Source organism: Salipiger sp. PrR003, assembly GCF_010500785.1.
In the GTDB taxonomy this organism is placed as follows: domain Bacteria; phylum Pseudomonadota; class Alphaproteobacteria; order Rhodobacterales; family Rhodobacteraceae; genus Salipiger; species Salipiger pacificus_A.
Genome location: NZ_JAAGOV010000109.1, coordinates 168593 through 212280, shown reverse-complemented (window position 1 = coordinate 212280; position 43688 = coordinate 168593). Strand labels below are relative to the sequence as shown.

Annotated in this window: 61 protein-coding genes and 1 tRNA gene; 27 read left to right on the top strand and 35 right to left on the bottom strand. The window is 64.4% G+C overall.

Features of this window, described 5'->3' with window-relative positions:
• Both G0D83_RS30670 and G0D83_RS30665 read right to left on the bottom strand, forming a co-directional pair.
• Positions 1 to 3267, bottom strand: a 3267-nt coding sequence (locus tag G0D83_RS30670; protein ID WP_164198495.1) for a host specificity factor TipJ family phage tail protein, incomplete at its 3' end; no start/stop codon positions are given.
• Positions 3268 to 3448: 181 nt separating this feature from the next.
• A complete protein-coding gene (locus G0D83_RS30665) occupies positions 3449 to 3823 on the bottom strand; it encodes an NlpC/P60 family protein (protein WP_164198494.1) in 375 nt (124 codons plus the stop codon).
• A gap of 97 nt (positions 3824 to 3920) precedes the next feature.
• On the opposite strand from G0D83_RS30665, the gene G0D83_RS30660 reads away from it, so the two are divergent.
• A complete protein-coding gene (locus G0D83_RS30660; protein WP_164198493.1) occupies positions 3921 to 4457 on the top strand; it encodes an ATP-dependent Clp protease proteolytic subunit in 537 nt (178 codons plus the stop codon).
• Here G0D83_RS30660 and G0D83_RS30655 read toward each other — a convergent pair.
• The 4 genes from G0D83_RS30655 to G0D83_RS30640 all read right to left on the bottom strand — a co-directional run bounded on the left by G0D83_RS30655 (position 4449) and on the right by G0D83_RS30640 (position 8698).
• Positions 4449 to 4778, bottom strand: coding sequence for a hypothetical protein (locus G0D83_RS30655; protein ID WP_164198492.1), 330 nt, complete (start codon positions 4776 to 4778; stop codon positions 4449 to 4451). The genes G0D83_RS30660 and G0D83_RS30655 overlap by 9 nt on opposite strands.
• A 14-nt stretch (positions 4779 to 4792) precedes the next feature.
• Positions 4793 to 5263 carry a DUF1833 family protein gene (locus G0D83_RS30650; RefSeq protein ID WP_164198491.1) on the bottom strand — a complete coding sequence of 157 codons (471 nt, stop codon included), beginning with the start codon at positions 5261 to 5263 and terminating at the stop codon, positions 4793 to 4795.
• Complete coding sequence (locus G0D83_RS30645) at positions 5260 to 5469, bottom strand: hypothetical protein (protein ID WP_164198490.1); 210 nt, start codon at positions 5467 to 5469, stop codon at positions 5260 to 5262. The genes G0D83_RS30650 and G0D83_RS30645 overlap by 4 nt, the downstream gene beginning before the upstream one ends.
• 148 nt (positions 5470 to 5617) lie before the next feature.
• Positions 5618 to 8698, bottom strand: coding sequence for a tape measure protein (locus G0D83_RS30640; RefSeq protein WP_164198489.1), 3081 nt, complete (start codon positions 8696 to 8698; stop codon positions 5618 to 5620).
• A gap of 21 nt (positions 8699 to 8719) precedes the next feature.
• On the opposite strand from G0D83_RS30640, the gene G0D83_RS30635 reads away from it, so the two are divergent.
• Positions 8720 to 8995, top strand: coding sequence for a hypothetical protein (locus G0D83_RS30635; RefSeq protein ID WP_164198488.1), 276 nt, complete (start codon positions 8720 to 8722; stop codon positions 8993 to 8995).
• Positions 8996 to 9140: 145 nt separating this feature from the next.
• Here G0D83_RS30635 and G0D83_RS30630 read toward each other — a convergent pair whose 3' ends face one another.
• From G0D83_RS30630 to G0D83_RS32940, 22 genes are all read right to left on the bottom strand, one after another.
• On the bottom strand, positions 9141 to 9596 hold the full coding sequence (locus G0D83_RS30630) for a gene transfer agent family protein (protein WP_164198487.1): 456 nt from the start codon (positions 9594 to 9596) through the stop codon (positions 9141 to 9143).
• Positions 9593 to 10042, bottom strand: a complete 450-nt coding sequence (locus G0D83_RS30625) for a phage tail protein (RefSeq protein ID WP_164198486.1) — start codon at positions 10040 to 10042, stop codon at positions 9593 to 9595. The genes G0D83_RS30630 and G0D83_RS30625 overlap by 4 nt, the downstream gene beginning before the upstream one ends.
• A 110-nt stretch (positions 10043 to 10152) precedes the next feature.
• Positions 10153 to 10605 carry an HK97-gp10 family putative phage morphogenesis protein gene (locus G0D83_RS30620; RefSeq protein ID WP_164198485.1) on the bottom strand — a complete coding sequence of 151 codons (453 nt, stop codon included), beginning with the start codon at positions 10603 to 10605 and terminating at the stop codon, positions 10153 to 10155.
• Positions 10568 to 10771: a hypothetical protein gene (locus G0D83_RS30615; RefSeq protein WP_164198484.1), complete on the bottom strand. Its 204-nt coding sequence runs from the start codon at positions 10769 to 10771 to the stop codon at positions 10568 to 10570. Before G0D83_RS30615 ends, G0D83_RS30620 begins: the two co-directional genes overlap by 38 nt.
• 23 nt (positions 10772 to 10794) lie before the next feature.
• Positions 10795 to 11211 carry a DUF3168 domain-containing protein gene (locus tag G0D83_RS30610; protein ID WP_164198483.1) on the bottom strand — a complete coding sequence of 139 codons (417 nt, stop codon included), beginning with the start codon at positions 11209 to 11211 and terminating at the stop codon, positions 10795 to 10797.
• A complete protein-coding gene (locus G0D83_RS30605) occupies positions 11208 to 11570 on the bottom strand; it encodes a head-tail adaptor protein (RefSeq protein ID WP_164198482.1) in 363 nt (120 codons plus the stop codon). Before G0D83_RS30605 ends, G0D83_RS30610 begins: the two co-directional genes overlap by 4 nt.
• Positions 11567 to 12133, bottom strand: coding sequence for a hypothetical protein (locus G0D83_RS30600; protein WP_164198480.1), 567 nt, complete (start codon positions 12131 to 12133; stop codon positions 11567 to 11569). Before G0D83_RS30600 ends, G0D83_RS30605 begins: the two co-directional genes overlap by 4 nt.
• The gene (locus G0D83_RS32005; RefSeq protein WP_203595689.1) at positions 12130 to 12306 is read right to left on the bottom strand and encodes a hypothetical protein; all 177 of its coding nucleotides are present in this window, start codon (positions 12304 to 12306) and stop codon (positions 12130 to 12132) included. Before G0D83_RS32005 ends, G0D83_RS30600 begins: the two co-directional genes overlap by 4 nt.
• Positions 12307 to 12371: 65 nt before the next feature.
• Positions 12372 to 13574 (bottom strand): phage major capsid protein, encoded by a 1203-nt coding sequence (locus G0D83_RS30595; protein ID WP_164198478.1) that lies wholly within the window; start codon positions 13572 to 13574, stop codon positions 12372 to 12374.
• Positions 13575 to 13604: 30 nt separating this feature from the next.
• Entirely contained in the window at positions 13605 to 14282 is a 678-nt protein-coding gene (locus G0D83_RS30590; protein ID WP_164198476.1) for an HK97 family phage prohead protease, read from the bottom strand.
• On the bottom strand, positions 14266 to 15495 hold the full coding sequence (locus G0D83_RS30585) for a phage portal protein (protein ID WP_203595688.1): 1230 nt from the start codon (positions 15493 to 15495) through the stop codon (positions 14266 to 14268). Before G0D83_RS30585 ends, G0D83_RS30590 begins: the two co-directional genes overlap by 17 nt.
• Entirely contained in the window at positions 15492 to 17210 is a 1719-nt protein-coding gene (locus G0D83_RS30580) for a terminase large subunit domain-containing protein (RefSeq protein ID WP_370457361.1), read from the bottom strand. The genes G0D83_RS30585 and G0D83_RS30580 overlap by 4 nt, the downstream gene beginning before the upstream one ends.
• Positions 17194 to 17715 carry a hypothetical protein gene (locus G0D83_RS30575; protein ID WP_164198474.1) on the bottom strand — a complete coding sequence of 174 codons (522 nt, stop codon included), beginning with the start codon at positions 17713 to 17715 and terminating at the stop codon, positions 17194 to 17196. The genes G0D83_RS30580 and G0D83_RS30575 overlap by 17 nt, the downstream gene beginning before the upstream one ends.
• Positions 17716 to 17844: 129 nt before the next feature.
• Positions 17845 to 18192 carry an HNH endonuclease gene (locus tag G0D83_RS30570; RefSeq protein WP_370457360.1) on the bottom strand — a complete coding sequence of 116 codons (348 nt, stop codon included), beginning with the start codon at positions 18190 to 18192 and terminating at the stop codon, positions 17845 to 17847.
• 182 nt (positions 18193 to 18374) lie between these two features.
• Positions 18375 to 19058 (bottom strand): hypothetical protein, encoded by a 684-nt coding sequence (locus tag G0D83_RS30565; RefSeq protein WP_164198470.1) that lies wholly within the window; start codon positions 19056 to 19058, stop codon positions 18375 to 18377.
• The gene (locus tag G0D83_RS30560; RefSeq protein ID WP_164198468.1) at positions 19055 to 19633 is read right to left on the bottom strand and encodes a hypothetical protein; all 579 of its coding nucleotides are present in this window, start codon (positions 19631 to 19633) and stop codon (positions 19055 to 19057) included. Before G0D83_RS30560 ends, G0D83_RS30565 begins: the two co-directional genes overlap by 4 nt.
• 262 nt (positions 19634 to 19895) lie before the next feature.
• Positions 19896 to 20513 carry a hypothetical protein gene (locus G0D83_RS30555; protein ID WP_235939635.1) on the bottom strand — a complete coding sequence of 206 codons (618 nt, stop codon included), beginning with the start codon at positions 20511 to 20513 and terminating at the stop codon, positions 19896 to 19898.
• Between the two features lie 2 nt (positions 20514 to 20515).
• Positions 20516 to 20809: a hypothetical protein gene (locus G0D83_RS30550; protein WP_164198464.1), complete on the bottom strand. Its 294-nt coding sequence runs from the start codon at positions 20807 to 20809 to the stop codon at positions 20516 to 20518.
• Positions 20806 to 21132, bottom strand: a complete 327-nt coding sequence (locus G0D83_RS30545; RefSeq protein ID WP_164198462.1) for a helix-turn-helix domain-containing protein — start codon at positions 21130 to 21132, stop codon at positions 20806 to 20808. The genes G0D83_RS30550 and G0D83_RS30545 overlap by 4 nt, the downstream gene beginning before the upstream one ends.
• A 5-nt stretch (positions 21133 to 21137) precedes the next feature.
• The gene (locus tag G0D83_RS30540) at positions 21138 to 21338 is read right to left on the bottom strand and encodes a hypothetical protein (RefSeq protein ID WP_164198460.1); all 201 of its coding nucleotides are present in this window, start codon (positions 21336 to 21338) and stop codon (positions 21138 to 21140) included.
• A gap of 170 nt (positions 21339 to 21508) precedes the next feature.
• Positions 21509 to 21829: a hypothetical protein gene (locus tag G0D83_RS30535; protein ID WP_164198458.1), complete on the bottom strand. Its 321-nt coding sequence runs from the start codon at positions 21827 to 21829 to the stop codon at positions 21509 to 21511.
• An 11-nt stretch (positions 21830 to 21840) separates the two neighbouring features.
• On the bottom strand, positions 21841 to 22062 hold the full coding sequence (locus tag G0D83_RS32940) for a helix-turn-helix transcriptional regulator (protein WP_164198456.1): 222 nt from the start codon (positions 22060 to 22062) through the stop codon (positions 21841 to 21843).
• Here G0D83_RS32940 and G0D83_RS30525 point away from each other — a divergent pair.
• From G0D83_RS30525 to G0D83_RS30425, 23 genes are all read left to right on the top strand, one after another.
• On the top strand, positions 22022 to 22459 hold the full coding sequence (locus tag G0D83_RS30525; RefSeq protein ID WP_235958222.1) for a helix-turn-helix domain-containing protein: 438 nt from the start codon (positions 22022 to 22024) through the stop codon (positions 22457 to 22459). The two genes, G0D83_RS32940 and G0D83_RS30525, sit on opposite strands and share 41 nt — an antisense overlap.
• A gap of 458 nt (positions 22460 to 22917) precedes the next feature.
• The gene (locus tag G0D83_RS30520; RefSeq protein WP_164198454.1) at positions 22918 to 23265 is read left to right on the top strand and encodes a hypothetical protein; all 348 of its coding nucleotides are present in this window, start codon (positions 22918 to 22920) and stop codon (positions 23263 to 23265) included.
• 102 nt (positions 23266 to 23367) lie between these two features.
• Complete coding sequence (locus tag G0D83_RS30515) at positions 23368 to 23565, top strand: hypothetical protein (RefSeq protein ID WP_164198452.1); 198 nt, start codon at positions 23368 to 23370, stop codon at positions 23563 to 23565.
• A complete protein-coding gene (locus G0D83_RS32630; RefSeq protein WP_255455879.1) occupies positions 23562 to 23693 on the top strand; it encodes a hypothetical protein in 132 nt (43 codons plus the stop codon). The genes G0D83_RS30515 and G0D83_RS32630 overlap by 4 nt, the downstream gene beginning before the upstream one ends.
• 62 nt (positions 23694 to 23755) lie before the next feature.
• Positions 23756 to 24097 carry a hypothetical protein gene (locus tag G0D83_RS30510; RefSeq protein ID WP_164198450.1) on the top strand — a complete coding sequence of 114 codons (342 nt, stop codon included), beginning with the start codon at positions 23756 to 23758 and terminating at the stop codon, positions 24095 to 24097.
• A gap of 154 nt (positions 24098 to 24251) precedes the next feature.
• Positions 24252 to 24560, top strand: coding sequence for a DUF2312 domain-containing protein (locus tag G0D83_RS30505; protein WP_370457366.1), 309 nt, complete (start codon positions 24252 to 24254; stop codon positions 24558 to 24560).
• Positions 24560 to 24865: a hypothetical protein gene (locus G0D83_RS30500; protein ID WP_164198448.1), complete on the top strand. Its 306-nt coding sequence runs from the start codon at positions 24560 to 24562 to the stop codon at positions 24863 to 24865. Before G0D83_RS30505 ends, G0D83_RS30500 begins: the two co-directional genes overlap by 1 nt.
• Entirely contained in the window at positions 24865 to 25623 is a 759-nt protein-coding gene (locus tag G0D83_RS30495) for a phosphoadenosine phosphosulfate reductase family protein (protein ID WP_164198446.1), read from the top strand. The genes G0D83_RS30500 and G0D83_RS30495 overlap by 1 nt, the downstream gene beginning before the upstream one ends.
• A gap of 286 nt (positions 25624 to 25909) precedes the next feature.
• Entirely contained in the window at positions 25910 to 26182 is a 273-nt protein-coding gene (locus G0D83_RS30490) for a DUF4031 domain-containing protein (RefSeq protein ID WP_164198444.1), read from the top strand.
• Positions 26179 to 26322 carry a hypothetical protein gene (locus tag G0D83_RS30485; RefSeq protein WP_164198442.1) on the top strand — a complete coding sequence of 48 codons (144 nt, stop codon included), beginning with the start codon at positions 26179 to 26181 and terminating at the stop codon, positions 26320 to 26322. Before G0D83_RS30490 ends, G0D83_RS30485 begins: the two co-directional genes overlap by 4 nt.
• A complete protein-coding gene (locus tag G0D83_RS30480) occupies positions 26319 to 26750 on the top strand; it encodes a hypothetical protein (RefSeq protein ID WP_164198440.1) in 432 nt (143 codons plus the stop codon). Before G0D83_RS30485 ends, G0D83_RS30480 begins: the two co-directional genes overlap by 4 nt.
• Before the next feature lie 153 nt (positions 26751 to 26903).
• Entirely contained in the window at positions 26904 to 27119 is a 216-nt protein-coding gene (locus tag G0D83_RS30475) for a hypothetical protein (RefSeq protein WP_164198438.1), read from the top strand.
• Positions 27120 to 27302: 183 nt separating this feature from the next.
• Positions 27303 to 27824 carry a hypothetical protein gene (locus G0D83_RS30470; protein WP_164198436.1) on the top strand — a complete coding sequence of 174 codons (522 nt, stop codon included), beginning with the start codon at positions 27303 to 27305 and terminating at the stop codon, positions 27822 to 27824.
• A gap of 24 nt (positions 27825 to 27848) precedes the next feature.
• The gene (locus G0D83_RS30465) at positions 27849 to 28160 is read left to right on the top strand and encodes a hypothetical protein (RefSeq protein WP_164198434.1); all 312 of its coding nucleotides are present in this window, start codon (positions 27849 to 27851) and stop codon (positions 28158 to 28160) included.
• Complete coding sequence (locus tag G0D83_RS30460) at positions 28157 to 28444, top strand: hypothetical protein (RefSeq protein ID WP_164198432.1); 288 nt, start codon at positions 28157 to 28159, stop codon at positions 28442 to 28444. Before G0D83_RS30465 ends, G0D83_RS30460 begins: the two co-directional genes overlap by 4 nt.
• The gene (locus tag G0D83_RS30455) at positions 28432 to 28998 is read left to right on the top strand and encodes a hypothetical protein (RefSeq protein WP_164198430.1); all 567 of its coding nucleotides are present in this window, start codon (positions 28432 to 28434) and stop codon (positions 28996 to 28998) included. Before G0D83_RS30460 ends, G0D83_RS30455 begins: the two co-directional genes overlap by 13 nt.
• Positions 28995 to 29207: a hypothetical protein gene (locus G0D83_RS30450; protein ID WP_164198428.1), complete on the top strand. Its 213-nt coding sequence runs from the start codon at positions 28995 to 28997 to the stop codon at positions 29205 to 29207. The genes G0D83_RS30455 and G0D83_RS30450 overlap by 4 nt, the downstream gene beginning before the upstream one ends.
• Before the next feature lie 17 nt (positions 29208 to 29224).
• Entirely contained in the window at positions 29225 to 30103 is an 879-nt protein-coding gene (locus tag G0D83_RS30445; RefSeq protein ID WP_164198426.1) for a phosphohydrolase, read from the top strand.
• Positions 30088 to 30285 carry a hypothetical protein gene (locus tag G0D83_RS30440; RefSeq protein ID WP_164198424.1) on the top strand — a complete coding sequence of 66 codons (198 nt, stop codon included), beginning with the start codon at positions 30088 to 30090 and terminating at the stop codon, positions 30283 to 30285. The genes G0D83_RS30445 and G0D83_RS30440 overlap by 16 nt, the downstream gene beginning before the upstream one ends.
• Before the next feature lie 2 nt (positions 30286 to 30287).
• A complete protein-coding gene (locus G0D83_RS32430) occupies positions 30288 to 30641 on the top strand; it encodes a helix-turn-helix domain-containing protein (protein ID WP_235958229.1) in 354 nt (117 codons plus the stop codon).
• An 11-nt stretch (positions 30642 to 30652) separates the two neighbouring features.
• Positions 30653 to 31579: a tyrosine-type recombinase/integrase gene (locus G0D83_RS30435; RefSeq protein ID WP_370457359.1), complete on the top strand. Its 927-nt coding sequence runs from the start codon at positions 30653 to 30655 to the stop codon at positions 31577 to 31579.
• Positions 31580 to 31688: 109 nt separating this feature from the next.
• Positions 31689 to 31835 carry a hypothetical protein gene (locus tag G0D83_RS30430; protein WP_164198420.1) on the top strand — a complete coding sequence of 49 codons (147 nt, stop codon included), beginning with the start codon at positions 31689 to 31691 and terminating at the stop codon, positions 31833 to 31835.
• A 17-nt stretch (positions 31836 to 31852) separates the two neighbouring features.
• Positions 31853 to 32092, top strand: coding sequence for a hypothetical protein (locus G0D83_RS30425; protein ID WP_164198418.1), 240 nt, complete (start codon positions 31853 to 31855; stop codon positions 32090 to 32092).
• 439 nt (positions 32093 to 32531) lie between these two features.
• Here G0D83_RS30425 and G0D83_RS30420 read toward each other — a convergent pair.
• The 3 genes from G0D83_RS30420 to G0D83_RS30410 form a co-directional block, all read right to left on the bottom strand.
• Positions 32532 to 32608 (bottom strand) — tRNA-Arg (locus G0D83_RS30420).
• A gap of 301 nt (positions 32609 to 32909) precedes the next feature.
• A complete protein-coding gene (locus G0D83_RS30415) occupies positions 32910 to 34136 on the bottom strand; it encodes an N-acetylmuramoyl-L-alanine amidase (RefSeq protein ID WP_164198416.1) in 1227 nt (408 codons plus the stop codon).
• A 149-nt stretch (positions 34137 to 34285) separates the two neighbouring features.
• Complete coding sequence (locus G0D83_RS30410) at positions 34286 to 35431, bottom strand: pyridoxal phosphate-dependent aminotransferase (protein WP_164198414.1); 1146 nt, start codon at positions 35429 to 35431, stop codon at positions 34286 to 34288.
• Positions 35432 to 35498: 67 nt separating this feature from the next.
• On the opposite strand from G0D83_RS30410, the gene G0D83_RS30405 reads away from it, so the two are divergent.
• On the top strand, positions 35499 to 36839 hold the full coding sequence (locus G0D83_RS30405; protein ID WP_235958221.1) for a M48 family metalloprotease: 1341 nt from the start codon (positions 35499 to 35501) through the stop codon (positions 36837 to 36839).
• Between the two features lie 39 nt (positions 36840 to 36878).
• Positions 36879 to 37667: a DsbA family protein gene (locus tag G0D83_RS30400; RefSeq protein WP_164198409.1), complete on the top strand. Its 789-nt coding sequence runs from the start codon at positions 36879 to 36881 to the stop codon at positions 37665 to 37667.
• A gap of 2 nt (positions 37668 to 37669) precedes the next feature.
• On the opposite strand, the gene G0D83_RS32935 is transcribed toward G0D83_RS30400, so the two are convergent.
• From G0D83_RS32935 to hemA, 4 genes are all read right to left on the bottom strand, one after another.
• Entirely contained in the window at positions 37670 to 39043 is a 1374-nt protein-coding gene (locus G0D83_RS32935; RefSeq protein ID WP_164198406.1) for an ATP-binding protein, read from the bottom strand.
• Between the two features lie 5 nt (positions 39044 to 39048).
• Entirely contained in the window at positions 39049 to 40182 is a 1134-nt protein-coding gene (gene ispG / locus G0D83_RS30390) for a flavodoxin-dependent (E)-4-hydroxy-3-methylbut-2-enyl-diphosphate synthase (protein ID WP_164198404.1), read from the bottom strand.
• Between the two features lie 125 nt (positions 40183 to 40307).
• Complete coding sequence (locus tag G0D83_RS30385) at positions 40308 to 41936, bottom strand: helix-turn-helix domain-containing protein (protein WP_235958220.1); 1629 nt, start codon at positions 41934 to 41936, stop codon at positions 40308 to 40310.
• 296 nt (positions 41937 to 42232) lie between these two features.
• The gene (hemA, locus tag G0D83_RS30380; protein WP_164198398.1) at positions 42233 to 43456 is read right to left on the bottom strand and encodes a 5-aminolevulinate synthase; all 1224 of its coding nucleotides are present in this window, start codon (positions 43454 to 43456) and stop codon (positions 42233 to 42235) included.
• Positions 43457 to 43688: the final 232 nt, after the last annotated feature.

Below are 43688 nucleotides of genomic sequence, written 5' to 3'. Positions count from 1 at the left end.
GTCTGTGAGCGCTGTATCAAGATCGTCCCTGACAAGCCGCACGTCGTCGGTCGTCACGTCCATCCAGCTCGTCCAGCTTCGCTGATCGGACGCGCCTGTCACAAAGCTTGCCCTGACCTGATAGGCGATATTGGGCACGAGACCATCGGAGATCAGCACACTGCCCTCGGAGGCCTCGGCGAAGAGCCCGCGCTGCACCAGCGCGCCCGTCGCTGCAATGCGCAGCTGCCAGGTTACCCGGAGAGACTTGTTGGGCGGGACAACCCAGCTCAGCAGGATGCCGGGGCGCCGGCCCCTGCCCGCGTCATCGGGGATCTCGAAGGCCGCAGCGCTGGCCGAGATCAGCGGCGGCGCCGGCGGCGCCATGGTGGCCGCGACCACACCCGCAGAGACCCAGCCGCGCGTCTTCCCATCCGCCCCGACCGCGCTCACCTCGACGCGGTAGCTCTCACCCTCCTCGAGCACGCCCGTCAGCAGGGTGTATTCGCCCGCTGCAACCTTTTCCCCGTAAACCCATGCGGCCTCTGCCTCGGCATCGGACCACCGCAGCTGCAGGGTCATCCCCTCGGCCGCCGCTCCCGTCACGAAGGGCGCGAGCTGCACCGCGATGCGCGGGCGCACCGACAGATCGGGCAGCACGAGTTGCGTGAGGCTCGAGGAATAGGCCGAGATCACCACCGGCGCCGGTGGCAGGCCTGCAGTGGCCGGATCGCGCGGCGCGGTGATCACCGGGCTGTAGGGCGGGATGGTCCCGCTGTCCGCGTCGAGGATGGCGGGCACCGCGTCCACCAGCTGCAGCTCGGCGCTCTCATCCGGCTTCGGTCGCACGCTGGTGACGATGAGATCCACACTTTCCTGCATCAGCTCTTCGACGATCACCAGGTCACCCACCGCAATGTCGCCGGCCGCCACATTGGTGGCCGGCGTCCAGACGCGGGTCTGGGGGGCGACCGGCGAGAGCGCGGTGAAGCTCTGATTGCCGCCGACGTTTCGGACCAGCATGCGGAAGCTGTCCTGGTCGAAGTCGAAGACATCGTCGAGCGCGAGACTATCGACGAACCCGTCGCCGCCCACGGTGATCGCCTTGATGCGCGCCTGCCCCACGCCGATCAGCGGCACGTCATGCACGAAGCGCACCTTGTCGCCGCGTGTGACGCGCAGGTGCTCCCAACCCACTTGCAGCGTGTAGGTGGCCGGGCGGTTCAGCGCGGAGGCGAGATGGTACCGGCCGAGCCGGTAGACGTTGCCCTCGTCTTCGTCCTCGGCGGTCACCACCACGCCGGGCAGATCGAGCGTTTCGAGCTCACTCGCTGTCTGCCTGGTGAAGCCGTCGGCCAGAACGAGGATTTCGTCTTCCTGCCACTCGAGGCGCTCGGAGCGCGCCTTCACCCGGAAGCCGTGGATTTCACGCGGGAAGCGATGCTCTGCCTTGAAGCCCCAGCTGTTGCGCGGCGTGAAGACCTGACGCACCGGCCCGGCAGCGTTGTCGCGGATGATCGACCACTTGAGGTCGGTCAGGGTGCGCTTCGCCCGCCCCGCGGCCGCGATGATGTCGAGCACCTCGCCGAGCTGCGTTGCGGTGTCGACCACGTAGTCGCAGGTCCAATGCGGCTCTTCCGTCGCCCAGGCTCGGAACGCCTCGAGGTCGATCCGCTCGTCGCGCACGGGCCGCCGAAGATGCTTGCCGCGGATCGCCTGCAGAAAGCCCCAGGCCGGATGGCGCACCGGTTGCGGTGCGGTCCACCCTGATCCGGTCCACACCGGCGCCAGCTGCTGCACGATCGCATTGAGGCTATCCACCTGACCGTTAAGCTGGTCGGTCGCCTTGATGCGAAACGCGACCTCGGCGATGCCCTCGGGACTCGGCAGGTCGCCGTCGCGGAACGAGCGGATCGCGGTGAGCGTGCAGGTGTTCACATCGCCGGGGTCTTCGTCGATCAGCCAGCGCCGGGTGATCCGGATCGCGTATTCTCCGGGCTCCGGGAAGGTGAGGGTTTTTGTCCAGCGGAAGAGCGTGGTGCTCTTGGCCTGAATGTTGTCGAGCCCGAGATCGACCCAATCCGCCTCGACAAGGCCACCCTCGGTGGACTGATACTCGAACTGGAAGTCGGTGCCATGCCCGGACACCTTGCCGCTGCTGCGCGTCTTGTAGAGGCCCTGCGGGAAGCTCAGGTCGATCGCCGCGCTCGATGTCTCGACGCGGGTGTATTTCACCACCGGCACGTCCTGCTGCGGAACATCGCTATAGCCATCCTCGGCCACATCGCGCGGATAGAGGCGCATCGTCTCCGATCCCGAGCGCCATCCGGCCGAGGTCTCTTGATAGGTTGCCCGCGCCTCGGTGACGGTCACGGCGTCCGAGCTGATGGCCTTCCAGATCAGCGAGGCGCTGTAGTTCGGCACGGTCGCCACGTCCGTCAGGCGCACGCGCCACGCCCGATTTATGCCGTCAGCGCCGAAGGTGACCGAGGACCAGGTGAATCCCGTGGTCACGTCGGTCCACGTCTGCACCTGCGTCCATGCCCCACCATCCTCGGACTTTTCGAGGACAAGCGACACATGTTCGATGTGCCGACCGGTGGAGATCGCCACGGTGATCGAGGCGGACTTCGCAGCCTGTGCGGGCTCGAAGGTATAGGTGTCGCCGACCTTCAGGAGACGCGCCTGCGGCGCATGGCTCTCTTCGGACTTCGGCTTCACCAATGCCTCGAGGTCCGGCATGGCGGCGAGTGTCCGCGCCTTGTCCACGTTCCGGAACTCAAGTTCCAAATCTCTGTATTCGGTGATCGGCGTGGTGCCGATCCGCAGATCTTCGAGAGCGATCCCATCGGACGCCCAGCCGAACGTCATCCGGCCTATGTAGTAGATGTCGCGTCCGACAGTTTCCGAATACCCGGTGGCGGTCAGGGCCGGGAAAATCCGCTGTCGACCGATCACATAGGGGAAGACGCCATAGCGGTTCGCCGCATTGCCCACGCCGGTGATGGCGTAGTTCTGCGGCCCGGTACCGCTGCCCCCCTGCTGTGCCGGCGGAATGAGCGCGTTGATCGCCAGCGCGCCCGCAACCGTGATGGCGGCATAGGTCAGCGCGTAGCCCGTCGTGCCCGCAGCGAAGAGGGCCGCGGCCCCTGCCTCAGCCGCCCATGGGAGCGCCGCCGAGGCTACGAGGGCCAGCGAGCCGGGCTCGCGTACCGGAAACGCAATCTCAACACGCGCACCGACCTTCGGTCGCACACGGTCCCACAGGGGCAAGGGAACAGCTGTCACCTGGTCACCCCGGATCAGCCGGACGGCCGGGTACGTCTTGAAGCGTTCACAATCAAGGCCCGCGCGGGAGACGATCTGCGCGACCGACAAGCCGACCGGAACGCGCATAAGCTCCCACTCCGATCGGAGCAACGGGTGACGATCGACGGAGACCTCGATCAAGTCCCGAGAGGTTTGGAGATCAAACAAGGCGGTAGATTCCTTCGAGCTTCCCGAGCCAGTTCATGCCGCGCCACCGTTCGATGCGGCTGCCAGCAGTAGCGTCAATGTGGAGCATGTTGCTGTTGTCGAGCGCGTATCCGATATGGAGCGGTCGCCCGGAGGATAGAAACAAAAGGGCGTCGCCCTCGATCGCGGTATCGACACGCTGGAAGTGCGCGCGATAGCGATCAACAGTTCCAAGGCGCACGGCATCTTCCATCGTGCAGGCGGGATCAGGGATCACCACGCCGCGCCGGGCGAGGTGCAGGGCAATGAAGAGCCCAAGGCAGTCAAAAGCGGTCGGTCCCCGCCCCCGCACCGCGTAAGGCAGGCCGATCCAAGCATCGGTCCACATTGGATTTTCCAGATTTAGAAGGGACCGGCGGAGGCTGGACTCCAGCCCCTGCCGGTGCTCACCATCGCGTCGCGACAACAAACGATGGAGAATCAGGTTGCATTACGAGTTGATTTTTGACGCCGCCATCAATCAGGAAAAAGTTGGAACCTTCATAGGTTGGACAAACGCCCGAATGATAGAAGGCATGAGCGAGCTTACCATTGCTATGAGCACCACAGGAGGCAATGTCGCTCAGGGTTTGACGATGATGAACTTCATGAAGTCTCTTGGTATCCCAATAACCATTCACAACATCGGAACTATTGATTCAGTAGGGATAGCAATATATGCGACCGCCTCGACGAGATTAAGCAACAATAACGCATCATTTACCTTTCATGGCGCTGGAATAACGACATCTGAGAGGCTTGACGAGGAAAGGCTCCAGCATTTCTTGGACCTGATATCCACGCAAAACGCTCTAATATCGAAAGCGATTCAGGAAGCATGCGGACTTAGCCCGGAGAAATCGCGAGAGCTTTTGGTAGGCGAACAAACAAAGTCAGTCGCCTGGGCTATCGAGAATGGTCTTTGCCATGCAGCTCGTGATTTCTCACTAACGAGAACCGAAAAGACTTTCCATCTAACCTAGCTTTTTCAACACCGCACTCCAAAGGCTGGCCGCGATGTCAGCATCGTGGCCGGCGTTCATGGTGTAGCTCTGAAGGTATTTCAGTGCGTCGCCAGCAGCTACGTCGCTCGAGGTTTCGGCGACTGACTCGACATCTTCGCTCAAACAATTAACCGCGTCAGACACAGAAGCGATCTGCGCCTCCAGTTCTGTGATCCTGTTATTTGCGCTCGAAACCATCCCCTCCAGTGCCGCCAGCCGGCCAGAAATCGCAGGCGATCCCGACAAATCGACCACCCCCTGATCCGCGCAGGGAACAAAGCACTCTTTATCCTTCGACATCACATATCTCCTTTTCAGAACAGCGCCGGCGTCGTGCCGGGCGTCATTTCCAGATAGCCGAACTGCTCTTGTAGGATCGGCTCGATTGTCATCACGCCGCTGATGGTCAGGGCGTCATATTCAATGCCGGTGATCTCGACCTCGAACGGCCCGACCTCGACGACATCAGGATGCGAGGTCAGCACATAGACCACCCGCCCCAGCACCTCGCCGGTGATCGCCCGGAACTGGCCGATGATCTCGCGCGAGACGTTCGACGCGGTCCACTTGAGCACCGGGAAACCCTTATCGCGGTCATCCGGCAGGGTGATCTGGAACGGGAACGGCAGGTATTCCTCGCCACCGTGGGTCAGAGGCTCGGTGTCCCGCACCAGGCAGACCGGCTCGGGCCAGTCCGGATGCGTCAGCTTCACCAAGGGCACCAGCACTGCGCTGCTCTCGCCCGCGTAGAGCTCGCTGAGCAGGCGGTCCGTGATCGGCCTCATGGGAGGATCTCCAATTCTGCGGTGATGGCGAACTTCGGACCCAGCGGGCGCACTTCATAGCCATCGAGAAAGCGAAAGGTCCGCTCGACGCATTCGACGGGATCGAAGGCCGTGAAGGATAGCGCACCCGCGCCAAGCACCTGCTCGAAGAAGTCCTCAAAGGCCTGAAGCTGGACCGCGGTGAGCCGCGGAATTCGCCCACTCATGTTTTTTGGCGCCGCGCTGGTGCGGCGTCGGACCTGCGCAGGACCGACGTCCATCTCAGTTCGCAGAACCGCGCCTTGCGGCCCTGTCCGGCGCGCCGCGCCTAGATCCCGGAAAAAGGGAAGGTCTACTGGCCATGCTGGCATATCGTTAGCCTCTCGGTCGACCGCGCAGATTGAAGGCGCGGCTCATGGCGGGATCGGCAGCGCCGCTGTCGATGAATTCTTCGAACTTACGCTCCATCATCACCTCGATATCGATACCGCTCTGCCCGCGCTTCACGCTCGCCTGCAGACCCGGTGCGGTCTGGACGTTGACCGGAACGTTGACGTTTGGCGCCTGGCCGCCGGAGCCGCCGCGCTGCGCCACAACCGGTAGGGCGCGGGCAGCACCGACAACGCCGCCGACGTCAAATCCCTGTTGGCCCCGGCGCATCGCCTCGACGACACCCACGCCGCCAGCGCGCCGCACGTCAGCCTGCGACCACACCACCTCGCCCTTGTGCACGATGCCTGCGGCTTGCTTCTTCGCGCCGGGGCCAGTGTATCCACCGTTGTCGAAACCGAGGCCCTCGAGGAACGAGCCCACCGCCCCCTCAAGGCCGCCAGCGCCATCCGTCCCACCTTCCCAGATTTTCTCGAACGCCTTGCTGATGGCGATCTCCGCGAGCTTCGCCAGCACCATGTTGAGGGCATCGCTGAAGCTATGGGCGCCGGTGATGAGGCCAGTGAAGGCGCTTTCCATCGTCGAGCGAACATCCTGAAGCGCAGCCTGGAAATCGTCGTGACGCTTCTGCGCTTCAGCCAAGGCGATGTCGGCGTTCTTCCAGCTTGTCGCCAGCGCATGCACTTGCGTGGCCATTTCGGCGGTGATCGGCACACCCTTGTTCTGAAGCTGCTGCAGCAGCTCGGCCTCTTTCCGCGCCGCCGCAACCGCGCTGCCGTATTCGTCCTGTCCGAGCGCGAGTTCGTTCAGCGCACCAGCTTCGGCGCGCATCCCCTCAATTTCCTTCAGGATTGCGTCGTCATAGCGCTCTGTCGCCTTGTCGACGCTGGACTTGCCGCCGGTCTTCCCGGAGGCGGTACGCCGATCATCCGCCGCAATGTTCGCCGCGGCAATGTTGCGGATCTGCTCTTCGGTGAGCGTCGCGCCCGCCTTCTGCGCATCCTTGCGGACCGAAGCCATTTCCTTCTCGAGCGCGATCTGGTCTTTGGTCAGCCCCTGAAGCCGCTCCTGTTCGGCGATGAAATCCGAGCCAGCCTTCGCCGCCGCCGCATCCGCCCGACGCCGCGCAACCTCGGCGGCGCCATCCCCGCGCCCGGGCCGGTCACCTCCGGCGGCGGCGACGGCGGAGGCGGTCTCGACCGCCTTGGCGCGCAGGGAGTCGAGCACACCAATCGCGTTCAGCACATTCGCGATCAACCCCGCGAAGCCCGGCACCGTCTTGCCGAGCTCATCAATAGCCGACTTCGCTTCATCGGCGGAGCGCTCGCCCTCCTCGAATTCGTCGATGATCTCGACAATCTGGCCGATAACCGGCGGCGCGAACTGAGCCTGCGAAATATTGTCGAGGTGATCGCGGTAGCCCTGCAGTTGGTCGTTCGCATCGCGCAGCGCCGGGCTGTCGCCAAGCGCCTCCTGCTCTTTGGAGAGAGCTGTCGAGAAAAAGCTCGCATCCTTGAGCCGCTCAACGAGCTTCCGAGCCTCATCACTGATGTCCATCTGGCTGAGGGCCGTCAGCCGGGCTTGCAGCTCCTGGGCGCCCATCTCCCCGTCCCTGAGCGCCGCCGTGATCTCCTGAACCTCAAGAAGCGCTGGCACATCACGGGCCTCGAAATCATTCCCGGGCCGCCAATAGCGAGCGACGCCATTGCCCGCGTCTTCACCAATCTTTCTCAGGTTGTCGCCGGTATCGATGACACGATCCAGGAACTGCCCACCTCGCAGACGATCCAGCTCTTCCCGGATGTCCTTGACACGACGAAGCCGTTCTTCGCTCGACATATCGTCGATCGACTGAGCGACTTGATCGATCGCGCCAGCCGCCTGGGGCGCATAGAGGCCTAGGTCCTCCATCTCGGACTTCAGTCGAGATGTCTTGTCTTCCGCCGCACGACTGGCATCGGCATAGAGAACCATCGCGGTCGCAGCCGTCGTGCCGAGAAGAATGCCGAGCGGACCGGCGGCAGCGGAGAGACCGCCGATCGCCGTGGCGATGCCGGAAATGCTGCTCGCCGCGCGGGCCGCAGCGATGAATTTCGTCATCGCGGCACCAGCGAGACCGAGCTTCGCGATCATGCCGCCGATGGAGCGGCCCAGCAGGCCCGCCGCGAAGATGCTGGCCACCTTCAGCGTCACATCCGCGACCTGATCGAAGTTGTCCGCCAGAGCCGTGAGCCCCGCGACCAAACGCTGCGAGGCCGAAAGCCCCGCATCGGTCTCGCCGATGTACTTCGTGAACGCATTATTCACGCGCGTGATGCCCTGATCGATCGTCGTCGTCGCGTCCGCCGCCATTGCTTGGACCTTCGGCAGGCCGCGCAGAAACGCCTGGAAGAACTCCTGACCACTGACCTTGCCGTCGGCCACGAGTTCTTTCAGCTTGGAGACCGAGCCACCCGCATCATCGAGGCCGGCCGCGACCGCCATCAGGATCGGCCGCGCACCTTCGTTGATCGAATTGAATTCCTCCGCCTGGACACGAGCGCTGCCGAGAAGCTGACCAAGCTGTGTCAGCGCGCCAGATGCCTCTGTCGCCGACACGCCCGCCACGCGCAGAGAAACCGCGACGCCATCCGAGAACTTGATCAGGTCTTGCTCTGATGCCCGCAGATTATCGTTCGCCTGCGCAGCCTTGCCGTAGAGATCGATCAGCGCAGTCACCGGCGCCGCATTGTCCTGCGAAGCCCGATAGAGCTGGTCAAGAACCCGAACCTGAGCCTGCCCGGTCACGCCCGCAACAGCGAGGGAGTTTCGCGCCCCGGTCCATGCGTCCGCATAGCGTGCAACCTCACGCACCGAGAGAGCCGCGCTGATACCGGCAAGGGGCGCGATGATCGACTGCGCCGCGCTGCGCCCGATCGCGCTCAGACGGTTGTCCATCTGCTGGTAGCGCTTCTCGATTGCCCTCGCCTGTTTCTGCGAGACGCCAACCGCCTTGCGCATCTCGCGCTCGTACTGCTTGATGTCCGCCGAAAGCTGAACGACCAGCTTTTCTAGATCAGTTGCCATCTTTTATCCCTGGGAGGGTTCATGAAATTACGAACGCGTTTCTCCACCACCGGGTCTGCCGGCGCGGTGTTCTTCATCGGCTCGGTCGCGCTGAGCGGGTACTTCTACGTCTCTATGATGGAAGAGGTCGCCCGCGGTCGCTTTGAGCCAGGTCTAGCGACCCAGCCCATGCTCTACGTCGCACTTTCGACCATCGGCGCCCTCGGGATTGCAATGATGCTCGGAGGACGTGAGATCGTCTCCGACGACATCATCGAGCAGGAGCGCCTCGAAGCCGCCGCCAAACGGAAGCCCTAACCGGTGCGTTCGATAATCCCTTTCCAGAGATCATCCTCTTCCTGAGCTGAGATACCGCCACCCTCGTCGCCGCCGTGCACCGCGTTCCAGCCCGCCACAGCGGCCGAGAACTTCCAGAGCGAGCAGGCCGCGACTTGGTCGGGGCTTAGGCCAACGGCTGCGCCGGTTCCGTAGATTTGCGCGAACCTGAGCTTTCCTCGGGGGAGCGGTTCGCGCTCATCTCGCTTTCCCCCTCCGGCTTTTCCGGCTCATCCTCCGGAGCACCTTGGATCGCGACACTGATGATCGAGAAGGCGAACGGCAGGTTCTCGGCAAGCTGCCCAGGCCCGACATATGCGCGGACCTTTTTCAGCGCCGCGATCGCATCCATGCCGCCGCCGATCAGGCCGAGGCGGATCACTTCGGAGACATAGGCGGGCGAGATGTCCTTGGGAGGCTGCGAGCCAAGGCCGCCGGCCAGCATTGCCGACTGAAGCGCCCACTGGATGTACCAAGGCCCCGCGTCGCATTTCTCCTGCAGCTCCTCGAGCTGCCCGATGCCGAGGGCGAACGGGTATGTCCCGTCCGCCCAATCCAGCGTTACGCGCCCACTGCGGCTCACGGTGCAGTGGTCCGTTCGTAGGTGATCTCGCCATCGGACTGCATCGAGACAGAGACGGTCACGCGCTCGCCACGGCTGCCCGACACCTCGAAGGATTCGACGTGAAAGTTGCCGGTGTAGATGTCCGAGTCGCCGTCCGGATAGACGAATTCGACCTCGCATTCGATGCTGTCCGTATCGGCCAATGCGGCTTCCCAGTCCGGCACCGCCGATTTCGCCAGGACACCCTCGCCGCTGATCGATCCGGACATGCTCTGCACGTCGCGCTCGATCCACGAGGGCGCATCGGGATCGTCGCAGTTAGGCACGTTGGTCTCGCCGAAGGTTTTGTTGCGCGAGAACGACTTCGACGTGAACCCACAGGGAGCGGTGAATACCGGCGTCGCTGCGCCGTCGGAAAGCCGGACAAAGAACTGTCCGAACTTGACTGTGACTGGTTTTGCCATCGCTGGGCTCCATCAAAACAAATGGCCCACCGGAATGGTGAGCCCCGCGGCTTGCCGAAGGCCATTTCTCAGCACCCTGCCGAAGCAGGCATCTTCTCGTGACGGGTAGACTACGAGCCGCGGGCTGCGGCCTTCGCCGACTCGCGGACCGCCTTGCGGACCTCTCGGCGCGCCTCTTTTCGGCTCGCGCGCCAGCTTACGTAGAAATACGGGCTGGCGGGCATCTTCACCGTGCCGAACTCCTGCCAGCGCGCGTAGTAGGCCTCTTTGTTGCCTGCGTAGATCGTGAGGGTCAGATCGCCCCCGACGCCCGCGCCCTTCAGCGCCGCGAGTACAAACGAGCCTTTGGGAGCCGCGCCCCACGTCCAGCCGATGCTATCGCGCAGCGTTCCAGGCGGATTGCCGTGGGAACCATCTGCGCTGTCAGGCGCCAGGTTCTTCATCATGGCGACGACTTTGTCTGCCGCCTGCTCCATCGCCTGCCTGACCTGCTTCTTCGTTTCAGGCGTCAGGCGTTTCAGCTTCTTATCCAGCTTTGCCAGATTGAGAATTTTCGACGGCATCCGCGCCCCCTTTGTCCGCGCCGCCGGCCTTGACCGCATAGCCCTTCGCGATTGCAGCATCGGCGCAGGCCCGGGTGACGGACCCTTCGTGGCCCTCCGGGTAGCGGATCGACACGCTGGGTTTCGGCTTCCAGCGGAAGGTCTTCGTGAATTTGACCGTGGGCATAGCTTCTCCTCTTCGGCGCCTTGTCAGGCGTAGGTTTCGATGATGGCGCGCACGGAAACGACGCCGTGGACCGTGATGCCGTCCGGGTCATCGAGGATCCGGACGCGAGAAACTTCGATCAGCGCGAGCGCATAGGGATCGGGCATGTCGAGCTCTGCATTGTGAAGCACCAAGCGGACAGCATCCGCGATCCGCTTGAGACGGGACTTCCGACCGAAGTTCCGATCCCAGATGTCGATCTGCAGGACGTGCTCTTCCCCGTCGATGCAGTCGGCATCTTCGTCGGTGCCGTCAGAAGGGCCGAAGGTGACATCCGGGTAGTTCCGGCGGTCGGTCGGCGGCGCGACCTCGTAGACTCGGTCGCCCACCAGGGCTGAGACATCCGGCGCTGCGAGCAATGTTGCTTCGACCAGGTTCTGAAAGGCCTCGGACGAACTCATGTCGCCACCCCGCTCTCGGCGGTGATTTCGAGCCACTGCCGATCTTCAGTGGGCACCACGCTTCGAATGTTGAAGACCGTGCCACGACGCGCATCGCGCATGACCCAGTCTGAATTAACCGTGTCGGCAACTGAATTCCTGCGGATGGTCACCACCACGGGCTGCCGGCCGTCGAGGCGAGCCGCCTGAACCGCCTCTCCCCCGCGAAGGTAGCGAATGTGCCCGCTGCACCTCAGCGCATCATGCTGCATGCCCGTGAGACTGCCCCTCGCATCGTAGACGGGCGCGTCGAAGGCAACGCTGTCGTGAAGACCGCCTGCGGGCTGCTGCAGCGCCCGCCTGTCGCGCTGACCGATCATATGACCGACCACCGGTATTTGGAGATCAGGCGGTCATAGACCGGCTCAGCGATCGATATGCCCTCGCGTTCAGCGAACATGTGCGCCGCCAACTGCATGATCGCGACCTTGATGTCCGAAGGAACTGCAGATGCGTCATCAAAGCCGCAGGTGAACTTCACGGAGACCGGGCCGTCCGAGTCCGCTTCTAGAGCAGGCCGCGACCAGTTCGACGGAATGCGGACCATGGTGCCCGTGGCAACGGCTTGCGGCGTGACGTTCGGGCCGCTCTGCTCAGCGCCATCTTCATCGAAATAGGTGATCTCCACCGCCGAAACATCGGGCACCGGAAGCAGGAAACGGGTGCACCAGCCCGCGACTTGCAGCTGCCAGGTCTGGGTCAGGATTGCCCGCCCGAGGATCCCGCGAAAGCCATCCATTTCTGCGGTCGCGGCGCTGAGATATTCCTCGACAAGGCTGTCGGATTCAGCGTGCTCGATAACGGCATGCTTCTTGCAGTCCGACACCTCGACCGGCAACCCAACGGGCGCCGTGACGAGAACAGGGCGGAAGACGATGCTCACTTTGTCGCCTTGGTCTTCGGCGCCGTCACCGCCTTGTTCTTCGGCTCTGGCTCCACCTTGGCAAGCACGCCACGATCGACGAGGTGCTGCACCTCGGCCTCGCGTGCCTCGCGCTCATCGCCGGCCGCGTACCAGACATCCCCCTGATGGGGGCGCAGGACTTTGAATTTCATGGGGCTATCCTCCATCGGTTCACTGAGAGGGCGGGGAAACCCGCCCTCCTGAGAGAGCCGATCGATCAGGCGACGAAGCCGAGGTCGCCGTAGATAAAGGCCTCGGGCCGGTAGACTGCGAGCGCGAGGCGCTCTTCGGCGAGCAGGGTCACCATGTTGTTGATGAAGTCCTTGTCGACGAAGCCAGCCTCCACGCGAGCGTCCCAGCGGTCGAAGATCTGGGCACCGAGCTTGAAGGCGCCGGTCAGGAACTTGTCCACGGCCATCGCCTGCGTGGCGACCACCGGAAGCCCCCAGAGGGTTGGCGAGATGGTACCCTGCGGGTTGCCGATGATGTAGCGTCCGTCCGCATCCTTGGTCAGCTCGATGCGCGCCCAGTCGGTGGGATTCATCACGTGCCCGGTCGCCGGGTACTCCGCCAGAGCCGCCTGCAGCATGGCAAGGCGCATGGTGTCGATAGCGGTACCGGCGGTCGGCGCAAACGCCTCCGAATAGGCGGTCGCATTGGGCACGAGGCCGGACAGGTTCTGGCCGGTACCGTCACCGTTCAGCAGCTGGTTCTCTTCGGCGAACGAGAGGCCGTAGATCAGGCGCTGGTCGATCATCGAGCGCAGGACCGACACGTCGTCGAGCGCCTGCCGGCTGGCTTTCATCCAGTGCGCGATCACCTTCGCCGAGGAGCTCTTGAGGTCCAGCTTGATGTCCGACTGCGGCTTGGTAGCGCCTTCGGCCACCGGCGCCGCGTTGTTGTTGAAGCCGGTCTCCTGGACATACTCGATGGTGTTGCCGTCCATACGTCCCTGCGAAAGCAGATCGCGCACCGTCATGCGGCGTTGCGCCAGCTCCTGGACGCCGGGCAGGCGCGTCGGCGCTCCGCCGTCGCCAACCGAGCCGTCGGCGTCAGTGGTGAGCGTGGTCAGGTCGGCCTTGACCCGCAGGTCCGCCTTGCCGCTAGTCGGCGAGCTTTCCATCCAGGACTTTACATCCTCGCTCTCAACAAACCGCTGGCCGAGAGACTTGCGCTCTTCCGGATCATTCTCGCCGCGGCGGGCCATCTTCTGCTCGAGTTCGGTCATCTGACCGGTCAGCTCGTTCATCTTGAGGAGCGCCTCGTCGGCGGTTTCCTTGATCTTGGCGCTCAGCTCCTCGCCCGACTTGGCCTTGCCAAGCGCTTCTTCGGCGATGGCCTTGACCGCGTTGACCGACTTCTCGTGCGCAGCTTTCACTTCGGCGGCAAGCTGCTCAGCCGTTTTGGGTTCACCAGACATGGGAACCTCCTCTGTAAAGGGGGGTGGCCTTTAGGCCGTCATGGCGCGCAGGAATGCGAGCCCGTGGTCCGCTTCGGCAGGTTCCCCCTGCCCCTTCAGGTGGACGCGCGCGGCACGCTCCGCCTGCGAGTTCGAGAGCCCCAAGGACCCCTTGAGCAGCTGCTCGAACTCCCGCTCAGTGAGCCGATCCCCGGCCTTGAGCTTTTCCGTGATCTCGTGAACCGCCTTAGCGGCCTTGACGCTGGCGATGGTGGCGTTGGCATTGGCGCCGATCGACACCACCGACACTTCGAGCAGGTCCAGCTTTTCCAGCGTCCAGACGTGCGTGTCGGTGTCGACCGAATACTCTCGGATTCGATATCCGATCGAAAGGCCGTCGATGTCGCCTTCCTTCAATAGGGCATAGGCTTCTTTGGCCTGCTGCACGCCCATGTTAAGCTTGCCCACCATCATCAGGCCATGCCCATCCTCCTCCGCCTCGAGCCACTTGCCGATCGGTCGGCTGGCGTCATGCTGCCAGAACATCTTTGGCATCGTGCCCTTGGCGCGGTGATCTGCCAGACTGTCAGCAAAGGCACCCGCTGCGATGACATCGCCGTAGCTGTCGGGCTCGCCGCCGAATGTCGAGCCATAGCCCTCGAACTCGCCGGTTTCCTTGAGAGCCTTGATCTCGAGGATCGGGTTGGCAACCTTATTGATCGCGTCCATCGCCTATCTCCATGTTCGAACCTGCTTCGGTGATCGGCACGTTCTGCATCTGCATGCGCGGCACGTCCCCGCCCTCGACCGGGCCGAGGTTCTCCCGCTGGCGAACCTCGTTGATGGTCAACCAGCCATTGCTGAGGCCGGATTGGTAGAAGTTCGATCGGCTGGCGCTGTCGCCGCGCAAAAGCCCTTCGATGTTGAACTCGACGTACATTCCGCGCGCACGCTCGGCGGCGGTCAGAAGCTGTTTGTTCACGGCCTGTTCGATCCGCTTGAGCCGTCGGCGCAGGGTGAACTTCTGGAACGCGAGCGTTTGCTGCTCAAGACCGGTGCCCCAGCTGCTGCTCTTCTCGGTATGACCGATCATGTGCGGCGGGACCCCGAAGAACCGGCAAATCTCTTCGACCGAGAAGCGGCGGCTTTCCAGCATCTGCGCGTCCTCGGGATTGATGGTGAACGGGACCCACTTTGTGTCGCCCTCGAGGACCATCGGGCGGCCGGCGTTCTGCGCACCCACGAACTTCTCGACCAGCTTTGTCTCGGCGATCTCCCGCTTCTCCGGGCTGAGCCAGTCCTTGAAGGTCAGCGCTCCAGAGGGGCGCAGACCGTTTTTGAAAGTGGCCGCCGCCGCGCGATCGACGGCGCGGGACAGACCGAAGGCCTGACGCCCGAAATGCAGCGTGGACATGCCCCCGAGGGGATTACCCCCGAAGCCGCGGATGTGGAGCACGCCAACATCTGTGCGAACATGCTGCAGGCCATTCTCGGTCCAGCGGTATTCGAGCGCGCCATCTTTCAGTCGTCGCACTGTGACCAGGTCGGGCCGAATCGGAACCAGCGCCATGAGCTTGCCCTTGCCGTCGAGTTCCTTCGCCGCATAGGCGTTGCCCCAAAGCTCGAGCGAGGCCGCGATGAATTCCCAGAAGTCCAGCGCGGTCTGATCATAGTTCGGGCTGTCGTGCAGCAGGCGGAACAGGGCGTGATCGCGGATCAGCTCGCGGCCCTTTTCACCAGCGCCATAAGTCATCAGCGGCAGCGAGCCGATGGTGCCGGCGAGCAGATTTGTGCAAGCCCAGACCGCCGAGAGGCCGAGCACCGTGCTGTCGCTCACCACCTCTCCGCTGTCCGCAACCTGCGCAGATGGGCGCCAGCTCTCGGCCTCGGTCAGCGACACCGGTCGCACGAGCGCGGACTTGATCCATTGCGTCAGTTTCAAGTCGAGGCCTCCAGTGCAGCGAAATAGTCATCGGAGCCTGCGGTCCCTGTCCCGACCGGGTTCCAGCTCATCAGCATCACGGCGTTGAACATCGCCATCAGCGGATCGATTTTGGCGGTGCCACTCTGAGCCTTGGTCACGATCACAGCATTGCCCCGCGCCTCGACCTTTGCGTTACCCACGCACCAATCCATGATGCGCTGCCCGCAGTGGGTCATCGACCCGTTCTTGAGCTTCACGGGCGCGCTCTTGATCGCCGCGTTCAGCTTGTAGCCCTGGCTGATTGGACGAATGTCTTCGATCCTGAAACCGGCTTCGGTTAGCGCATCAATGATGCTGCCAACGCCCTCCGGGTCCATCCCGATCGCGTCTTCCTCCGGGAGCAAGCCTGCAGACCTCAGCCTGCTGCAGATCTCGACAATCTCGGGGTTCGCCTCCGCCTCAATGTTGTCCACCAGGTCCAACTCATCAGCGGAAGCGAGGTCCTCAAGCTCGGGCGCGATGCTCTTGCGGAGCTGCAGCACATCCCGATCCGCCCACGCCTTCACCCAGACCTGCCAGGCCTTCGTCTCAGCATGACGGCCCATAACGCAGAGGCCGAGGAGGTCATCGAGGCCGCCGCCGTCCACGCCTACGACGCAGACCTCGGAGCTCGACATGATCTCGGCCAAGGTCATTCCGTCGCGGCCCGCCTTCGGCCAATAATCCGCGCCAACCCACCGGTCATCGTGAAGACCAAGGCCAATCTCGATATTCAGGTGCTGCGACACCCAGACCTGCTCAGCCTCCGGCGAAACCGAGCCGTTGTTCGTGTAATCGTCCTCGAGGCGCTGACGGCTGATCGACCGCCCGAGGTTCGGCAGCAGGAGCGTCCAGTTCTCCCGATTGCGCCAGAAGCTCTCCAATTTCTGGAGCTTCTCCGGGAACTCGTAGAGGATCGGCAGCATGATCGGGGCCGCGCCAGCCTTGCCGTCCCGGATGGCCCGCGCCTTCTGCAGCTCGGACTTCCAGATCCCCGCCGGCCGCTTGTCCGACTGGGTCGTGATCATCATGAGCTGGCCACCGTTCATGGTGATGCCGCCGCCCCTGATTTGCTGCATCACCTGAATCGCTGCCGACTTCTTCCCGAGCTCGTGCAACTCGTCGATGATCGTCATGACCGGGATTTCCCCGGTGACGATCGAGGTGTCGAAGGTCTTCACCTCAAGCTTCGCGCCCGTCTTCCGCCGGGTGATCGTCTTCGTGTGGTCCTGCACCTTGAAGATCAGCGCAAGGTCCTCATCGAGCCGGATCATCGCCTGCGCCTGGTCGAAGCACCGGGCCGAGATGTTCTGCGACGGCCCAATGAGCAGCATCTGCCCGTTCGGCACCTCGCAGAGGTAGAGAGCCGTCAGAGCCAGCGCCGCCGTGTAGGTCGACTTGCTGTTCTTCTTCGGCACCATGCACAGGCATTCCCAGACAAGGCGCTCCTGCGTTTCCGGGTCCTCGCTGGCCAGGAACGCCGCGAGGATGTCCTTGAACCAATCACCGCAGGCCTCGCGCATCGGCGGGTTGCCCGGCACGTCCGGCAGGCGCAGGCGGTTAAAGAACGCCAAGGCCTTCGCCGCCTTCGCCTGGTTCAGCGGAACATCCGCCATCGGCGTCTCGCCGGCCTTCAGCTTTGCCCACCAGTCCGGGCAGGCGAACCGCGGCGAAACCTCAATGGCGTTTTCCACTGATGGCCTCCTGCTCAAGCTCCGCCATCAGCAGGGCATCCGCCTCCTCGGCCGCAAGGGCGTCGGTCTGCTTTTTGCCCAGGCGCTCTTCCTTCTTCGGCTCCTCTCGATCAAGGCGACCCATGCGCTCCTCGGCGCGCATCGTGTCGTTCTTCTCGACCAGCGTCTGAAGGAACCGCATCGCGCCAACGTTGCCGCCGTCGAAGGCCGCCGTCGCCGCGACCTCCAACTGCCGAGCCACGAGCCGATCACGCTGGAAGTCCCGCTCCTGAAGCTCGGGTCTAAAATAGCGCTTTAGCGTCGGCTCCGAGATGTGTTTCCCGGTCCGGGGATCCACGACGCATCTAGCGATCCGCGAGTTTGACCACCCCATAGCCAGCAACATACTGACTTTACGTGCATTTTCTTCAGTGCGCTCGAAGGGCGGACGGCCCCTCTTGCCTTTGCGGCTGAAGATGCGATTGCCCCAGAGGTCAACCTCGTAGGAATTTTCATCGTCAGACACAAAAAATCTCCGGATGAGGGGGACGCGGGTCTAGGCCGATAAGGCCCCCTGAAGTTTCGAGGTACCCCCCACCTGATCTGAAAATAAGAGAATTAAGCTAAGAGAATTAGGCTCTTGCGCCGTTCGACCTCAGACCAGCCCGCGCCGCTCAAGGCTCTGCTTCTCCGCGTCGTGCCATTCCTTGCTGACCGACTGCAGGTTCTCTTCATCCCAGAACAGATCAGGGTTGCCGCGATGCGGCTTGATGTGGTCGACAACCGGGCTGTTCGGCGCCGGGTACTTGCCGATCAGCATGACGCCGGTCTGCCGGCAGATGAATTGATCGCGCTCAAGCACCTTCATCCGGAGCCGCTGCCACCGCGCCGTGTTCAGCCAGTCCTTCGAGCGCCGCGCCTTGTCGTCGCCCTTCGGCGCAGCCGACTTCCGCAGACGAGACGCAGGCGCGCCAAGCCGCGACGGCAGGCCGCGTCCGCTCAATCGTCCCATGCTGTCTCCGATGATCGACCAGCCGCCCCGCCGCTGCAGCTGGTCAGTGTGCCTCGCGCCAGTCGGCGGGCGCGCCGAGGTATCCCAAACGAGAAGCGCCCGGCAGCGGGGTCTCCGCTCCGGGCGCACTTCGGTTCGCAGGCAAGATGTCAACAGAAGCTCGTTCCTGTCAATCACTTTCTCCACGGGGTCATCGGAGGCATTCGGTCGGTGACCTCAAATTTGCGCAACTCAATGCCACGGAGACGTGCCTGCACCGACAGCAAAGCACCCCACCAGTCGAGATACTCACGCCGAGCCGCAGCGATTTCCCGAGCGCCTGGCACGACCACGACCGGTGTCCAATACTCTTTTCGGACACGGCGCCGTCCACGCGAGACATACGCCACCTCTTGGCAAACCTCGGCCTTCCCGTACTGACCGAGGTGGTTCCGCTTCGACCACTCCTTCGGCTGGAAGCGTTGCGGCCCGAGGTCCCATTGGGGCGTCCGCCCTACACGCGCCAACTCAGCCACCCTGACCGCCATGCGCCATGGAACGGCGTTGCGCAACACCGACGCGACCAGATCGGCGTCATCGTGAGGAAGGCTCCGACCGAATGACGTGTCTGGTCGGACTCCCTCGCCGGACCGCTTCCCGAGGGCGAGCTGCTGCATGATCCGATACTCGGCGCCTACGGCGGGGTGATACTCCACCGCCGAAGAGCCTACTTCATCGAAGTCCATGGACGCAAATTCGGTCCCGAATGCCCAGTTGAGCAGACCCCTAACTGAGATTAGGGACTTGCCGTCGGAAGACTGAGGGTTGCGCTCAATACCAACCATCTCACGCGCCACGCTGCGATGACCCATCATCATGCCGCTCCCTCCGGAAGCAGGGCTATCGCGCGCCGCTCCATACCTTCGTACCAGCGCAACCATTTCAGATCGTCGTCGCGCGTCATGCCCCGCCGCACCCGATCCTGACAAAGCTCGCGCTGCCGTTCCCATTCGTGTGCCCGCTCGCGAATGATCCGCCGATCGCCATCGTTCAGCGGCGGGCGCTTGCGCTTCTCGAGGAAGGCGAACTCCGCGACCAAGACGCCCTCGGCCAACGCCGCCGGCCCGCGCGCCGAGCCGAACCAGCTGATGATAGTCGGATGCTCCTCCACAGGCCGCGGCGCGACAGCCTCAGCCAAGGCCGTGATCGTCGCCATCGACGGCCACGCGTCGCGCGCCTTCCCCTCGCCGCGGTACCGCAGCATGTCGCGGAGCGTCCCTAGCTGCTCATCCGACATGTAGGTCAGCGCGTCGGCCAGCTTCACCAGGAAAGCGTCGTGCGCATCGAGCTTCACGTTCCCCGGCTTGCGAAAGCCATGCTCGGTCAATGGGTCGATCAACAGTCGCCTTACCCTGCCCCGCTTCGTCTCGCTGGTGGTCTGCTCGGTGGTCATTGCCAGCCCCTTCTCTCAGCAAATCCTGAGTTATCCACAGGTGTCACCGCTGGTTTGTCGCGGTTCCGCTTTCTCTTTTCCTTTTCTTTTCAATCTCTTTTCCTCTCCTTTCAGCGGGTACGGAAACGAGACAAAAAAGGGGGAAACACGGGTCAGATCACGGAGAAACACGGAACATTCCGTGTTATTTCCGTTCCGTTCTGTGATTTTTCCGGAATATTCTGTGACGGTGACAGAATATCACGGAACAGAACCGTTCCGTTCACCCGCTCATCTCCACCTGAAATTCATCCAGAGCCTTTCGAACGAGAGGCTCGCGCCGCTGCGCGTCGGGATAGTTTTCCTCAAGCCATTCATTGAACCGGCCGACGAAGCCAGGCACTTGCAGCAGCTGCGGCGCCTTGATCCTCGTCTCGATCATTTCGGTGAGGTCCTTGAGTCGCTTTGCGAGACGCCGCTGGTCTGCCTCGACCTGGTTCTTCTTTCGGGACTTGAGCGCCTCGAGGGCGACTTCCTGCACGATCGGATGCGCGTATCGGACCTCCCCGTTGTCGCAGCGGACAAGGTGCCAGTTGTGCAGCGGGTTGATCTCCCGCTCGCAGAGCTGCCGCCAACGATCGAGCGTGACGCCGACGGTATCCGCCAGGAGGCGCTCATCTGTCGGCAGGGTGCCCACCGGAGTCTCGTCGTGTGCCTCGCAGATCAAAAGGAATCCGAACCAACCGACCTCGGGCTCGGCCAACCGCTTGAAGTTGCTCTTCCGCCAGCGCTTCAAGTTCCATTGGATAAAGAAGTGGGAGTCGAGGCGGTCTTCTGCCGAGATCGGATACTCGGGCAAGTCATCTGTTCCGACAGGTCGGAAGGCGCGTTGCGTCGCCATCATTAAGTCCCCTTGGAGTAGGCTCTGGCACGCAGCGCCCACAGGGCCGCCATCTCTACCTCGAGCGCGTATTTCGCCGCGCCGAACGCGGTCTCGTTGCTGTGCAAGCGCGCCGCGATCACCTCGCGGGCACGGGCGTGCGCAAGAGCGACGTCATCGCCAGGCACGACATTCGGAAAGGCGTCGAGCGCATCGCTCAGCGCCATGATGGTGCCGCCGCAAAGCGTCATGCCGCCCTTGTGCAGGGCAAGCGCCGTCGCGGCGATCACAAAGGATGCGCGAGCGGAGCCGGTCATTGCGCCGCCTTCCGCGCTGCGCCGCCGGTCATTCCGGCCCGATGGAGCATTCTCCAGACAGTGGTTCGCCCGACACCCAAAGCGGTCGCGATGTCATCCAGCTTCGCACCGGCCTGCCGCATCTTCACCGCGCGGGCATCGCCGCTCTTGCGAAGACGGGGCCGAGCACCGTTGGGAAGAGGATCGCCGTCATGCTTGAGAGCGGGTGATAGACGCGCCCGGCTGCATCCGACCCGATCCGCGACATGCTCGAGCGACAGTCCGGAGCGCCGCAGCTGGCGGGCCTTCCGCATGTCGATCGACGTGGTTTTTGCATTGCGCATCCCTGTCACCAATAGGAGGCGGACAGGTCCGCCCCCCCCTCAGCCGCTTCATCCGCCTCTTTGACGCGATTGGTGCGGACCCGAACCTGGTGGCTCGCGAGGCCGCTGGACTTGGCGATTTCACCGCTGGACGTGCCGCCGGCCCGGCTTTTGACGAGCGCGAGGAGCGCCTCATCGTCGGAACGTGTCGGGATGCGATAAGCCATGGGCGTTCCTCAGAAGAAGGCCGGGGCCGACGCCCCGGCAGTTCCAATAGGGAAACGCGGGGCATTCAGCCGCACGCGGCCCCGCTTCGCGCCACACACGGAGAACGGCATCCCCCGAGCGACTGAATTGCTGTGCGGACTCGCGCCCACATTTGCGATGGCGGGCGGCGTCATGCCGCCCTCCGTTCACCCATTTCCGCCTCGAGCGCCGCGGCCAGAGCCGGGCCATGCTCGACCATGGCGATCAGAACCTTGTCCGCCGACGGGCGGTTTGTGGCGTTCCACCAGTTGCACGCCGTCGAGAACCGCACCTCGAAATGCGCAGCGACCTCTTCCGGGTTCCGGAATTCGGCGTGCAAGAACCGGCACCACACCTCGGGAGCCATCACCCGGACAGCGAACCGGTCCAGAATCTTGGGGCGGGACTGGCGCGCAGCACGCGGTGCAGGCTGAGCGCGTGTATTGTCTACAGCGAGATGGAGTTTTGACATGGGGACTATCCTCAAGCGGCAGTTGTGGAGGGATCGATCTTGGACTGCTCGACCCAGGAAGAGGGCGGAACAGCGCCTTGAGTCTCCCGGTCAATTCGAACAGCCACAGCGAGGCTCGGCGATAGCGTGCCGGAGGCAAGCCGAGAGATCGTCGCCTGAGAAAGCCCGACCTTCAGAGCGAACTCAGCTTGCTTGATCGATTTTCTACTCAGATATGCTGAAAGCGCGTTCATGACCTCCGGCATACCCAACTGGAATATTCCAGTCAAGCATACTTATTCCAGTCACGAATTTGGCTCTGTGAGAGACGCTGGTAACTTCCGGCGGATGAACAACGTCGCATCCATACGCAAAGCCAAAGGCTTTTCGCAGGCAGAACTCGCCGACCTAGCCGGCGTTGAGCAACCAACCATCTCCAAGCTTGAGCGCGGCAATCAAAGCGTCACGCTGAGAACGATTAAGGCGGTCGCAGACGCTCTCGGAGTACCGGTCTCGGACCTCTTCGCTGATAGGTCAGACGCCGAGAGAGCAATCATTGATGCCTATCGCAGTCTTCCGGAGATGCGCCGTCGCGGCTGGCTTGATATGGCTCGGACCGTTGCGTCTGAGGATGATGATCCGAAGCCATAAGCAGTTCTAGAAAGCGATTGAGTTCCGCATCAGTGAAGCCCGCAACCAACTGAATAAACTCATCATCGTACATTCCAGGCCTCAAATGTTCTCATTCCGTTCTAGGTAATGGGCTGAAACGATTCGGGTCAAGGTTCAGTGTCGCTGAAGCGCGCCAGCGTTCAGCACGAAGAAAAGTTTCCTTTTCATCGTCGCGCCGCTTGCCCCCAAGCGGTGTGCGCCAGCGCGTATCACCGTTCGCGAGTGAGCGCATATTCGGCACAACCACCCGACCATGGCTGGGGTCAATCTGTAGAATCGAAAGCACTGAACAGGCGCAGGTTTCCTGGATGCGGGCCGCAGTTGCCCCGAGCTCCCAAACCGGGAAAAGCAAAAAATTCCCATCAGGACTTTTTATTCTTGATCAGAATATTCCAGTCGCGTATAGAGTATCCCCATCAACCCATGGAGACGCTACTATGCCGGACCATACCAAATCCCAGTTCAGCGCCATTGCCGCTGGCCTCACGAACCCAGAACTCCCCCAATCCCTCCCTTCCGCAGCGCACCAGCTCTGGCTGACTGCCAAGGAACTCCGCGGCGCGCCGATTGACGGCGAGCGCCTGCAGCGCCTGGAAGCGATGCCGTCGCATTACCCGATGGCTCCCGCTGATGAGGCTAAGCTTGGCGAGTTCGCAGCCGGCCTCGAGCGGGCGCGCCCTGCGATCAGCAAGGCAGTCGAGGAGGCCCGCCCCAAGCACGATGCGCGGCGCGCAGGCTTCCTGACCCGCTTTCTTCCCCACCATCCGGGCGGCGACGCGGCGTGAGCCGCGTCCATCGCTCGACGTCACCCCCGCGACCCCATGGCAGGCGGCATCCCGATGCAGGCACGTTCATCCTCCCTCCCATCGCCTGAGCGCGGAGAGGCAGTGAGAGGAGAAGCCACCACTCACGGACACCACGCCCTCTGTCTCTCACAGGCCCGCGCTGTCGTCGCGGATGTCGCCTGCCATGGGATCGCCGAGATCACCCGCGCCTGCGCGGTGATCGTGGATCGCACAGACGATCCCAATGAAGCGCATTCGGCCCGCGCGCTGCGCGGCATTCTGGAAGGAGAGCAGACGTGATCAGCAACGCCATCCGCCATCGCGAGCGGTACCTCGACGATTTTTGCAGAGGCATGTGCTGGGGCCTCGGCTTCGCGCTCGGCGCGGCCTGCGTCGGAATCCTCGCGGTCGTGGTGCCCTTTCTCTGATGGGGGATCATCCGAACCCCGATGATGTCTTCCGCGCCAATTCGAAGATCGCGCGGGATGCTTTGGACAAGCTCGCCAGAGAACTGCGCACGGAAGACCAACACGATCGCGCGGCAATCTGCGAGAGCGCCAGCCGGGTGATCGACACCACCAGCCGGGGCTACATGCTCGCGACCGAGGAGATCAGGCGGCTCAGCGCGATCGAGGACCCGTTCTGGATGGTCTGCCGCAAGCCTCGACACCCCGAAGCGAAGACTGAGCCGAAGCGCCGATTTGCCCGCATCGAGGCTGCACGTGATGAAGCGCGCCGACTGGCATGCGCCCTCGGCGTTTCCTTCGTCATCCTGGTCGCGATCGAGGAGATCGCACCGCAGGACACCAATCCGGGGCGCCTGCCCCACTGAATGCAGGGCATGAGGCCCGCATCCCCTCGCCGCGACCCAGCATGGATCGTCTCTGCCCCCAAGACGAACGCGGCGAGGGGCAACAATCCCAAGAGGACTGAGCATGCTGATGCCCCAAGATGCCGACTTCCAGATAGACACCGCAGGCGCCGACATGGCTCGCGCGGCGTCACGCAAGCGCACCCCCATGAAGGAGACCGCCGAGGACAAAGCGGTTTCCGATGGCGCCTACGGCGTCGCCGCCGGTGAGCTGAAGCAGTTCATCGAACGTTTTGAGCGCCTCGAGATCGAGAAGAAAGAGGTCGCAGACCAGCAGAAGGAGGTCATGGCCGAGGCCAAGGGGCGCGGCTACGACACCAAGGTCATGCGCAAGGTCATCGCCCTGCGCAAGCGGGACCCCGATGACGTCGCCGAGGAAGAGGCGGTGTTCGAGATGTACAAAGCTGCGATGGGGATGGCGTGATGGAGACATTCAACCATCTCCCGCCCGAACATCTGGAAGCCGCCGGACAAGCGCGGCTTGGCGCCAGCGCGCCCCGGAAATCCGCAGCCTTTCCTCCCCTCAGAGATCAAGAGGGCCAGGTCTTCGGCGAGGGCTCGCAGAGGCAGCCCCGCGCCGCACGCGCGCCGTTGCCGTCGGGCTGGTGGGCAGCGGTCCTGATCTTCGGCATCATCGTGACCGGCGGCATGTGGGTGATCTGCGCCGCGGTCGAGCAGCTTGGCGTGATGATCCGCGCGATGGCGGCGTTCCTCGAGGCGCTGTTCTGATGCGAGACACCTTCGACTTCCCAGACGAGGTTCGCGACATGCTCGACGCGGGCGCCCTCTTCGCCGTGAACCACAGCGCGGGCAAGGACAGCCAGGCAATGCTGATCGCCCTGCGAGATATGGGAGTGCCCGATGACCAGATCCTCATCGTGCATGCCGATCTGGGCGAGGTGGAGTGGCCAGGGAACCTCGAGCACATCCGCGACACCGCAGGCGATCTCGAGCTAATCATTGCCAGATCGCGCCGGACGTTCCTTGAGATGGTCGAGCAGCGCGGGATGTTTCCGAGCCCCAGTCAGAGGCAATGCACGTCCGACTTGAAGCGTGGACCTATCCAGCGCGAGCTGCGGCGATACCTAAAGGCGAACCCGCGCTTCGGCGGGCGGATCGTCAACTGCATGGGGATGCGGGCGCAGGAAAGCGCGGCGCGCGCCAAGAAGCCTGCCCTTCGCTTCTCCGAGGCAAACAGCAAGGCCGGGCGGACCTGGTATGACTGGCTTCCGATCCACGACTGGACGGAGGAAGAGGTCTTCGCGTGGATCGCCTACGCCGGCCAGAAGCCGCACTGGGCCTACGCCAAGGGCATGAGCCGCCTGAGCTGCCGCTTCTGCATCATGGCTTCCGCCTGCGACCTCACCACATCAGCAAAGCTCAACCCGGACCTATACCGCCGCTACGTCGAGCTGGAGAAGCGTATCGGCCATACGCTCAGCATGTCGCGGCGCGGGCTCGAAGAGGTTACCGGGGTGGCCGCATGAGTGGCGTCGCCCACCAAATGCCCCGGATTGGGGGGACATTTTCCAAACCGGGGCTACTGGTAATGCAAAAGTGCTGTCTTCAAAAGTTTACCCTCCCCTTCAGCACCGGGAAAATTCCGGCGCTAGTTCCCGAAGGATCGTCGGGCGCATCAGCCCACTCACGGACCTCGTTCACGCTGCGTCACTTTCTTGCCTCAGTCGAGAAGGCTCATCCTCAGATTGCTAAGATTCCTGTGGATAACAACCGCCGGAAAATCGGCTCTCTAGATGTGGTGGGAGTGGCAGCATGACCGTCTACGTCGACGACATGTACCGCACCGAGATGGGCCGCTTCCGGCACATGAAGATGAGCCACATGATCGCGGACAGCACCGACGAGCTGCTCGCCATGGCTGACCGGATCGGCCTGAATCGGAAATGGCTGCAGATGGCCGGCACCGCTGAAGAGCACTTCGACATCGGCATGGGATTGCGCGCCAAGGCAGTAGCCGCCGGTGCGGTCGAGATCAGCATGCGCGAGCTCGCGATGAAGTGCCAGGCGCGGAGGTCACCACCATGACCGACCTCTACACCGCCTTCGTCATCATCTGCGCCGCGATCCGCCCGGTCCACATGCTGATGAGGCTACCCGCCGCCAGAGCGCGCCGCCGCCTGATCCAGCAGTTCTACCAAACCCGAAACCACCGGAGCCAACTATGAAACTCAGACTGATATCCGCCGCCGCAGCGATGACCATGCTTCTCGCAGCATCGTCCTGCGAACCTGCATCCGACGTCGCCTCCCGCAACCTCTCTACGGCGGCCGACAACTTCGAGGTGCCGCGGCGGATCACCTTCTACAACGGGATCACCGATCAAGTGGTGCTGGTGACGGAGGGCTTCTGCTCGCTCGGCAACAAAGACACTGACCGCCGCATGTCGGTCACCTGCAAGACCGGCCCGAACAAGTACCTGAAGAACTACCTCGGGCTATCGGACAACGTCTTCTTCGTCTCCGAGCAGCTGGTGGAGGTGAACGCGTCGGAGTTCCACTACCGGCTCGTGTTCCGCCCGCAAGCGATGATCGCCGACATCGATTTCCAGGGCAGCGCCGACGAGCTCACCAGCAACAAGAACTCCGACGGCTGAGCCGTCGCGCCCAACCCACTAAGGAGCCCAGTGATGCCAAGGCAGGTCCAATGCGGTGATTGCGGGATGATCACCTCCAGCCCATGCGCGCACCCAGACTGTGGACTGCGCCCACCGACACCGAAGGCCCGCCAACGAACCGCGGAGGAAGCCATGAAGCGCTACAAAATCACAATCGAAGAGATCGGCGAAGAGGTCCGCACTATCGGAAAGAATTGGGAGCGAGGCGCAGGCGGAAGCCCCGAGGAGTTCGGCTACACCCCCGAGACCCAAGCTACCCGCCAGTACAGCCGCACGATCTACGAGCAGACCGTCGAAGACCTCGACATGGCAAGCGTCGTCAGCGTTGTGAACGGCCTGTCCAGCTAGCCCCGGAGGCACCATGGGATACATCCCGAGAATAGGCGTCGCCCCCTGCCCAGCGTGTCACAGCATCTGCGGCGGCCCGAAGCTCCGCCATCGGTTCCGCTGGCGAACCGGGTTCTGGGTCAGGCTCGAATGCGCTTGCGGCATTGCCGGTGCTTGGCAGCGGGATGAGACCAGCAACGCGCCATGGAACGTCGCCGCCAGAGGCTGGAGCCTTATCGCCGGAGACTGGCCGATGACACCGCCACCACCGAAACCTTCCAGCTAACCCCACAATACGGAGGAACCCTCATGGGATGCGACATCCACATCGTCCTTGAGCGGCGCCGCAACGGACAGCCCAAATGGATCGGAGAATACTGCTCCGACAACCACCCCGTCGTCGGGCGCAACCTCAGAGCACGACAGCGCGATTATGGCTTCTTCGGGCGACTCGCGCACGTAAGGCATCACCCTGAAGAGGGCCCTCACCACTACCCGCAAAACCTGCCGCGCGACGTGAGTGATCTGGCCTGGGACCAATACATGCGCTGCCCTACCGACTACCACACCCCGTCGCATCTCAGCGTGCCTGATTTCTGCGAGGCATACTTGGCCGAGAACCCGAATGACCCGCAAATCCGCGCGGAGCACGTCGCCTTCGATCTGCTTGGCGTCGATAGCGAAGAGGACTGCGAATACCGCGTAGTCTTCTGGTTCGACAACTGAATCCATCCACCCCCGGAGATCGGAATGACGCACAGCGGAACTCACCGCCCCTACCGGCCCAGCAATGGGACAGAGGGCGACACCTTCATGGCGGGATGGTGCGCAAACTGCGCTCTCGCCGACTACGAAGGCGACGGATGCACGATCCAGCTTCGCGCCTTGGCCCACAGCATCGACGAGCCTGAATACCCGGCGGATTGGAACCACACCAACGGCGGCGAGCCGCAATGCACCGCCTTCAGAACAGAAGCAGAATCCGAGCCAAGGTGCCGCGAGACGCTGGACATGTTCGATCGGCTCGAAGACCAGCCCGCCCAACCAAGGAGAGCACAGTGAGCGAGCAAGTATTCTTTGCGCAAGATGCAGAGGGCACCCTGCGCCGTTGGCACCCGACGCCGGAGATGATGCGAGGCAACGAAATGGCCCGCGCGATCCGAGGCGGAAGCCCAGGTAACCATGTCGCCTACCTAATCGAGTTCCTCGCCGCGAGGCTTGTCGAGGTCTACGGCGAAAACGAGCGCATGGACTTCATCCTCGCAGCTAGGGAGCGCGCGGCGATGCTGCGCAGAGCACTCCCGGACACCACACCTAACCCCGGAGACGCTTCATGGGACAGATGAGCCGCAGAGGATTCCTTGGCAGATCGACGGCCCTAGCCGTCTCCGCCATGATGCCGATACCCAAGGCGATGGCTCTCGTCGCTCAGGATACCCCTGCTCTGCGCTGGTTCGCGGTGGGGGACGACGAATTTCTCTGGCCGTATCTCAGCACCTCAATGGAGGGCGCCATCCGGCAGCACGCCGAGGAGAACGGATATACGGTCGGAGACGAGTGCCCGGACTGCGGCGAGATGAGCTGCACCGATCACAACGCCGATCTTAGCGCTCCGCTTCCTTGGCTTGAGGATTACAGCTTCGCCTTCGACAGCAGACTCCCAGTGGATCGCGAGCCCTCTCTGGCGGAATGGATCAAGGCCGGATGCAACGTGCCCTGCGAGGCCTGCGACTACGGCGAGCCGACAGAATGCCGGATGTTCCAAGGCCAAGCGCTTTGCGAGGAGTGCTTGCAGGAAGCGCGGACCGAGCGCCTCGACAGAATGGTGGGCACTCAACCAGGCACGCCGACAAATCAACCGCGCTGGCTGTGGCACGGCGAACCGGCGAGGCACGCATGACTAGAACCCTAGGCGATGCTTTGCCCGCCGCTATCCACCGCATTCGCGAAGAGGTCCTGCCCGCTAGCCAGAGCATCTGGCCCGCAGGGCAACCGGCCATCCAGCTGGTGATCAATCCCGCGCTTCTAGAAGCCGTGGACGCGCTTGCGTCCGGCGACGTCGTGCGAATGGCCCGCGCCCATCAGGCGCTGGTCGACATCAAAGTCTGAGACCGTCAGGAGACACCATGAGCCGCATAATCTGCATCTACCACGCGAACTGCGCCGACGGCTTTACCGCGGCATGGTGCGTCCGCTGGGCGCTTGGTGAGACTGTCGAGTTCATCCCAGCCAGCTATGGCGAAGACCCGCCGGAGGTCGGCGGCGCGGACGTGATCATCGTGGACTTCAGCTACAAGCGGCCCGCCATGGAGGAGCTGGCAGCATCCGCGAAGTCTGTCCTCGTTCTGGATCACCACAAGACCGCCGAGGCCGACTTGGTGGCGCTGCCCCTGACGCAGGACACGTGGCGCCAGCACCTTCGCTGCGGCGTTCGGCTCGCGACTCAGTTCGACATGCAGCGTTCCGGCGCCCAGATGGCATGGGACTATTTTTGCCAGGGCGACCGCCCCACACTGGTCAACTACGTCGCGGACCGCGACTTGTGGAGATGGGAACTGGCGGCCTCGCGCGAAGTATCCGCAGTCATCGGGTCCCTCGAGCACAGCTTTCAGGGCTGGGATGCCCTCGCTGCTCGCCTCGAGGACCACCAAGCGATGATCCGGCTTATCGACGAGGGCGCCGCGATCTTGCGTGCGCACGATAAGATGGTCGACCAGGTAACCGACGCGCATCGCCACATGGTCATCGGCGGGCACCGCGTGCCGGTCGCGAATGCGCCCTATGCGCTGGCATCAGACGCGGCAGGAAAGCTCGCCGAGGGGAACCTGTTCGCCGCCACCTACTTCGACGGCCCGAAGGGGCGGACCTTCTCGCTGCGGTCTCGCGGCGGGGGCCTCGACGTGGCCGAGATCGCTGCACAATACGGCGGGGGCGGCCACAGGAACGCGGCAGGCTTCAAAGCGGCGCAGGGCTGGGAGGGAGATGCACCATGTTCGGCGGTATAGAGATCATCGCTGTAGAGCCCGGCACGGAGATCGAGCACGAGGGCAAGAAGCTCACCGTGACCGAGACCAATGCCGTGCAGATCGGGAAACGCATGTACATGACCGAGGCGCACGTCGTAGCGCTCAAGGCTCAGGGCAAGAAGGAAGCCGCGGCCATGCCGCTTTTCGGAGGGAAATTGTAACCATGGCGGTGACCAGGCTTTTACCTATCCCCGAAGCCGCAGACATGCTCGGCGTTCCGCCCGGCTCACTGAGGACCGCGGCTGACAAACACGGGAAAACGATCAGAATGGGACGCGCCGTGCGGCTGCACCCCGACGACCTAGAGGAGCTGTGCAAGCTATGCCGAGACGATCCCAAGGCCCCCGCCTTCACTGGCGAGAAAGATCAGGCCGAGCCTCATACTGGGAAATCCGGGACACCGGAGATGTCCGGATCTCGACGAGCACTGACAGCCGCGCAAAAGCTGAAGAAGCTCTCCAAGACTACCTCGACCGTAAGCTCCGCCCAAGTGGTCCCGCTCGGCCGCAGGAACTGACGGTCGGCCAAGTGCTCGAATACTACGCCGAGGAGCACGCGCCTCAGACCGCCGACCCGGCCCGGATCGCCTACGCCATCGAAGCGCTCGCCCCGTTCTGGGGCAGCATCTTCGTGAGCGAGGTGAAGGGCGCGCTCTGCCGCCGGTACGCCTCGCAGCGGGTCCACAAGAAAACCGGCAAGCCCATTGCGGCTGGCACTGTGCGGCGCGAGCTGGGCACGCTGCAGGCCGCGCTCAGGCACGCCGCCGCCGAGGGGCACCTGATCGGCACCGCTCCAATCGTGAAGCTGCCCGCGAAGCCGGACGCGAAAGAGCGCTGGCTGACCCGCCAGGAGGCGGCATGGCTGCTGCGCGCGGCCCGCAAGCTCAACAGCGACGGTCGGCACCTGCAGGACTTCATCCTCTGCGGCCTCTACACCGGCAGCAGGAAGGCGACGATCCTCGCCCTGCACATCGACACACCGTCGATCAGCGGCGGGCACATCGACACCGTGAACGGGCTGCTCTACCGGAAGCCGCAGGGGAAGATCGAGACCAAGAAGAAGCAAGGCGTGGCCCGGCTCTCCGGCAAGTACCTGTCCAAGGTCCGACGGCAGGCGAAGAACGGGCGGCACTACGTGGTCGAGCGCACCATCACGCGCAAGGGTAAGGAGACACGCGCCATGGTCGGCGACATCCGCAAGGGCTGGGCGCGCGCCATCGAGCTCGCCGAGGATATGGCGGCGAAGAAGGATATCAAGCTCGACCTCACGGACGTGACCCCGCACACGCTCAAGCACACCGCGATCACGTGGGCCCTGCAGAGCGGCGCGGACATGTGGTCCGCCGCCGGGTACTTCTCGACCTCGATGGAGACCCTGGAAGAGGTATATGGCCACCACCATCCAGATTGGCAGAAGGGCGCCAGTGAGGCGGCAGGAAAGGCGGGTAAGGCATGAAATGCGAGCACTATGCTATTCAGGCACGTCCGGACAGAAAGTGGTGCTGCATCAGGTGCGGTAAGGTCGCGACTCTACAATATTTCGAATCCAGATGAGGGGCGAATAGATGCTTGATATCCTGCAGTTCTATGTGTCTGGCTTCTGGGTTTGGTTGGGGCTGACAATCGGCCTGTCGCTGGTCGTCAAGATGATTGCGTTGTTGGTTCTTGGGCTTGCCGGGGTAATCCGCGGCGGCAACATCACCATCGAATAGTTCAGAAAGGAGGACACATGCTCAGCAATCCAGGAACGGAGGCGCGCGAGCGCGAGGTGGATCAACTATTAGGTGCCCTTCGCGAGCGCCTAGTCCGAGGCGAGTGGTCTCGGATCACCATCGAGAACGGCCTCGAATACGTGGATGGTCGCGATGGGTGGGAGGACCCGCAGCCTAATGGCTCCTTCATGCTGCATGCGGAAGCGCTGAGTAGCCCGCGCCAGGTGATCTCGGAACACAAGGAGGCCAAGCGGTGATCGAAATCAGACGCCAACCCTCCGGAGCCTGGTTCGCGACCGATCCGGCTTTTGGTGTCATCTCAGGAAGTTCGGAGGCGGATGTCCGGACCAAATTCCGTGAGGCAGTCATTGCGAGCGTCACCGCAGGCGTCGATGCCGCCCTCGAGGCGGCGGTCGTAATATGCGCCCCCAAGCCAGGGGATGCAGAGTGAGGTGGGGAGACGTGCTCATCGCGGCCATGGACGCCTGCTGTGCGGCTGGCGTGGACGCAGAAGTCCGGCCGGAGGAATTGGCCGAGAAGGTCGAGCTGCTGACGGCCCGCAGCGGGGGCATAGAATCGGTCCGCACTATACCTCTAGGGAACGGTGCAAGAACAAAATGCAGATCGAAACCGGACCCAAACAGGACCCGAGAGAAAATACGGCATCAAGAAAATCGCGTAAGTTATTGAGAATATTGGCGCACCCGATAGGATTCGAACCTATGGCCTCTGCCTTCGGAGGGCAGCGCTCTATCCAGCTGAGCTACGGGTGCCTAGGGCGGGTCTTACGGCAAAGCGAAACGCTCCGCAATCGCAAATCCGGCGTGCCGCGGCGTTCTTTGCGACGAAGTTTCCTCGGCGCCTGCCCCAAGGACGCACGTGTTTTCCGAGCCTTGTGAGGACGGGTCACGCGCGGCCGCGCGCAGGGTCCTTGGCTTTGCGCATGCGCGCGCCGTGGCCTGTGCTGTCTCATTTCCGCAGTTCCTCCGTCGCCGAGCCGTGGCTCGCGCGATCGGACCTTGGCGTACAAAAAACCCCGTCGCCGTGCGAATCTGCCTCGCCCGCGACTGGCCCCTACTTCCGGCGCAGTCGTGACAGCGCCTCATCCTCGATTTCCCAGGCGGCAATGCCGTCACGGATGCCCGCTGCCATCGAGGCGCGCCAGGCGCGGTCCTGAAGGTGCCGCAGGTCCTCCTCGGTCGACAGGAAACCGACCTCGATCAGGGCCGAGGGAATGTCGGCGGCCTTGAGCACCGAGAATCCCGCCTGCCGCTGCGGGCGCTTGTGCACCTGTCCCACCGCGTTGCGGATCCCGGCGACCAGGTGCGCCGCCAGCGCCTTGCCGCGTGGGGCGTTCTCGAGCCTGGCAAGGTCCATCAGAACGTTCGCCACCCGGTCGTCCGAGCCCGAAAGGTCGAGCCCCGCGAGGATGTCGTCCCGGTCGTGGCGCTCGGCGAGCGCCGCCGACGCGGCGTCCGAGGCGGCGTCGGCAAGCGTGTAGACCGTGGCACCATGGGCCACGCCCTGCTCGATCGCATCGGCATGCAACGACAGGAAAAGATCGGCGCTGGCGTCATGCGCCAGGGCCACCCGCCCCTCGAGCGAGACGAAGACATCCGCGTCGCGGGTCATCAGCACCTCGTAGCCGGCGCGACGCAGCACGTCGCGCAGGTCGCGCGCGAAGACCAGCATGAGGTCGGCCTCGTTGTGCCCGTCGCGCTGCGCGCCCGGATCGATGCCCCCGTGCCCCGGGTCGAGAACGATGCGCAGCGGCGCGCCCTCTGCGCGGCGCGGGGCGGCCTTGGCACGCGGCTCGGGCAGGTCCCAACGCGGATCGCGGGGCAGGCCGGAGCGGGAGGCCATCGCCTCCGCGCTGGTGGGGGAGAGACGCAGGGCGAGAGCGGCCCCGCCGGTCTCCTCGGAGACCTTCATCTCGGCGCGATCAAGGCGCATCGGCCCGGCAAGCTCGGCCACAAGCCGCGACCAGCCAGAGCGGAACGGGCCCATGTGCAGGGACTTGACCGCCGCAGAGCGGTTCATGGCCTCGGGGTCGGCGCCGGTCCAGTCCACCTCGCGGAAGTCGAGCACCAGCCGCGGCGGATCGATCAGGGTGAAGGCACGCCAGGGGACTCCCTGGCTGATCGAAAGCGTCAGCTCCGCGCCCCTGCCCCAGCCGGCATCGACTGCGGCGCCTTCGATGAAGCGCGCCTGCCCGCCAAGCGCGAGGTTCTGCGCTTGCGCGCCGGTGCCAAGCAGGGCGCAGAGCGCCGCTGCCGTGATGATCCGGAATAAACTGCCCATCTGCCTGTCTGTCTTCTTGTTGTTGGCAGGCACACTAGCAGCGCGGCAGCGGATTCGCACGTGGCATGGAGGGCACATGGGCACATGCCGACAGGCGCGCGCCCCGCCCCATGCAGGAAGTCGCACGGCCCGCGGGCATCATGAAAACGTCAGACCCGCGCCTCCATGAAGGTCTTGAGCCGAGCCAGCCCTTCCTCGATCTCCGCGGTGCCGCGGGCGTAGGAGAAACGCAGGGTCCCCGCCCCGCGCGCCGGGTCGAAATCGAGCCCGGGCGTCACCGCCACCCCGGCCTTGTCGAGAATCTCTGCGGCAAAGGCGCGGCTGTCGTCAGTCAGGTGGCTGACGTCGGCGTAGACGTAGAAGGCCCCGTCAGGCGGCGCGATGCGGTCGAAGCCGGCCCTTGGCAGCCCCTCCATCATCAGCGCGCGGTTCTTCGCGTAGACCGCGAGGTTGGCCTGCAGCTCCTCGGTGGCATCCATTGCCGCGAGCGCCGCCACCTGCGAGGCGTTGGGCGCGCAGATGAAGAGGTTCTGCGCCAGCCGTTCGACCTGCCGCACCTGGGCCTCGGGCACCACCAGCCAGCCGACCCGCCAGCCGGTCATCGAGAAATACTTCGAGAAGGAGTTGATCACGCAGACATCGTCCGAGACCTGCAGGGCCGTGACGGGCTTCTTGTCGTAATCGATGCCGTGGTAGATCTCGTCAGACAGGAAAGACGCACCGCGCGCCTGCACCGCTTCGATCAGCGCCGCCAGCTCGGGCTTGCCCAGCATCGTGCCGGTGGGATTGCTCGGCGAGGCAACCATGGCCCCCTCGTACGCCACACCCGCCAGGTCCCCGGGGGTGAGCTGGTAGCGGTTCTCGGGGGCGGTCTGCACTTCGACCGGGCGCAGATCGAGCGCCTTGAGGATCTGCCGGTAGGACGGGTAGCCGGGCGCGCCGAGCGCCACGCGGTCCCCGGCGTCGAAAAGCGCCGAGAACGCGAGGATGAAACCGCCCGAGGACCCGGGTGTCACCACGACGCGGTTCGGGTCGAGATCGACATCGTACCATTCGCCGTAGAGCCGGGCGATGCGCGCCCGCAGCTCGGGAATGCCAAGCGCCACCGTGTAGCCGAGCGCATCGCTCTCCATCGCGGCGGCCAGCGCCTTGCGGGCTGCCTCGGGCGCAGGAGAGCTGGGCTGGCCGACTTCCATGTGGATGATGTGGCGGCCTGCGGCCTCGGCGGCCCGGGCCTGCTCCATCACGTCCATCACGATGAAGGGATCGACCGCCCCCCGACTTGAGTTTCGCATGTCTCTCTCCCATGGTGGCTCGGCACATCGTCTTCGGGCGGAGTACGAAGCTTCCGGAGGAGGGTCAATGCCGGGACCGCGCGCCGCGCTGCGCCTCATCGCCACGCTCTGCGCGCTTGCGCTTCTGCTTGCGGCACCCGCCGCGCGTGCTGCGACGCTCTTGCGCGACGCCGACCTAGAGCACGCCCTGACCGAGATCGCCGCCCCGGTGCTGCGCGCCGCCGGGCTGAGCCCCGGGCAAGTCGATGTGCTGGTGATCAAGGACGACCGGATGAACGCCTTCGTCGCCGACACGACGCGCATCTTCATAAATTCCGGGCTGATCTTGAAGCTCCCCAATGCCAAGTCCCTGCAGGCGGTGATCGCCCATGAGGCGGCGCATATCACCGGCGGACATATCACCCGGCGCATGGACAACATGCGCGCGGCGCGCAACGCGGCGGGGCTCGGTCTCGTGCTGGCCGCGGCGGCGGGCGCCGCCACCGGCAGGGCCGATGCCGCGGCGGGGCTTGCGATCGGCGCGCAGAGCACGGCCATGCGCAGTTTCCTCGGCCACAGCCGCGCCGAGGAAAGCTCGGCGGACATCGCCTCGATCCGGACCCTGGTGCAGGCCGGGATCGACCCGCGCGGGGCTTTGCAGGTGCAGGAGATATTCCTCGGGCAGGAGGCGCTGAACGTCGGCCGGCAGGATCCCTACATGCAGAGCCACCCGCTGACCCGCGACCGCTACCGCGCGGCGCAGGGGCTGGTGGCGGCGGCGAAGGTGCCCGAGCGCAACGACCCCAACGCCGATTACTGGTTCCTCCGCACCCGGGGCAAGCTCTCGGCCTTCTTGCGCGCGCCGGGCTGGACGCTGGGGCGTCTTGGCGACAGCGGCAGCCGAGACATCGCGCTCATGCGCGAAGCGGTGGCGCGGCACCGGCAGACCGACCTGCCCGGTGCGCTCAAGGCCATCGATGGCGCCCTCGCCCTGCGCCCCAAGGATCCCTACTACCACGACCTCAAGGGCCAGATCCTGCTCGAGGGCCGCCGCCCCGCCGACTCCGCCCGGGTCTACGCGCAGGCGCGCGACCTTGCCCCGCGCAACGCGCAGGTGCTCGGCGGGCTTGGCCGGGCGCAGCTTGCCTCCGGACAATTCGCGGCGGCGCTGGCGACGCTGGAGGAGGCACGCGGCCGGGATTGGGCCGATCCGCGCATCCTGCGTGATCTCTCGGTCGCCTATGCCCGGGCCGGGAACAACGGCATGGCGTCCGAGGCGACGGCGCAGCGCTACGCGCTGGAAGGGCGCATGCAGGACGCCGGAATTCATGCCAAACGCGCGGTGGATCTGCTGCCGCGTGGATCCGCCCCGTGGAACCGCGCGCAGGATGTGCTAGACGCATCGGAGCGCGCCGCAAGGAAACGCTGAGATACCGCCCGAGCGGGCGCCCTGACCGACGGAGACAAGATGCAGACCCCTACGACCCGACGCACCGCCTTTCGCCGCGCCGCCGCTTCGCTGGCCGTGGCCACCGGCCTCATGGCGCCCCCGGCGCTGGCACAGGACCTCGACCTCCAGAAGCTGACCCCCGAGCAGCGCGAGGCTTTCCGGGCAGAGGTGCGCGAGTACCTGCTCGACAACCCCGAGGTGATCATGGAGGCCGTCAACGCGCTCGAGACCAAGCAGGCCGAGCAGCAGGCCGCGGCCGACGACCAGTTGGTCTCCTCAAACGCGGACATGCTCTTTGACGACGGCTACAGCTGGGTCGGCGGCAACCCCGACGGCGACGTGACCATCGTGGAGTTCTCGGACTACCGGTGCGGCTACTGCCGCAAGGCCTTCCCCGAGGTCGAGGAACTGGTGAAGAACGATGGCAACATCCGCATCATCATCAAGGAGTTCCCCATCCTTGGTCAGGACAGCATGACCTCGTCGCGCTTCGCGCTGGCGACCATGCTGGTGGCGGGTCCGGACGCCTACAAGCAGATGCACGACGCGCTGATCTCGCTCAAGCAAGAGCCGTCGGAACCCGTGCTGTCGAAGCTTGCGACCACGCTGGGGCTCGATGCGGACGCGATCCTTGCCAAGATGAGCGATCCCGAGGTCGATCGCCGCATCGGCGAGACCCACGAGCTGGCGCAGCGGCTGCAGATCAGCGGCACGCCGACCTTCGTGTTCGGCGACCAGATGCTGCGCGGCTACGTCCCGATCGACGGCATGCGGCAGATCGTCAAACAGGTGCGCGAAGAGAGCTGAGTCTACTCGGCAGGAGAGGCGGCCTTTGCCGCCTTCGCCCGCGGACCGGCGTTTGTCGGTCCCGGTGCGGTCTTGGCCGGATCCATGGCAGCGGGAAACCAGAGGCGTGCGCAAGTGCCCGTCCCGGAGCGCGGCGTGCTCAGCTCGAAATCGCCGCCCGACTGCTCGGCAAAGCCCCGCAGCATCGCCAGCCCCAGCCCCGACCCCTGCCCGACCGGCTTGGTGGTGAAATAGGGCTCGCAGACCAGCGGCATGAGATCGGCGGGGATACCGGGGCCGGTGTCGCTGAGCTCGAAGCAGACGCCGGGACGTCCTGCGCGCGGCGCTGCTCCGGCCCGCAGCGCAATCTGTCCGCCATCCGGCATCGCGTCGCGGGCATTCGAGATCAGCTCGAGCAGGCAGGTCTGCAGGTTCGGCCCGTCGACGCGGATTTCCGGCAGCGCGGGCCCCACGTCCACCGTCAGCTCATGCCTTGACCCGAGCAGCTCGGCCGCGCGTTCGGGAAGGTTGCGAAGCGCCTCTTCGGGAGACATCGAGACCGGTTTGAGCCGCGCGCAGCTCGCCATGGCCAAGAGCTGCGCCGTCCGCGCGGCGCCGCGGCGGGCCGCGCGCTCGGCCTCGGCCATCAGCGCGTCGCGCTCGGCGGGAATGGGTGACAGGCGCGCCAGCTCCATGTTGCCAAGCACCACGGTCAGGAGATTGTTGAAGTCATGCGCGACACCGCCGGTCAGCTGCTCCATGGCGCGGCCGCGCTCCGCCACGAGAGCTTGGTCGCTTGCCACGTCCAGCGCCTCGCGCGTGCGCATCACGGACCAGGCCACGCGGACGAAATAAAGGTAGCAAATCACCAGCGCGGCGCTCACCAGAAGGGTGTCCGGGCTGCCCGGATCGGTGATCCAGAGCCAGGCGGCGCGCGCCAGCACCCCGACCCCCCTGAGCGCCAAGTCCAGCACCAGCAAGAGCCGCATCCGCACCCGGCAGGTCAGCGTGTTGAGCAGCGCCAAGAAGACGAAGAGCAGCGACAGGATTCGCAGACTCGGCGTGTCCTGCACCCAGAGGATCATCCCGCCCGCAATATAGACGGCCCCCGACAGCAGCAGCGTCGCGATCGGCAGCAGGAGCTGGCCCCGGTACCCTTGATCCGGGAGCGCGCTGACGGTGTAGAAATGCAGGCCGAGGGTGAGCAGCATCGCCCCGAGCCAGGGCAGCAGCAGCGGCACATCCATAAAGGCCCATATGGCCAGCGTCGCTCCCGCGACCATGGCGATGCTGAGAAGCCCCTGCGAGCGCAGCCCCTCGAGCGCCCGCACTTCGGTGAAGTCCAGCAACTTTCCGAAAGGCGGGATCATCCCGCCCGATGCGCCGGACTTGTGCACCGGGCCTACTCCGCGGCCTGTGCTTTGGCGACCTCCGCAGCGTCGATCTGCGCCGCCTTCTTCTCGACCTCCTCGACGATGTGGTCGATCATCTGGTCGTTGGACATCTTGTGGCTGGCCTTGCCCGCCAGGTAGACCATGCCCGAGCCCGCGCCGCCGCCGGTGAAACCGACGTCGGTCATCAGCGCCTCGCCCGGTCCGTTCACCACGCAGCCGATGATCGACAGCGACATCGGCGTCTTGATGTGCTCGAGCCGCTGCTCCAGCGCCTCGACGGTCTTGATCACGTCGAAGCCCTGCCGCGCGCAGGACGGGCAGGAGATGATGTTGACGCCGCGGTGGCGCAGCCCGAGAGACTTGAGGATCTCGTAGCCCACCTTCACCTCTTCGACCGGGTCGGCCGAGAGCGAGACGCGCAGCGTGTCGCCGATGCCCATCCAGAGAAGCTGGCCAAGGCCAATGGCGCTCTTGATCGTACCAGAAGTCAGCCCGCCCGCCTCGGTGATGCCGAGATGGATCGGTTTGTCGGTCGCCTCGGCCAAACCCATGTAGGCGGCAGCCGAGAGGAACACGTCCGAAGCCTTCACCGAGATCTTGAACTCGTGGAAGTCGTTGTCCTCGAGAATGCGGATGTGATCGAGCGCGGACTCGACCATCGCCTCGGGGCATGGCTCGCCATATTTCTCGAGCAGGTGCTTTTCCAGCGAACCGCCGTTCACCCCGATGCGCATCGAGCAGCCGTTGTCGCGGGCAGCCGCGATCACCTCGCGCACCCGCTCGGGGCTGCCGATGTTGCCGGGGTTGATGCGCAGGCAGGCGGCGCCGGCCAAGGCGCTCTCGATGCCGCGCTTGTAATGGAAATGGATGTCGGCGACGATCGGCACCGGGCTTTCGCGAACGATCTCTTTCAGCGCCTTCGAGCTGGCCTCGTCGGGCACAGAGACGCGAACGATATCGGCCCCGGCCTCCGCGGCGCGCTGCACCTGTTCGATGGTGCCGCGGATATCGGTGGTGACGGTGTTGGTCATGGTCTGCACCGAAATCGGTGCATCCCCGCCCACCGGCACGTTGCCCACCATGATCTGCCGAGACTTGCGGCGCTCGATGCTGCGCCAAGGGCGGATCGGGTTGTGGCTCATGAGCTGGACGCCTCCTGAGGGCAAACGTTGGTATTCGGCCTCAACATAGCGTCCGCGGCCGGGCGAAACCAGAGGTCAGCGGCGGCAGAGTGCAGATGGAAAAGCGCAAAGGCGTGAGGATGGGCTCAGTCTGTCTGGACCAGATCGCTGCTCAGCTCGGCCACGACCCGCGACAGATCGGCATCCCGGCTGAGATCGGCGACCTTGAAGGCCGAGGTCAGATGCTCGACCGACAGCGGCAGGTTCTTGGTCACCGTACCCGCGGCACCGACCGGACCGTAGGTCTGCCCATTCACCGCGAAGTAGACTGCACCGGACTCTCCGACCCGCACGTTGGCCGGGTCCTGCATGGCGGGGGCTGTCCAGGTGTCGCCCGCGCGCATGGTCTTCTCGAAGATCACCGAGCCGTCCGCCGACCGGACGCGCACCCAAGCCGGGCGCACCGCGATCATCGTCACCCCGGGGGCGCTGTCCTGCAGAACCTTGGGCGCGCCGGGCTGGCTCACCGAGGGGGCGGCCTGTGCGAGTTGGGTCTGTGCGGGCGCGGGCACCAGCGTTTCGTTCAGCTTGGCCAGAACGCGCTGAAGATCGCCGTCCTTTGCAGGCTCGGCGGGCTTGTAGGCGGCGGTCACCACCTCGGGCAGCAGCGCCACATCGCGGGTCACTTGGCCCTTTGGACCGAGCGGGCCAAGGGTCTGCCCGTTGGTGGCGAGATAGAGCGCGCCCGACTCGCCGACGGTGAGGCTGGCCTCGGTCTGGCCCTCGGGCACGGTCCAGGTGTCGGCTGGCTCCATAACCCGCTCATAGAGCACGGAGCCGTTCGCGCCGCGCACGCGCACCCAGGCCGGGCGCACGGCGACCAGCGTGACGGTGCTCGCGTTGAGCGCGGTCTGCGCCGGCAGCGGCGCGGGAAGGCTGGCCACCTGCAGCGCGGCCTCGGCTGTGGCGGTGTCCACCTGCGGCAACTGGTTGCGCGCGGCCTCGGCAAAGGCGCCCACGGTCGCGGGGTCCAGCGACGAGATCGGCGCGTCGCGCGCCACAAGAACCGGGACGTCCAGCGCCTTGGGCCGGTAGAGCCGATCCAGCGCCTCGTTCGACGGAGGCGAGAAGGGACCCGCGCCGTCGGCGCTCGCCACCTGCTCGTCGCCCTCTGCGGGCGGCGTGACGGTGGCCTGCACCGGGTCGAGATCGCTCAGCACCAGCGGCGTCTGGTCAACCGGCGCAATCTGCACCCGCTGCACCTCGCGCAGCACGGCGAAGCCGCCATACCCGATGCCCCCGAGCAGGGCGATCAGCACCAGCAACGAGCCGATGGCGCCGGGCTCGATACGCGAGAAGAAGGAGTCGCCCGCCGGCACGAAGGGCATGCGGGGCTGTTCGAAGATGTCGCGCGCCGCCGGGGCCGGGAAGTTGCCCTGCCCCTTGCGGATCGTCGAGGCCTTCTCGGACATGCCATGGGCGACGGCAAAGCCGCTTTCCTCGCAGAAGAGCCGGTAGCACTCGTCGGGGTCCATACCGAGGTAGCGAGCATAGGAGCGCACGTAGCCAGCGATGAAGCCGGGCGTGTCAAAGGCCGAGGGATCGCAGTTCTCGATCGCCGCGATGTAGCTGGCCTTGATGCGCAGCTCGCGCTGCACGTCGAGGAGCGATTTGCCCATGGTGGCACGCTCGCCGCGCATGACATCGCCAAGCTCGAGCGTGAAGTCGTCGAAGCCGCGCGGACCTTCATCCGCGTTCATTTCGTCTTCGGACATGCGAGGGGAATTACGCCCAATCATGCGTTCCGCCTTGTGCTCCACCGTCTCAGACTGCGCCTGCCAAATCACGGGCTCGCGATTCGGGTCGCGGCCTTTATTGAGGCTACGTTAGCACAGAACAACTGAAATTACACAAAATCAGGGGGTCATCGGCGCCCTTCTGCGCAGGATGCGTGGCTTTTCCCCATTCCGCGGCGGCCGGTTCCGGAACAAAGCGAGACCCCGCGATTTTGGAAACCGCGGGGCCGAGAAAGCGCAGCGTTAGCGCCGAAGATCGCGATGGACCGCGCGGTTCAGGCGCTCATGTCCTGCCGGTTGAGCGCACAATGCGACCAGAGCGCGTCCATCGCCTGGATCAGCTTGTCCATCTCGTTCGGACCATGCACCGGCGAGGGGGTGAAGCGCAGCCGCTCGGTGCCACGCGGCACGGTGGGGAAGTTGATCGGCTGCACGTAGATGCCGTAGCCCTCGAGCAGCATGTCCGACAGCTTCTTGGTGTGCACCGGGTTGCCGACGATCACCGGCACGATGTGCGAGCCGTGGTCGATGATCGGCATGCCCAGCCCCTTGAGCCGCAGCTTGAGGATCTTCGCCTGGGTCTGGTGCCGCTCGCGCAGCGCCTGGTCCTGCTTGAGATGAGCAATCGAGGCCGCCGCCCCTGCCGCAACCGCCGGCGGGATCGAGGTCGTGAAGATGAAGCCCGGTGCATAGGAGCGCACCGCGTCACACATCTTCTCGGACGCTGCGATATAGCCGCCGAACACGCCGAAGGCCTTGCCGAGCGTGCCGTTAATAATGTCGAGCCGGTGCAGCAGGTTGTCGCGCTCGGCAACACCGCCGCCGCGCGGGCCGTACATGCCCACCGCATGCACCTCGTCAAGATAGGTCAGCGCGGCGAACTCATCGGCCAAATCGCAGAGCGCCTCGATCGGGCCGAAGTCGCCGTCCATCGAGTAGACCGACTCAAACGCGATGAGCTTCGGCGCGGCGGGATCGTCAGCCTCCATCAATTCGCGCAGGTGCTGCACGTCGTTGTGGCGGAAGATGCGCTTGGCACCGCCGTTGCGCTTGATCCCTTCGATCATCGAGGCGTGGTTCAGCTCGTCCGAATAGATGATCAGCCCGGGAAAGAGCTTCGGCAGAGTCGAGAGCGTGGCATCGTTGGCGATATAGGCCGAGGAGAAGACCAGAGCCGCCTCTTTCTGGTGCAGATCGGCCAGTTCGGCCTCGAGCCGCTTGTGATAGACGGTCGTGCCCGAGATGTTGCGCGTGCCACCCGAGCCGGCACCGGTGGCGTCGATGGCTTCGTGCATGGCCGCGAGCACTACAGGGTGCTGGCCCATCCCCAGGTAGTCGTTTCCGCACCAGACAGTGATCGGCATCTCGCTGCCGTCCGGCTTGCGCCAGGTGGCGTGCGGAAAACGGCCGTTCTTGCGCTCGATGTCGATGAAGGTGCGATAGCGCCCCTCGGCGTGGAGACGGTCCAGGGCTTCGTCGAGCTTCGCGGTGTAGTCCACCGGTATCTCCTTCCTTCATCTTGCAGAGGCCGCGTTCTGCGCAGCACTTATACGGTCTAAGGGGCCGCATTCATGGTCGTGAATGGATACCGTCCGGGCCGCCCCATGTCCACGCTTTAGAATGAGACTAACGGTCGCGCCCTTGATTTAAATCAAGACTTTTGGACTAAGGTTTCAAGGTCAGGTTTCCAATAGTGCCCAGCTGCGCCCAATAGGCGCCAGGTCGCTGCAC

What these genes read in the sequence shown, in the direction of transcription:
- G0D83_RS30560 (WP_164198468.1), bottom strand. Translation starts at nt 19,633, where the DNA reads ATGACCACCGAGCAGACCACCAGCGAGACGAAGCGGGGCAGGGTAAGG.
- G0D83_RS30605 (WP_164198482.1), bottom strand. Translation starts at nt 11,570, where the DNA reads ATGATCGGTCAGCGCGACAGGCGGGCGCTGCAGCAGCCCGCAGGCGGT.
- G0D83_RS30565 (WP_164198470.1), bottom strand. Translation starts at nt 19,058, where the DNA reads ATGATGATGGGTCATCGCAGCGTGGCGCGTGAGATGGTTGGTATTGAG.
- G0D83_RS30625 (WP_164198486.1), bottom strand. Translation starts at nt 10,042, where the DNA reads ATGGCAAAACCAGTCACAGTCAAGTTCGGACAGTTCTTTGTCCGGCTT.
- G0D83_RS30505 (WP_370457366.1), top strand. Translation starts at nt 24,252, where the DNA reads ATGGCTCGCGCGGCGTCACGCAAGCGCACCCCCATGAAGGAGACCGCC.
- G0D83_RS32005 (WP_203595689.1), bottom strand. Translation starts at nt 12,306, where the DNA reads ATGAAATTCAAAGTCCTGCGCCCCCATCAGGGGGATGTCTGGTACGCG.
- G0D83_RS30610 (WP_164198483.1), bottom strand. Translation starts at nt 11,211, where the DNA reads ATGAGTTCGTCCGAGGCCTTTCAGAACCTGGTCGAAGCAACATTGCTC.
- G0D83_RS30520 (WP_164198454.1), top strand. Translation starts at nt 22,918, where the DNA reads ATGCCGGACCATACCAAATCCCAGTTCAGCGCCATTGCCGCTGGCCTC.
- G0D83_RS30540 (WP_164198460.1), bottom strand. Translation starts at nt 21,338, where the DNA reads ATGGCTTATCGCATCCCGACACGTTCCGACGATGAGGCGCTCCTCGCG.
- G0D83_RS30490 (WP_164198444.1), top strand. Translation starts at nt 25,910, where the DNA reads ATGACCGTCTACGTCGACGACATGTACCGCACCGAGATGGGCCGCTTC.
- G0D83_RS30500 (WP_164198448.1), top strand. Translation starts at nt 24,560, where the DNA reads ATGGAGACATTCAACCATCTCCCGCCCGAACATCTGGAAGCCGCCGGA.
- G0D83_RS30450 (WP_164198428.1), top strand. Translation starts at nt 28,995, where the DNA reads ATGACTAGAACCCTAGGCGATGCTTTGCCCGCCGCTATCCACCGCATT.
- G0D83_RS30535 (WP_164198458.1), bottom strand. Translation starts at nt 21,829, where the DNA reads ATGTCAAAACTCCATCTCGCTGTAGACAATACACGCGCTCAGCCTGCA.
- G0D83_RS30495 (WP_164198446.1), top strand. Translation starts at nt 24,865, where the DNA reads ATGCGAGACACCTTCGACTTCCCAGACGAGGTTCGCGACATGCTCGAC.
- ispG (WP_164198404.1), bottom strand. Translation starts at nt 40,182, where the DNA reads ATGAGCCACAACCCGATCCGCCCTTGGCGCAGCATCGAGCGCCGCAAG.
- G0D83_RS30655 (WP_164198492.1), bottom strand. Translation starts at nt 4,778, where the DNA reads ATGTCGAAGGATAAAGAGTGCTTTGTTCCCTGCGCGGATCAGGGGGTG.
- G0D83_RS30385 (WP_235958220.1), bottom strand. Translation starts at nt 41,936, where the DNA reads ATGTCCGAAGACGAAATGAACGCGGATGAAGGTCCGCGCGGCTTCGAC.
- G0D83_RS30405 (WP_235958221.1), top strand. Translation starts at nt 35,499, where the DNA reads ATGCCGGGACCGCGCGCCGCGCTGCGCCTCATCGCCACGCTCTGCGCG.
- G0D83_RS30550 (WP_164198464.1), bottom strand. Translation starts at nt 20,809, where the DNA reads ATGACCGGCTCCGCTCGCGCATCCTTTGTGATCGCCGCGACGGCGCTT.
- G0D83_RS30640 (WP_164198489.1), bottom strand. Translation starts at nt 8,698, where the DNA reads ATGGCAACTGATCTAGAAAAGCTGGTCGTTCAGCTTTCGGCGGACATC.
- G0D83_RS30455 (WP_164198430.1), top strand. Translation starts at nt 28,432, where the DNA reads ATGGGACAGATGAGCCGCAGAGGATTCCTTGGCAGATCGACGGCCCTA.
- G0D83_RS30440 (WP_164198424.1), top strand. Translation starts at nt 30,088, where the DNA reads ATGTTCGGCGGTATAGAGATCATCGCTGTAGAGCCCGGCACGGAGATC.
- G0D83_RS30425 (WP_164198418.1), top strand. Translation starts at nt 31,853, where the DNA reads ATGCTCAGCAATCCAGGAACGGAGGCGCGCGAGCGCGAGGTGGATCAA.
- G0D83_RS30485 (WP_164198442.1), top strand. Translation starts at nt 26,179, where the DNA reads ATGACCGACCTCTACACCGCCTTCGTCATCATCTGCGCCGCGATCCGC.
- G0D83_RS30470 (WP_164198436.1), top strand. Translation starts at nt 27,303, where the DNA reads ATGGAACGTCGCCGCCAGAGGCTGGAGCCTTATCGCCGGAGACTGGCC.
- G0D83_RS30665 (WP_164198494.1), bottom strand. Translation starts at nt 3,823, where the DNA reads ATGTGGACCGATGCTTGGATCGGCCTGCCTTACGCGGTGCGGGGGCGG.
- G0D83_RS30555 (WP_235939635.1), bottom strand. Translation starts at nt 20,513, where the DNA reads ATGGCGACGCAACGCGCCTTCCGACCTGTCGGAACAGATGACTTGCCC.
- G0D83_RS30635 (WP_164198488.1), top strand. Translation starts at nt 8,720, where the DNA reads ATGAAATTACGAACGCGTTTCTCCACCACCGGGTCTGCCGGCGCGGTG.
- G0D83_RS30620 (WP_164198485.1), bottom strand. Translation starts at nt 10,605, where the DNA reads ATGCCGTCGAAAATTCTCAATCTGGCAAAGCTGGATAAGAAGCTGAAA.
- G0D83_RS30650 (WP_164198491.1), bottom strand. Translation starts at nt 5,263, where the DNA reads ATGAGGCCGATCACGGACCGCCTGCTCAGCGAGCTCTACGCGGGCGAG.
- G0D83_RS30475 (WP_164198438.1), top strand. Translation starts at nt 26,904, where the DNA reads ATGAAGCGCTACAAAATCACAATCGAAGAGATCGGCGAAGAGGTCCGC.
- G0D83_RS30400 (WP_164198409.1), top strand. Translation starts at nt 36,879, where the DNA reads ATGCAGACCCCTACGACCCGACGCACCGCCTTTCGCCGCGCCGCCGCT.
- G0D83_RS30410 (WP_164198414.1), bottom strand. Translation starts at nt 35,431, where the DNA reads ATGCGAAACTCAAGTCGGGGGGCGGTCGATCCCTTCATCGTGATGGAC.
- G0D83_RS30415 (WP_164198416.1), bottom strand. Translation starts at nt 34,136, where the DNA reads ATGGGCAGTTTATTCCGGATCATCACGGCAGCGGCGCTCTGCGCCCTG.
- G0D83_RS30595 (WP_164198478.1), bottom strand. Translation starts at nt 13,574, where the DNA reads ATGTCTGGTGAACCCAAAACGGCTGAGCAGCTTGCCGCCGAAGTGAAA.
- G0D83_RS30465 (WP_164198434.1), top strand. Translation starts at nt 27,849, where the DNA reads ATGACGCACAGCGGAACTCACCGCCCCTACCGGCCCAGCAATGGGACA.
- G0D83_RS30590 (WP_164198476.1), bottom strand. Translation starts at nt 14,282, where the DNA reads ATGGACGCGATCAATAAGGTTGCCAACCCGATCCTCGAGATCAAGGCT.
- G0D83_RS30480 (WP_164198440.1), top strand. Translation starts at nt 26,319, where the DNA reads ATGAAACTCAGACTGATATCCGCCGCCGCAGCGATGACCATGCTTCTC.
- G0D83_RS30445 (WP_164198426.1), top strand. Translation starts at nt 29,225, where the DNA reads ATGAGCCGCATAATCTGCATCTACCACGCGAACTGCGCCGACGGCTTT.
- G0D83_RS30430 (WP_164198420.1), top strand. Translation starts at nt 31,689, where the DNA reads ATGCTTGATATCCTGCAGTTCTATGTGTCTGGCTTCTGGGTTTGGTTG.
- G0D83_RS32430 (WP_235958229.1), top strand. Translation starts at nt 30,288, where the DNA reads ATGGCGGTGACCAGGCTTTTACCTATCCCCGAAGCCGCAGACATGCTC.
- G0D83_RS32940 (WP_164198456.1), bottom strand. Translation starts at nt 22,062, where the DNA reads ATGAACGCGCTTTCAGCATATCTGAGTAGAAAATCGATCAAGCAAGCT.
- G0D83_RS30645 (WP_164198490.1), bottom strand. Translation starts at nt 5,469, where the DNA reads ATGAGTGGGCGAATTCCGCGGCTCACCGCGGTCCAGCTTCAGGCCTTT.
- G0D83_RS30545 (WP_164198462.1), bottom strand. Translation starts at nt 21,132, where the DNA reads ATGCGCAATGCAAAAACCACGTCGATCGACATGCGGAAGGCCCGCCAG.
- G0D83_RS30615 (WP_164198484.1), bottom strand. Translation starts at nt 10,771, where the DNA reads ATGCCCACGGTCAAATTCACGAAGACCTTCCGCTGGAAGCCGAAACCC.